Here is a 54,069-nt window from a genome sequence, read left to right on the forward strand (position 1 = left end):
GTCCTGCGCCTTGGCGTGCAGGATGAGGCGCGTCGAGTCCGCCTTCGGATCGCAGCCCACGATCAAAATGCGATGACCCATCTCGGCCAGAGCGGCCAGCGTGTTCTGGGACGTCGTCGACTTGCCGATGCCCCCTTTGCCGTAAAATGCGATTTGCCGTAGTGACGACATGTCTGTCTCCTCTTGGGCCCCTACTCATTGCCGCAGCTCTCTCGCGGCGCCTTGCTTCGCTGCCGAGTTAGAGAAGGACTCCCAGTAAGAGGTTCTCTTCGACGGCCCTCGATTCTCGAGCCGGTCCGTCTTTCGCAATGTCCATGCCAGCACTTGCTGAGTTCGATTGCAAAATTAATACCTCTTAAAAACAATTAGTTGATGAAGGCCATCGACGGGTTGTGCGATGTCAAAAAGCTAACAACGATGTGATGTGGACGACAAAGTTATTGCCGACGGCGGTCGACGCTTTTTGTGATCTTTTTCGTCGTCGTAGCGTCGTTCGCAAAGGCTTCCTTGAGAGAGCCGGCGCGATGACGAGCCTTGAGGCGTGGCGCAAATGATGTGCGTTTCCGCTCGCGGTTGGAGCCGCACGTCCGCCTTTCCCGCACCAGACCGTTTGGCTGTGAAAGGTTCGGCATCGTCAAAAACGCCAAATGGCAACATTGTTGCTTCCAGAGTCGATCCGGCGAGTCGCGCGCTTACGACAAACCGCGGCGGCTTACAGACGCGGTTGGAGCATAAGACACAATGTCAGCAGTCATCAGCCTGCAGGATCGCGGCGTTGTCGAAATTGCCGGGGCCGACGCGACGAAATTCTTGCATAATCTCGTCACCAACGACATCGCCAAACTCGCCCCCGGCGAAGCCCGCTTTAGCGCGCTGCTGGCGCCGCAGGGCAAGATATTGGTCGACTTCCTGGTCTTCGTCGAAGGCGAGGGCGAGACGCGCCGCTATTTGCTCGATTGCCCGAGCAGCTTGGAGCCGGATCTCCTGCGCCGCCTCGGCATGTACAAATTGCGCGCGTCGGTGAGCGTCACATCCAAAAGCGACGAACTCGCAGCCTTCGCCGTTCTCGGCGAGGCGCGACCCGAAATTCCCGCGCTGGCGATCGCGCGGGACCCGCGCTCCGCGACGCTGGGCTGGCGGCTGATCGCGCCGCGCGGCACAAAGGCGGAAGACGCCCGCGAAGACTATGAGGCGGCGCGCATCGCCGCGGGCGTGCCGCAAGGCGGGGTTGATTTCGCCTATGGCGCCGCATTTCCGCACGAAGCCAACATGGACCTGCTCGCCGGCGTTGATTTCACCAAGGGATGCTATATCGGCCAGGAAGTGGTCTCGCGCACGAAGCATCGCAATCTCGCGCGCAAGCGCGTGACCCCTTACCATGTGGAAGGTGAAGCTCCAGCGCCGGGAACAAAAGTCATGGCGGGCGAGATCGAAATCGGCGTGGCGGGCTCGCACAGCGGCGATCGGGGCCTTGCATTGATCCGCCTGGACAGGCTCGCCGACGCTATGGCGGCCGGAACGGTCCTGACTGCCGGCGGCGCGTCCTTGGAATTCGTTGTGGAGCGGGCAGCGAGTTGAAGCCGGCTTAAAACTGATGCGGCGGCGCGGCGGCGCCGATGGCGCGACGTCGTCGGCAGGCGGTCATCCCTTCAATGCTTCGCCCGCGAGACGCTCGCGGGCGGCTTCCGCGACGAGTGGATCGCTGTCATTGATCAAATGTCCGATTTCTTCCACGTTCAGTCTGGTCGCGACGTAATGGCGCACACGCCAATCGACGTCATCTCTCAAATCCGACAATTGTTCGGGCGTCATCCTTTGCGCCGCTTCAAGGCGCACTTCGGCGTTCGAATCTCGACACATTCGCCCGAGCCACTGAACGTCGATCCGTTGCGCGACGATACGCCGGACTTCCACTTCCGGGTCATCGAACATCATCACCAGCAGCGCCGGCGCGACCTTCCGCGCGATGACGATCCGCACGTAATAATCCTCATCCTGCATCATCGGCAGAAGGTCTGGATCATCGAGCAGCGTGGCGACGCGGATGCGCACTTCGCGATGCGGATCTTTGCGCAATTCGCATTGATAGCGCGCAGGCAATCGCCGCACGGCTTCCCTGCGCACGGTTTCATCGGGATCCGACAATAAGCGCGGCAAGAGAAACGGATTGGCGAATTTCGCCGCTATGGCGCGCACTTCGAAATGTGGATGCGAGAGGTAGCCGTCGGCGAGCTCGGGATTCCAATTGAAGAAGCGATCGATGCGCCGCGCATATCGGTCGTGTACGCAGGCTTTGCGCAATTCGCATCGCCCGGCGGCCAGCAGGTCTCCATGCGCGCAGTTCGCACAGTCGACATCCAAACCGCGCCAGTCGCGCGCTTCATCGATCTCACGCGTCATCTTCGAGGCCGATTCTATCGAGAACGCCGAGAAGAACCTTGGCGCCAATCTTGTCAGTTGGATCGAGTTCGAGAAGCTTGGCGATGGCGATCCGGCTTTCCTCGAACTCGCCCAGGCGCATCTGCAGATAGGCGTAGCCCTTCAAGGTAAACAGAAAGAACCGCGGCAGCATTTCGTCATAGCGATCAAAAACCGCGTCCTGCGCCGAGGCGCGTCGCCAATCCCGCGGCATGTTGTTTTCGCGCGCGGCTTTTTCGAGACAGCGATTGGCGATCTCCAATGCTTCCCGCAATCTGCCTTTGTAAAAGTAAAAGCGATAGAAGCCGATCAGCACCGCGGCGTGATCCGGCGCCCATTGCTGGGCCTGGCGTAAGTAACGCTCCGCCGTTTCAGAGTCGGCGTAGGTTTCGCTGGCGAGATGCAGAAACTCTTCGGCCTCCAGCGGCAGGCCCTCGCCAAGCAGCGCCCCGGCGAGAAGTTCCTTCTCGTCGGGGCTTAGAGCGGCTTGCTCGCCATTCACCATGACGCGCGCCTTTAATGGACATGCTCCACCACGGGCCCGCCGGTGCTCTTGCACGATCCCGTGTTCTTTGGATCGTGAAAGACGAGCCCCCCGCTCGAAGAGGAATCGGCGAAATCGATCGTGACGCCATCGAGCAGCAGGCGGCTTTCGGCCGGCAGGAAGAACTTCACGCCTTCGACGACGAATTCCTGATCGCCGGCGCGCGGCGCGGCTTCGACGTCAAACAGCGCGCTGAGCCCCGAGCATCCCCCTGGCGACACCATCAAGCGAAAGCCGCCCCCTGGATTGACGCTGAACTGGATCATTCGCCGGATAAATTTTTGTGCGGCCGGCGTAAGCGTAAATTTCATTGCAGGCCTCCTCAAGCCGGCGCTTGGTAACGCGGATAGGCATTGTCGATCACGCAAGTGTTGTCGACCGGGCAGACGGCCGCGCATTGCGGCGCGTCAAAATGGCCGATGCATTCCGTGCATTTCTTGGGATCGATGACGAATGTGCCGTTCTTCTCGGTGATCGCCACATTCGGGCATTCCGGCTCGCAGGCCGAACAGCTCGTGCACTGCGACGCGATGATCTTAAGCGTCATGTCTTGCTCCTTAGCTTGGTTCCTTGACGCATGTCTCAGGCCGCGTTGATGAGCGCGCCCTGACGGATTTCGGCGTCGCCGCGCTCCTGATGTTCGATTTCGCCGCTGTTCACCTTGTCGAGGTAGGCCTTGAACCAGGCGATCGCCGACTTCTCGATGAACTCGTGGGCGAATTGATCGACGGGCTCGATCCCGGCCTTGATCAGGTCGTTCTTCGGGCAGCCGCCGATCTTCGCGACGAACACCGCATGGCAGTCGTTGATGGCGCGGATAACCGTCTCCAGACTGTCCTCGTCGCCATATCCGCCCTGGCAGTAGAGATCGACGCGGCGATGTCCGACGAATTTCGCGCCCGAGGTCGAGAGCTCGTAGACCTGGAACTCTTTGGCGTGACCGAAATGTTCGTTGATGAGGCCCGAACCCTTCGTCGCCACCGCGATCAGCAACTTGATGTCGCTCGCCGCGCCGGCCAGCGTCGCCAATTCTTCCTGCTTCGCGGCCACCTTGGCGACGCGCTCTTCTTCAACCTTCTCTTGATAGGCCTTGCGGGACTCGAGATCGTAATCGACCTCCATCGCCATGATCTTTTCCGTGGTGAACTCAGCGCTGCGATCCTCGCCCAGCAGGCCAACCGCGTCGGCGCGGCACTGGCGGCAGTGGCGCATCATATTCATCTCGCCTTCACAGCTGTCCTGCAGCGCCTTCAGCTCTTGCGCCGACGGACCGCGCTGGCCGTTGAGGCCGAACACCGTGCCGTGCTCCGGAGCCGAGATCAGCGGCATGATGTTGTGCAAGAACGCGCCGCGAGATTTGACGGCCTTGTTCACTTCGACGAGGTGCTTGTCGTTGATCCCGGGGATCATCACCGAATTCACCTTGCACAGAATGCCGCGCTCGGTGAGCATTTCCAGGCCCTGCAGCTGGCGGTCGGTGAGGAGCTTCGCCGCTTCGACGCCGGTGTAGCGCTTATGCTTCCAGAACACCCAGGGATAGATCTTGGCGCCGATTTCCGGATCAACCATGTTGATGGTGATCGTCACGTGATCGACGTTGTAGCCGGCGATCGTGTCGACGTGATCCGGCAATGCGAGGCCATTGGTCGACAGGCAGAGCTTGATATCCGGCGCGGTGCGCGAGATCAGATCGAATGTCTTGAAGGTTTTTTCCGGATTGGCGAGTGGATCGCCCGGGCCAGCGATGCCCAGAACCGTCATCTGCGGAATGGTGGAGGCGACGGCCAAAACTTTCTTCGCGGCCTGCTCTGGGGTCAGCTTCTCGCTGACGACGCCGGGACGCGATTCATTGGCGCAATCATACTTGCGGTTGCAATAGTTGCACTGGATGTTGCAAGCGGGCGCGACGGCGACATGCATGCGCGCATAATGGTGGTGCGCCTCTTCGCTGTAGCAGGGGTGGTTCTTGACCTTCTCCCAAATCTCCGTCGGCAGGTCGCCCTCTCCGGCGCCAGAACCGCAGCTCGCCTTGCCGCTGCCGCCCGACGTGCCGCAACCCTTGTGCTCGGCGATCTTCTGCATCACGTCGCCCATGGCGACCGCCGCGTTCACCCCTTCAGCTGCCTCCGCCGTTCCCACATCCAGAGACGTCATGGCTTTGCTTCCTTCTATCGCTGCAAAGTCGCCTATGCCGACTCTCGGCTGAGACGCACCGTTGCATCTGTTTGTTGGAGGGATCGCAACAACCATGCCAGCGCCTCAACTAACAATTCCCTTTATTAATCAGAGATATAACGTGAACCAACAATGTAAATATTCAAACACGTCCCTACATTCTGTGTGGCGATGCTTGTTACAGATTCAACATCGTGGACAGGTTCGGTGGCGCTGGGCTGCTCATGCGCTGAGACGAGCATCTGCCGCATTATCCATGTCGAGGCATTTGCGCCGACGCCGCATTGTCCAGATAGACGAGCGGCTACCGTGGATTTTTACGTCCAGATCGGAGCGTCTCGACGCAACCGCGCGACGCCATATGATGCGTCGCTCACAGGTTTGGAATCTTTATCGCGTTCTCAGCCGCTCGGAAACGAGCGCCAATAGAGCGTCTCGAACGCTGCGATTCTCCACGGCGTCGATCACTTCCCCGACGAAGGCTTCCGTCAGCAGCGATTGGGCTTCCGCTTGGGGAATTCCGCGCGCCATCAGGTAGAAAATCAAGTTCTCGTCCAGCGCGCCGACGGTCGAACCATGTGCGCATTGCACGTCGTCGGCGAAGATTTCCAGCTCCGGCTTGCAGTTGGCCTGCGCCCCTTCGGACAACAACAGGGTACGGGCCATCATGCGCGCGTCGGTCTTTTGCGCGCCGGGCCGAACCAGGATCTTCCCCTGAAACACCGCCTGCGACGAGTCGTCCAGCACGGATTTGAACAGCGCCTTGCTTTCCGAACGTTCCGCCGCATGGTCGAAAAACAAGGTCGCGTCGGCGTGCTCCTTGCCCTTCAATATGTTGGCCCCGCGCAGGCCGGCATGGGCTCCCTGCCCGTTAATGTTGATGAAGGACTGGTTGCGCAACACGGCGCCGCCGAGATTGAACCCGAAGTCGCTCAGCCGGGCATCGGCGGCGAGCGAGGCGACGAAGGTCGAGACATGCATCGCCGCGGCGCCTTCGTGGCTGATCTTGAGCCGCTCGAGCGACGCGCCCTCTTCCAGCACAACCTCGGTCGCGGCGTTCACATGATATTCCTGCGCCGTTTCGCCCTCGAAGCTCTCGATCAGAGTCGCCCGCGCGCCTTTTTCAACGATGACGAGCGAGCGCAAGAAATAGGTCGCCGGCTGCGCACCCGCCACGAAAACCAATTGTATCGGCCTGTCCACGCATACGCCGGCGCCAACGCGAATGACGACGCCTTCGCCCATGAAAGCCGTGTTGAGCGCGAAGGCCGGATCGTCGACCTCGCCCACATTCCCGATCTGCGCGGTCGTCGCGGCGTCGCCTTTGGCCAAGGCCTCCGACAGCGACACGACGCTCAACCCTGCTTCCAAATCGCCAAGATCGGAAAGCGCCGGAACGAAATAGCCGCCGACGAAGACGAGCCGCCGCGCCGCGACTCCCTCAAGAACTGCCGTATTGCGCGCGCTTTGCTTCGCGCTATCTTCCGGCGGCGCGGCCAGGGGCTTCACGTCGCGCAGCAGAGCGCGCAAATCCGTGTATTTCCATGCCTCATCCCGTCGGTTGGGCAGGCCCGTCTTGGCAAAGGCGTCGAAGGCGGCGGTGCGCAGCTTGGCAAGTTGCGGCGCGCCGGCGCTTTGCTGCATGGCGAAGATTTCCGCCAGCCGAGCCTCGGCGTCGGTGAGTTTGCGCGCGGGAGTGATCGGTGCGTTGCCCATGACTTAAGCCGCCTCGCTTTGATAGCGCGCGTAGCCCGTTTCTTCGAGCTCCAGGGCAAGTTCCTTCCCGCCGGTCCGCACGATTCGGCCAGCCGACTGCACATGAACGACATCCGGCGTGATGTAATCGAGCAGACGCTGATAATGGGTGATCACAACGATGCCGCGGTCCTTCGAGCGCAATTGATTGACGCCGTTGGAGACGACTTTCAGCGCGTCGATGTCGAGTCCAGAGTCGGTCTCATCCAGGATACACAGCTTGGGTTCAAGCAGCATCATCTGCAGCGTCTCGGCCCGCTTCTTCTCACCGCCCGAGAAGCCGACGTTCACCGGACGCCGCAGCATCTCCATGTCCATGTCGAGAATCTTGGCGAGTTCCTTGACGCGCTTGATCAGATCGGGCGAAGACATTTCCTCCTCGCCGCGTTTCTTGCGCTGCGCGTTGAGCGCGGCGCGCAAGAAGGTCATCGTAGCGACGCCCGGCACCTCCAGCGGATATTGAAAGGCGAGGAACAGACCGGCCGCGGCGCGTTCATCGACGCTCATCTGTGACAGATCGGCGCCGGCGAGCAGCGCCTGCCCCTCGGTGATTTTATAACCGGGCCGGCCGGAGAGCACATAGGACAGCGTCGATTTGCCCGAGCCGTTCGGCCCCATGATCGCATGCACCTCACCCGCCTTCACGGTGAGGTCATAGCCGTTCAGGATCTGCTTCCCGGCAATCTCGGCCTTGAGGTCGCGAATTTCCAGTAGCGCCGTCATTCCACCACTCCCACTCTATAGAGGCGTCAGCCGACGCTGCCTTCGAGACTGACCGAGATCAGCTTTTGCGCTTCGACCGCGAATTCCATCGGCAGTTGCTGCAACACGTCGCGCACGAACCCATTGACCACCAGCGCGGTCGCGTCTTCCTGCGATAGTCCGCGCTGCATGCAGTAGAACAAGACGTCCTCCGAGATTTTCGAGGTCGTCGCCTCATGCTCGAACACGCAGGACGGGTTCTTCGCTTCGATGTAGGGGATCGTGTGCGCGCTGCAGGCGTCGCCGATGAGCAGCGAGTCGCAATTCGTGAAATTGCGGGCGCCCTCCGCCTTGCGATGCGCCGAGACGAGGCCGCGATAGGCGTTTGACGAGCGGCCGGCGGAAATGCCCTTGGAGATGATACGGCTCGTCGTGCCCTTGCCGAGATGGATCATCTTGGTGCCGGAGTCGACCTGCTGGCGACCGTTGGAGATCGCGATGGAGTAAAATTCGCCGCGCGAGTTATCGCCGCGCAACACGCAGCTCGGATATTTCCAGGTGATCGCCGAGCCGGTCTCGACCTGCGTCCAGCTGATCTTCGAATTGGCGCCGCGGCAATCGCCGCGCTTCGTCACGAAATTATAGATTCCGCCCTTGCCGTTCTCGTCGCCCGGATACCAATTCTGCACGGTCGAATATTTGATTTCGGCGTCGTCGAGCGTCACGAGTTCGACCACCGCCGCGTGCAACTGGTTCTCGTCGCGCTTGGGCGCGGTGCAGCCTTCGAGATAGCTAACGTAGGACCCGCGGTCGGCGATGATGAGCGTCCGCTCGAACTGCCCAGTATTCTTTTCGTTGATCCGAAAATAGGTCGACAATTCCATCGGGCAGCGCACGCCCGGCGGGATGTAGACGAAAGAGCCGTCCGAAAACACCGCGCTGTTCAGCGTCGCAAAATAATTATCAGAAGTGGGCACCACGGTGCCGAGATATTTGCGCACCAGTTCGGGATGCTCGCGCAGCGCCTCCGAGATCGGGCAGAAGATCACCCCGACCTTCTTCAGCTCCTCCTTGAATGTCGTTGCGACGGAGACCGAGTCGAATACCGCGTCGACGGCGACGCGCGGGCGCTCTTCGCCCTCCGGTCGTTCGACGCCGGCGAGAATTTCGCGCTCATGCAGCGGAATGCCGAGTTTTTCGTATGTGCGCAGCAGCTCCGGGTCGACTTCGTCGAGCGATTTCGGACCCGCCGTCGATTTCGGCGCCGCATAATAATAGAGATCCTGATAGTCGATCGCCGGGTAGTCAACGCGCGCCCATTTCGGCTCGGTCATCGTCAGCCAGCGGCGATAGGCTTCGAGCCGCCATTCGAGCATCCATTCCGGCTCGTCCTTCTTCGCTGAGATGAAGCGGATCACCTCTTCGGAAAGACCCTTCGGGGCGAGGTCGGACTCGATGTCGGTGACGAAGCCGTATTTATATTGATCAGCGCCGACACGGCGAACCTGTTCAACTGTCTCTTGCACCGCCGCCATTTCGCTCTCCGTTCACTGTTGCGCTTCGTCCAGGCGCGCCTGGACGAGGCGCCTCACTTCCGGATCAGGATCGTCGCGCAGACGCGCCAGCAATTCCGTCCCGCATCGCTCCGCCACCAGGAAGCGGACTCGTAAATCGTCGTCGGCGACGAGCAGCCCCAGCTGCGCCGGCGCCAACCGCTCTGCAATAATCATGCGCACGCGGGGTTCGGGATCGCGCGCCATGGCCGGAAGCTTGTCGAGGGCAATCCGGCGCGCCGCTTCGCATCGCACCTGCGGATCGTCATCGCTCGTCGCGCCGGCGAGGATATCGGGCGGCGCGCGGCGCGCCGCGATCAGGCGCACGCCGCTGTCTTCATCGAAGAGCAGCTTCACGAGGCAAGCGCCCTCGACTCGCTGGGCCATCGCCATGCGCACCTTGCGGTCGCAGTCTCCGATCAGTTTTTCGGCGAGTCGCAACGGCAGACGTTGCGCCACCATGGCTCTGACGTCCGGCTCCTCGTCATCGATCAGCGCGCCCAACTGAAAGACGCTCGCATATTTCACCGCGCCGACGCGCAGTTCAAAATAGGGATGATCGAGATATTTCGCAGATTCTTGCGGACTCGCGGCGAAGAACCTGTCTATGCGGCGGGCCCTTCGGTCGCGCACGCAAATCTGGCCGAGATCACAAAGGCCTTTCTCGCGAATCTCCCCATGCGGACAATCGCGGCAGGACAGGAAGTTTCCAAGCCAGTCGACGGCGTCCATGCGATCCATGCGATGCATCGCCCCGCTCGGCCGCACTTAGAGCGCTATGCCGGCACACATGTGTTTTCGACGGGGCAGACGACCGCACATTGCGGCGAGTCGAAATGCCCCTCGCACTCGGTGCATTTCTTCGGGTCGATGATGTACATGTCGTTCTTGAGGCGGATCGCCGCATTGGGACATTCGAATTCGCAAGCCCCGCACACGGTGCATTGTGAGGCGATAATTTTGTACGCCATGTCGCGATTCCTCATGGATTCACTGCAAGCTTTTCCACTCCCTTCAAATCGCATGCCAGTCGCGAACCCCGCCTGTTTGCCTCCAACGGCAAGCCGCGGGATGAAGCAGACGATCGCATGCCCGCCTGCAAACTCGCGGGCGAAGGCCGGTTTGGTCCGTCCCCCTCCGGGCGCGTTCGTTGAACCCTTCGGGTGGAACGAAGCAGCCCGCTTGGCCGCATGAACTGAACAAATGTTGTAAATGCGACAATCGCTGGATGCGGTCAGATGCGCTTTATTTCGATGTTGTATTTCTTCAGCGCATAATTGACCTGGCGCAGCGACAGGCCGAGCAGACGCGCAGCCTTGGCCTGGACCCAGGCGGCCTTCTCCATGCCTTCGATGAGGCGCTCGCGGTCGATCATCTTGCGGGAGGACGCAAACCCGTCGCCCTCCTCCTCCCCGGCAACGCCCAGCCGCGACGAGGTCTCCTTGTCGAAGGTGGGAGCCGACGCCGCTGCGCCGCGGCTCGCCGCGGCGATCTCCTCAGGCGGAGCCGGGGCGCGCAAGGCGGCCGGTTCGGGATGCGCATGCGGATAGGCGCCGCTGGCGCTGCTGGTCCACAGCAAGGCCGAGAGGCATTTGCCGGAGGCGCAGGCGAAATCATGATCGACGATGGTTTCGTCGCGCGCCAAAGTCGCCGTGCGGCGCACGCAATTTTCCAGTTCGCGCACGTTGCCCGGGAAGTAGCAGCGTTGCAGCGTCTCAATGGCGCTCGCCGAGAGTTCGTGCTTTTGATCGTTTTCGCTGTTGAACGTCTCGATGAAATTCTGCGCCAGCAGCGAAACGTCGCCAGGCCGTTCGCGCAGCGGCGGCAGGAACACCGGCACGACGCTGATGCGATAATAGAGGTCGGCGCGGAATTCGCCCTTGTCGACGGCCTCTTCCAGATTCTTGTTGGTCGCGAAAACGAATCGGACATTGACCTTCAAGGTCTTGGACCCACCAACCCGCTCGAATTCGCCTTCCTGCAGCACACGCAGCAGCTTCGCCTGGAAGGCGGGAGAGATTTCGCCGATTTCGTCGAGCAGCAGCGTGCCGCCATTGGCCAGTTCGAAGCGACCCGCACGCTGCGCGACGGCGCCCGTGAAAGCGCCGCGTTCATGACCGAACAACTCCGACTCGAGAACGCTTTCGGGCAGCGCGGCGCAGTTCAGCTTAACGAAGGGCTTGGCGCTGCGGCGGGACAGGTCGTGCACCGCGCGCGCAAAAAGTTCCTTGCCTGTGCCGCTCTCGCCGCGCAGCAGCACGGTCGAATTGGACTTCGCGACGATGGCGATGGTGTCGAGCACTTCCATGATCGCCGGGCTCTCGCCGATGATGCCGGCGACGTCGGGCCGCTCTCCACGAATCTCCTTCGGCAGGCACGAGACCAGCGCCTTCTCCAGCGTGCTGCATTCGTTCAGCAGCCGCTGCCGGTCGGCCGAAAACATGCGGTGCAGCTTCACCGTTTGGCCGATCAGATTGGCGATCATCGTCAATAAGCGCAGATCGGCGTCGAAAGCGTAGGAGATCCAATCTTCTGACGTGCGATTGATCGACAACGTCCCAACGACGCGGCTATCGCTCTTGATCGCAACGGCAAGGAAGGAGACTTTCGCGCCGACCGCCCGGGTGATCGTCCCTGCGGCCGTCGCGAATAAGGGGTCGCGGGACACGTCCTCGACAATGACAGGCATGGCGGTGGCGACAAGCCGGTCGATCACTTTGGCTGGCAGCGTGTCAAGCGGCTTGCCGCCGTCGTGGCTGGTCCAACCCGAGGTCGCGACGATCTCCGGATTGCCATGCTGATCGAGGATCGTGATCATCCCCAATTTCATGTCGAGGAAGGAGCTGAGCACGGCGACGACATTGCCCAGCGTCTGCTCGAGGCGGGCCGGCGCGGTCAGGATTTTTGAGATTTCATAAATGCCGAGCAGCGCCGTATCGGCGGACGGGGGTCTCGCCCGCGGCGGCTTTGCCGCCACGCCTTCCGTGAGCATAGAGCGTGAAGTGGCTACGTCGTCCATGGCCGCCTTCCTCGAACAGCCACCGTCAGCCCGAAGCCAGGGTTTCCGTTCGCACATGCGAGGATCGATTCCGATCGTCTCACGCGGTTCATAGTTTGTTTTATGCAAGAACCACGCAAAGCAGCGCCGTGTCGCCCCAGCGCAGCGCGCGATGTCGGGTTTGCGACAAGGGCGGCGCGGTAACGGCCGAAGCGTGACATTCGCGCGACGTTTTGTTGAGGTTGCGACATGGCCGTGTCATGCGCATCGATTACACGCTGCCCTGCGCCAATTCCTCGATCACCTTCCAGCCGACGCTGCCCTGCGGATCGGCGCGGGAGAGGATATCGAGATATTCCATTGCGGTGTCGCTGCGACCGCGCTTCAATTCGATGAAGCTCAGCGCCTTCAGCGTATAGAGAGCGAAGCGCGCCGGCCCGTCATGCGCCTCGGCCGTCGCCGGCCACGCCGTAGGATCGCTCGGCCAACCCGCCTGACGCGTGGCCTCCTTCATGCCTTGCGCGGCGACGTCAGCGGCGTAGTCGAGACTGCCCATATAGGTGTGGATTTTGTAGAGGCAGTAATAGGGCGCCAGCTCCTGCGGCGTCAGCGCCAACGCCTGCTTGAACAGGTTGTCGGCCTTCTCACGGTCGGTCCGATAGGCGACGACGCCCTGCTGCAGGAGATCGTTGGTCTTTGGGTCGAGTTCGCCGAAGTTCACGACGTCAGCGTCGGCGCGCAAAGTGTTCATGGCCGGCTCAAAGCAATCACCGAGCCACATAGCGAGAGACATCGTAGTCGGCGATTCGCAAAACGCATCGCCGACTTTCGCGCCGGCGACGACGCCGACGCCGACGGCGGTATGATCATTAGCAAGAAGACAGTCTGGCGAAATCGCGCTGCGCTGCGACGACCACGCCATCCACGCTTATCAGAGGTCGGATGTCTTCGGCGGGCATTGGCATGGCGCTTTTCTAATCGCCTGAGCGCTTCTTGCCTCATTCAAAAGCAATTTCACTGACTCTTCGCGCAAAACGAGGGTCAACGACGCACAAATGGCACGCAGTTTGCGTGCGCGCCGGGCACGCGGGAGTCGCCCGAACGCCAAGGCGCGAAACGCGGACATAACCAAGCAAATGAAAAAGGGCCAGGAATGATACGCGAATTCCGCTACAAGGGGGAAACCTTCCGGGTGAATGCGCATGGCTCTCCCGGCCATGAGGAAGTGTTTATCATCCATTTGATCGATGACGAGGAGATGGGTGAAATCTCGATCGACCGCATGACCGAGGAAAACGACAGAGACGCGCCGATCGACGCCATTTGCATCATGCTCTGCGACAAGCTGATCGCCGAACAGGACATCGCCTGCGCTGACGCCGACGGGGCTTTCGTCTGGGTGGAAGGCAAGCGCATCCGCGACGTGCTCCCGAGCAACGAAGTCGCCCCACATTGACCAACGCGCGGCGCCAATGAGCCGATCAAGGCGGAACCAGGCGCCGCGCGCGATTCTCGCATCCCGGAAACGACTCTTCCCACCACCGCGCCGCTTTGCTCAACGAACCCCCTCGCCTGCGGCGTAGCGGCGAAATCCTCCAGCAGCGAATGGCGCTCGACGTCCGGCAGCCGTATGTAATCCGCACACGGAGGACCGCTCCATGAGCGTCGAGCGCAATCGGCTCGGTCAAGAGACCAGCCCCTATTTGTTGCAGCACCAGCACAATCCGGTGCACTGGCAGGCTTGGAGCGCGGAAACGCTCGCGCTCGCCAAGCAGACGGGCAAACCGATATTGCTCTCGTCCGGCTACGCCGCCTGTCATTGGTGCCATGTGATGGCGCATGAATCGTTCGATGACCCCGAAATCGCGGCGTTGATGAATGAATCTTTCATCAATGTGAAGGTGGATCGCGAAGAACGGCCGGACGTCGACTATTTGTATCAGCAGGCCCTGATGATGATGGGCCAGCGCGGCGGTTGGCCTCTGACGATGTTTCTCACGCCTGATGGCCGGCCCTTCTGGGGCGGCACATATTTTCCGCCCTTTGCGCAGGGCGGAAGACCCGGATTCGCCGAGCTTTTAAAAACCATCGCGGAGCTGTGGCGCACGCGCGCGAATGCGATCGAACATAATGTCGCCGAGCTCAGCGCGGGACTGGCCAGCCTGTCCGAAACGATTCCCGGAGAGCCGGTCTCTCCCCACCTCGTCGAGAGCATTTGCGCGCAGTTGGAGCAACGGCTCGATTACGTCAACGGCGGCTTCGGGGCGGCGCCAAAATTTCCGCAGCCGTCCAGCCTGGACTTTCTCTGGAGGGCCTGGAAGCGAACGGGTCGCGAGTCATTGCGGCAAGCCGTCGTTTTGACGCTCGATCATATCTCGCAAGGCGGCGTCTACGACCATTTGGGCGGCGGCTTCGCCCGCTACTCGACCGACAATCGATGGCTCGTGCCGCATTTTGAAAAAATGCTCTACGACAACGCTCAGCTGATCGAACTGCTGACGGAGGTCTGGCAAGACGAACGGCGTGAACTGTATCGCCTGCGCGTGACAGAGACAATCGAGTGGATGACGCGCGAGATGCGCGCGCCAGGCGGCGGGTTCGCCAGCAGTCTCGACGCCGACAGCGAAGGCGAAGAAGGCAAGTTCTACGCGTGGAGCGAAACCGAAATACGAGACGCGCTGGGCGCGCGCGCGCCGGTCTTCGAGCGCGCCTATGGCGTCAGCCGCGAAGGCAACTGGGAACACGGCAAATCCGTTCTCAATCGCCTCGGATCAATGGAGCTGCTGGAAGAGGAGACCGAGGCGGCGCTGGCGCGAGACCGCGCCGCCTTGTTCCTGGTGCGCGAGCGCCGCGTGAGGCCAGGATGCGACGATAAGGTTCTGGCGGACTGGAATGGATTGACGATCGCCGCCATCGCGAAGGCGGCTTGCGTGTTTGAACGTGGGGACTGGCTCGATATCGCCATCGAGGCCTTCAATTTCGTCAAGGACGCGATGACGACGAACGATGGTCGTCTGCTCCATTCGTGGCGATGCGGACGCGCACGTCATATGGCCGTCCTCGACGACTACGCCGCGATGTGCCGCGCGGCGCTGGCGCTCTATGAAGCAACTGGCGCGCCGTCCTATCTCGAATGCGGGCGGCGCTGGGTCGAACATGTGGAGCATCATTATCGCGATCGAACCGGCGGCTATTTTTATGCCGCCGACGACGCTGATACGCTGATCGCGCGCGTGAAAATCGCCGAGGATTCCGCCCTTCCCTCCGGCAATGGCATGATGCTGCAAGTGCTCGCGCAGCTCTATTATTTGACGGGCGAGAGCGTCTACCGGCAACGCGCCGAGGCGATCGCGGAGGATTTTGCCGGGACCATTCGTGAGCGCGTTCTTGGTTTTTCATCATTGCTGAACGGCATGGAAATGCTGCGAGAGGCCTTGCAGATTGTCGTGATTGGCGAATCGGACGCCGCGGATACGGCGGCGCTGAAACGGGTGATCTACGGAGTCAGTCGGCCCGGTCGGGTCTTGAATGTCATCGCGCCCGCGGCCACGCTGCCTCGCGCGCATCCGGCTTTCGGCAAAACCTTGCTCGGCGACCGCGCCACGGCTTATGTCTGCCGGGGAACGGTCTGCTCGCTGCCGATCGTCGAACCCGAAGCGCTCGCGGCGGCTCTCCGCGAGACCTGACGCACTTTAAGCGTCGCGGCGCCGCCTATTCGCGCCGCCATACGCTCGCCAGCCATGGCCGTTCGCCCGGCGGCGCGCCGCTGGGCCTGTAATAGTGTTCGACCTCGACGAAGCCCGCCGCCGACCCGAACGCTCGCCAGCTTTCGGGAGCGTGAAACACGCCATAGCGTTCATTGCTCCATCCTTCCTGATCCGCGCCATGCGGAATGGAGCTGAACAGGACGCCCCCCGGCTTTAAAGCGGCGTGGAGCGCGCGCAGGACGCGCGGCAATTCGCTGCGGGGCACGTGAAACAGCGACGCATTGGCGAAGACTCCGTCAAAGTGGCCTTCAGGAAGATCGAGCGCGAGAAAATCCTGCAGCCACACCTCGCAACGGCTGTGGATGCGCGCCATTTCGACGAAGCGCAGCGCTCCATCAAGCCCGATCGCGACATGGCCAAGCTCGGCGAGCGTCTTCAAATCGCGTCCGGGTCCGCAACCGAAATCCAGCAAGGTGAAAGGAGGCTCACCGCGAATATGGCTGAGCATCGCCGCGATATTTTGTGTGACGTCGTGGCTGCGCGTTCCCTCCCAGAACGCCTCGGCGCGCTGATTGTAATGTCGCAGCGTGCCGCCCGTGACCGCTTTCAAATCTTCCGAGCTTGGAGCCATTGTGGGGCCTCCGAACAATCGTCTCGCCATCGCCGACCCCGCGAACACGTCGCGCTGCCCCGCTGGGTTCGCACCTCGCCGATGTGGCGCAGGGAGCGACACTATCGGCTTGGAGCCTCGCGCGGGAGGACACGGCACATATGATGCTTGCCAGAGCGCAACTTTGGGAACAGCTGAAGCATCGGCGGTCCGTGGCGCGATTGAGACAATTCTACACCATACGGATCCGCGATGAATGAACAGGTGCGCGCCGTCCTGATCGAGCTCGAAGGCGCCGCCGTTCCGATGGCTTTCGTCACCGGGACCCTCACGCCGCTCGCGCAGGCCCGGCTTGGCGCCTTCATCGCGGAACATGCTTCGGACCCGGACGTGGAAGACGCCTTGGAGGAAACGGGGCGTCTCCTCGGCGGATTCGACTTGAAGCTCGAGGAAGCCGAAGCGCTGTTGCTGCGCTGGATGAAGCAGAATCGCAAGGCGACCCCGCTGAAGACGATACAGGGCCTGATCTGGCGCGAGAGCTATGAGGCAGGTTCGATCACATCTGAGCTTTATCCAGACGTTGCGGAATCGCTGAAATCATGGGCGGCATCGGGCCGTCGCCTGTTTGTTTACTCATCCAATTCGAGATTGGCGCAGCAACTCTTGCTGAGCCACAGCGCGTCGGGCGACCTCACAAGCCTGTTCGAGGAATTCTTCGACACGTCCATCGGTCAGAAAATCGAACCCGCCTCCTACCGTGCGATCTGTGAGCGTCTCGATTTGCCTTCCGGATCGGTGCTGGCGCTGTCGGGCGATGGGGAGGAATTGGACGCCGCCCAATCGGCGGGCCTTGCGACGACGCTCATCGCGCGACAAGGTCCCGCGGACAGTCGCCATGCGGTTTGTCCTGATTTCGCGTCACTGAATTTGGGGTCGTGACGCGCTCCGCGTTGCCTTCGCCAAGGAAAACATTGACGACGACCTCGGGCAGATGGAGAAGGATGGCCAAGTTCACTCTTGAAACCAGAGACGGCGCCAGACAGGAAATCACCGGCAAGAATGGCGTCTCGCTGATGAAATTGATCCGCCGCGCCGGCGTCGAAGAGCTGGTCGCGCAATGCGGCGGCAGTTGCGCCTGCGCGACGTGCCATGTCTATCTCACCTTGCCTCAGGGGATTGAAATGCCCGACTCCGGACCGGGAGAAAACCGGATGCTTGCGACAGCCAGCCATCGCAAACTCAACTCGCGTCTGGCCTGTCAAATCAGGTTCGATGACACGTTTGACGGAATGGAAATCCGCATCGCCCCGGAGGATGCGACCGGCTTTTAATTCGCCGCATGGTTTCGAACGTCGATGGCGTTGCAGCGAACGTCCCGGGAAATTTCTATATGGTCTGGAACTTGCTCACTGGCCATGCACGCAGCGCCAAGATGCAAGGTGAGCATCCATGCCAATGAAGGAAGAAAGCGTTCTGCCCGGGAAGTGCTATCGGACGAAGGGCGGCGAAACCAACTCGGAAAAATATACGGTGATCAGCATCACCCGTGGGATCGTCACTTATCAAAGCTGGACGTCCGACCCCAATCGCCTGTCTCTGCGCACGAACACGGGCCTGAAGGCCTTCGCCGAAGTTCTGTTCAAAGAAATCCCCTGCCCGAACAGAGATCCAAGCCAAAAGATCGAATATTTCGATCCCTCATAGAAAGACATTCTCTCTGATGGGGTCAGTCTCCTCAATCCCGGATCTCGTTCTGAATTGAAAAGATATCGTAGGGAGGAGCGTTGTCCGCATTGGCGTAGCCCAATGGCTGCGCGTCCATACTTCCGTGTGACGCTCCGGTTCGGCGACTGATCGCTCCGATGTCGCCGCCATAAACATGGATGGCGATGGATGTCCGATCATCCAGCGCGTTGCGAAGCTCGAAGACCTCCCCGCTCCCGGACGAGCGGGCTTCCACGGCGCGCGCTTGCAATAGACGGGACACGCCGGCCCGCGCGCTATTCGTCGAAGAAGCATCGAGTTGACGGCGATTGACGGCGCCGCGCAATACGCCCGCAATCTCCCAAACGGAAGGCTGAGAGATTGTCACGCAGGCGCCGCCTGACAAAATTGTGCTCACGACGGAAAAGCGATCGAGCCCGTCGCGATAAATCTGGAATTGCTGGGCTCCGGCGGAATTTGGGACGGCGAAGACCGTTGGCAGCCAATCGTCCGTCGCAAAGAGCCGAGCCATGAGATCGCGGCCGATCAGCAAAATCTCCCGCTCGCTTTCGGCGAGTTCGACCATGGACTGAATGTCCCAGATGAATCGCCGCAGCGCGGGGGGAACAGGGTCTCGCCCGATGACTCGCAAATTTGGATCAGTCGCATTTATCTCGATCATGATGTTGAACGGTCCGCCAGGATTTGAGGGAATGCGCGCGCTCGAGCAAAGCGCTTCGCTGAGGCCGCGCCGAGACGCGACGACTGTGTTCGCGCCGGATTTGGCGGGGCGTGCGCCTCAGTGAGGCGGAGGCAAATGACTCGCGCGCTCATCGTTCCTCCTGCGCGCAAACCATATCGATGCAGAATACCGCCGCATCGATGTCACTTTCCTCAACTGTGAGCGGAGGAAATAAACCAAGGACCGATCCCATGGCGCGGGTGAGGATCCCATGCTCGGCCAGCATCGCGCGCATGGGCTCCGCGTCTCCCGCGAGCCTTAGCGCCTGCATCAGGCCAAGGCCATCCAGCGCCGTAAAGGCTGCACGACGCCGATAAAACAACGCGGACAGCTGGTCTTCGAGATACCAGCTTCGGCTCTGCACGCGTTCCTGAAAGCCAGGCGTCGACAGAGCGTCGACAAGCGCGTGCCCGGCCAGAAGCGCGGCCCCGTTAACCAGCGGCGACCCGCCGAGCGCCCCTCGCGCCAGTCGTTGCGTGACGACGAGCGCCGCCAGCGGCGGGGCGTCTGCAGACGCATGACTGACGATCATCAGGTCCGGAGTGACGCCTGTCCATTCGTGCGCCCAAAGCATGCCTGAGCGGCCGAGGCCGCAAAAGGTTTCGTCAAAACCGAGCATGAGCCCATATTCATCCGCGGTCTCGCGCAGTCTGGCGAGGACGCTCCCTGAGACGACCTCAAAACCGGCTTGCGTCCTAACCGGAGCGATCAGAATGCCCGCGGTCCTCACATCGACTTCCGCCTGCAATGCGGCGTGATCGTCGGTTCGGAGAATGACGATCTCATCATCGCCCTCCAGGCAAGGCGGAAGGCTCGCCGTTGCATCAGAAGGCCCGACGCAGACAATGAACCGGCGCCGCTTGGGGCGACCGACGACGCCATGGTAACGCCGAACCATTTCGACGGCGGAACGCCAGGCATCCGCCTCGGAGGGAAGCAAAAACACGCAGTCGCCAAAAGAAACGGGCGAAATCTTCGCGCATAAAGCATCGGAAAGCGCCGCTGCTTCCGGCGCCGATTGCGACGAGCCTGTTGGCGCGTTCGTGCAGGGTGCTGAAGAATTCTCCGGAAAGAAGAGCGATGAGCCGGAAAAGTCGAGTGGCGCGGCCGCGACGCATGTGTCGCCGACGACAACGGGTTTGATGGGCTCGTCAGGCTCGCTCGTCGAATCTGAGAATGTGGCTGACATGTTGCTCTGAGCTCGCCATGGTCGCTGCTCCGATGAGCTCGGGCAAGCGTGGCGTTTCAGGCGCCGTGTTCGATGAGGTCAGGGAGTCTTTTGGCAAGAGAGTTCAACACGCTCTGCGAACCTTTGAGCATGACGTCGTAGACCGCATCCGCCGTGGGGGCAGCGTCGATTCCATCCTGGGAAAAGACAAAACGCGTGCCGCCATTCGGCAGCTGCGAGATCGTCCATGTAACTGTCGTGTCGATGTATCGGCCAAAACCCTTGAGCTCGTCGTCGCCGCCCGACCAGCTGAAACGCAACATGGAGCCGGGCTCCACAGCGAGAACCTGGCATTTGAACTCGCCGTCCCAACGCTCGATCGGGCGGCTCCAGATCGTGAACTTGTGGCCGACCACCGGCTCAACGTCATTTGGAAAGAACCAAACGGCGAGCCATTCGGAATCTGTCATCGCGCGCCAAACGGCCTCGATCGGATGTTCGAGGACCTTCTCCGTCGTGAGGCTGCGTGTCTGTGTAGCGTCAAGCACCGAATCCCGCTCCCGTTACCGCCTAACAAGCAAGGCTCAAGCCAAGACGCCGCGCGCGGAATTCGACATCAAGCGATTGTCTCTTTCTAGGCGCGGGCACGCGGCTCGGGTTCACTCGCAGCGTGCGCCTTTGGCTTCGAACATGCATGGCTCATGGTCCAGCTCTTGTGAACGCTTTTGTACAAAAAAGGCGAAGCGCGGGGTCAGTCTATCCATGAGCGCTGCGTATGACGGACAAAGAGGAATGGGTCGTCTGGAACGGCTCGATGGGAATATTGGATATGGCGACGATCGGCGATATCCAACATGATGAGACCGGCAGGAAGGCGTCTCTTGCGCCGCCCTATGGCGTCGTGGGGCCGTTCAGTCTCGACGAACTCGAAACGGTGGGACGGATCGCTTTTGGCGAATGTCTGGTTATGTCGCGCCAGCGATGGCGGGAAGATCAACTCAATCTGCGTCTCGAGGCGCGAGAAAAGCGCCGCACGCTATTGTTTCGGGCGGATATCGACGATGACCATGAACATCGCGAAATTTTAGGGCTGGCGTTCGAAGGCCTGCTCAGTCTGTCGGAGATCAACGCCGCCTTCCGGCAGTTGGCCAAGACCGCGCATCCAGACGCAGGCGGCAGCGACGAACAATACCGTCGTATCGTCGAGGCGCGCGACACGCTGCTCAAGAACCTCACGTAACGGTTTGACGTCATTGATGACCGACTTTGGCGAGGACCCGGCCGCCAATCTGAGATCGAGACGCGCGTGGGCACAGGCAAGGATTCTTAAGCTTGGCGCGCAAAGAATGATCACTCCAGACATGAACTGGACTGCTAATTTTTAGCCAGAGCACAGTCCACAAGGAACATCCGAGCCGGTGAAAGGTTTTAATGCTCGTGAGAGCCAGGCCCGGGCTCGGCTTTCCAAGGCGTCCGCCGCGATTGCGGCCGCCTCCTGACTAGGAGGAATTCATGAACTGGGACACTGTCGAAGGCAACTGGAAGAAGTTCACCGGAAACGTGAAGGAGCAATGGGGCAAGCTCACCGATGATGACATTGCGCGCATCAACGGGAACCGCGAGCAGCTCGAAGGCATGATCCAGGAGCGCTACGGCGTCGCCAAGGACAAGGCGAAGGAGCAGGTCGACAGCTGGATGTCGCGCCACTAACTCCAGCCCATCAATGCAAGACGCCGGCGAATGCCCTCGCCGGCGTTTTCATTTTCAAATGCGACGCGAGCAATGTGTTCGGCAATTCGCGTCCGCGTTCGGAGGGCGGAACATCTGGCTTGGCGCCGAGGTTTTATAGACGCGTCCGCAAGACGAAGGTCTATCTATGAAGAAAACCGTTCGCCCGTTCACCGTCGAATACCGATCGAAACGCGGCAGGTCGCGCGCGGTGCGAGGCGGCGTCGCATTCCGCTTTACGGTTCGAGAAGCGGAACGGACGTCCGCGGGCAAAGACATGCGCGATGAACTCTCCGCGTGGCGGTCGCTGTTCAAGCAGGAGGCGCGATCACTATGACTGCCGCTTCTCCGAAACTCGACCGTAGACAAGGCAAGAGAGCGCTGCTTCGGCGCTCGATGAGCGAGGCGCTCGGAAAGCGCTTCTCGCTTTTGTATCTGGACTTGATCATGAGGCCGGTACCCGAGGACCTCAAAGGTCTCCTGATCAAATTGGACTTCGCGGATCGTCCGAACAAGATGCGCTGAGATTCGAGAAATCTCTCTGCGCGTCACTCGACCGCGCTTATCTGGCTAAGCTCTTCCAGAAGGGCCAGCATGTCGTCAGGCAGCGGCTCCGAAGCAATATCGGAAAATTGGCGCCTGAGCTGCTCACCGAGCCGGCTCACGCTCGGCCCCACATCAACCGCATCGCGTGTGTATCGATTTCGTCTCATTGTCGTCTCTGTCAGTCTCGCTCGGTTTTCATGTGGCGGCATGAGCAGCTCTCCGCACGGGGAATGAAGCCCCGATTCGAAAATCTGTTCCGATAATGCTCCAAATTTTTTAAGGAATAGAAAAGCTTAGCCGCAAATAAGCGCTGTGGAGAACCCCAAACTAACCTTCACAAGCTTCAGTCGCAGCTGGATTTCCATAGCGGAGGATCGGAAGCCTCCGGCTCTTGAACCGCCTCCGTTCGATCAAGCAGCACTATTTTTTGCCGACACGAAATTGCACGGGCACTTCGAAGGTCAATCCCTCGTCCGCGATCACCGGCGGCGGCGGCGGAACGGGGTCTGCCCGCTTCATCATCGCCAGCGCAGCGTCGTCGAAGAGTGGATGTCCCGCGGAACGTTTGATGCTGTAGCTAACGACATGGCCGCGCCTGTCGAGCGTGAAGGAAACGCTCGCTTCGGCGGATCGACGACCGGCGGCGCCCGGATAGCGCTTGTGTCGGTTGAGGTGCGAGAGCAAAGCCTTCTGCCACGTGAGCTTCACGGCGTTGGCGACGGCGTCGGCCCCCTGAACAGGCGCTACGGGCCTGTCGGATTGTCGCTCGGCGTCAGACTTGGGCGGCGCAGTCGCCTCCGAGGCGGCAGATTCAGCCGAGACGACCGGCTGCGCCTGATGTGTCTTCTCCTCCTCGATCGGCTTCTCAGGCTGAACGTTGTGCGTGAGCTCGGCGTCTTCGGATTCGGCGTGGGTGATCCGCTCTTCGTTCGCCTCCTTCGCTTCTGATGCGGCGACGGAAGGCGCAGCGGCGGCCGCTTCGTCGGAGAGTGGTCCAGGCGGCAGATCCGCGGCCTCGGCGTCGCGCGGCGCGGCGGGCTCGAGCGACAATTCGATCGCCGGCGCGCCGGACGCGCTCTCGTCGAGGTCGCCCCGCAAGGTCACCAGCGCGGCGACGGCGCCGCCGACGTGCAGAAACAGCGCCAGGGCGACTGCGGCGCCCCAAAGCTTGCCGTTCGACTGCGGCTTCTGGAGAGCGGCGGCGGCGCTCATTGCGTTGCCTGCTCCTTGCCGCCGGCGTCGAGCGCGACGAGCGCCACGCGCAGATAGCCGCCGGCGCGCAGACGCTCCAAGATCGCCATCATCTCGCCATAGGGCACGCTGGAGTCGGCCCGCAAATAGATGCGTTTCGACTTGTCGCCGAGGAGCGTGTCGAGGGCGGAAACAAGATCGTTGCGTTTGACGGGCGTCTCGCCCAGGGCGAGCGCGAGGTCGCCCTGGATCGTCACGTAAATCGGCTTGTCGGGTTTTTCATGCGGCGCGGCGTTGGAAGCCGGGAGATCGACCGGAAGATCGACGGTGGCGAGGGGAGCCGCCACCATGAAGATGATGAGCAGCACGAGCATTACGTCGATAAACGGCGTGACGTTGATTTCGTGCGTTTCCTGAAGATCGCTTTTGAGATGGACGGCCATGATCTACTCCGCCGCGTGAATCTTGTTTGTGGCGGCGGCATGTCCGGCGCGGTCGAGATCGCGCGAGACGATGCGAAGCAATTCGCCGGAGAGATTAGAAACGAGCTCGAGATAAGCCGACGCCTGGCGCGCAAGATGATTGTAGATGAGCACCGCCGGAATGGCGGCGAAGAGCCCGATCGCCGTCGCCAGCAGCGCTTCGGCGATGCCGGGCGCGACGACGGCCAGATTGGTCGTCTGCGCTTTGGAAATGCCGATGAAGCTGTTCATGATGCCCCAGACGGTGCCGAACAGTCCGATGAAGGGGCCCGTCGATCCGACGGAGGCAAGCAGTCCGGTGCCCCGCTTGATCGAAAGCGCTTCGGCGCGTTCGATTTCCGCGAAGGACGCTGCAATGCGCTCCTTCACGCCCGGCGCGGCAAGAATATCGGACGAAAGCTTCATTTCCCGCGTCGCCTCGCCAAGCAGCGCCTGCGTCAAACGGTCGCCGCCGCCAAGCGCCAGCCGCGCTTCGGAGAGGCCGCGCGCTTCGGAGAGCCGGCGTATCGCCGTCATCACGCGCTCGCGCGACCGCTTCAGTTCGATCGTTTTGGCGATGAGGATCGTCCATGTCGCGACGGACGCCAGCAACAAGCCGACCATTACGAACTTCACGACGATGTCGGCGTTGACGAACATCGTCCACACCGAAAGATCATGAGGCTTGGTGGCCGCAATCGCTGCATCGAGCGCTGGCGATCCTGGTGCGGCTGCAACGATCTGCGCAGCGAGAAGCGCAATGATTGAGATCACGAGAAACTGCAAAGAACGTTTCATGCTTCAGCCCATGTTCGGATCAGATTGTGATAAACGCCCGACAATTTGACGCAGGCAGGATCGCCGGCGCCGAGCCGAGTCGTCAGGGATTGGATGGCCTGGTCGAGATCGAAAAGCAAAGCGCGCGCCACGTTGTCACGAATCATGCTCTGCATCCAAAAAAACGAGGCGATGCGCTCACCACGCGTGACGCCTTTGACAAGATGCAGGCTCGTCGAAGGATAAAGCACGAGATCGCCTGCGGGAAGTTTCACTTCCTGCTGCCCGACCCGATCCTCGATCACAAGCTCGCCGCCGTCATACTCGTCGGCCTCCGAGAGGAACAGCGTGCAAGAAAGATCCGTGCGAATGCGAATTGGCGTTCCGGGAATGCCGCGGATCGCATTGTCGACGTGCAATCCGAAATCGTGCCCAACGCCATAGCGATTGAAGAGCGGCGGAAAAATCTTGTGCGGCAGCGCCGCGGAGACGAACATCGACGACTGTGCAAGCGCCTCGAGCACATGTTCGCCAAGTTCGCGCGCGACGTCGCCGGCTTGCGGCAGTTGAAGATTGTTCTTCACCAGAGAGGACTGCGAACCAGCGGTCGCGCGGCCATCCTCCCACGCCGCCCGGTCCATCGCCGCGCGGAAAAAGGCCACCTGCTGCTTGGAAAGAACTTCGGATATGCAAATAAGCATCAGCGCTATGCTTCTCCCCAGTAGCGGATGAGATTGTGGTAGACGGTCGCCAGCTTGCGCAGATCCGCATCGTCTGCGCCCACGCGCGGCGCGAGCTCCTGTATCGATTCGTCGAGATCGCAAACGAGGCTGCGCGCCTCGTCGGCGCGGATCATGCTTTGCAGCCACATAAATGAGGCGAGACGTAGGCCGCTGGTGACAGGGGTCACCATATGCAGGCTGCCGGCCGAATATAGAATGAGGTCGCCCGCCGGCGGCTTGAAGCGCCTTGATCCGTAGATGTCTTCAACGATCAGTTCGCCGCCCTCATATTCGTCGGGATCAGAAAGAAGCACAGTCGCGGCGAGGTCAACGCGGATACGCGCGCCGGTCATTGCGTCGCCACGTATCGCATTGTCGACATGCGGATCGAAGTGGTCGCCGACGCCGTAGCGGTTGAACAACGGCGGATAGATGCGCAGCGGGACAGCCGTTGATACAAAAGCGGGATTGGCGAGGAGCGACGAGAGCAGCCGCCCGCCGAGCGCGCGCGAGATTTCAGAGTCAGGCGGGAGTTGCTCATTGCGCTTCGCCTCGCCGGCGTTCGCCCCGGCGGTGGAGGCGCCGTCCTCCCACGTCGCCTGCGCCATCGCCTCGCGAAGGACGTCGACCTCCTGTCTGTCGAGCGCACCTGGTATCTGAGCAAGCATCGATACGGCTCCTAGAACAAGACGCGCGTTTCGAGATAGACGGAGCGGCCGGGCGACATCTGCGCGAAGGGCGTCGCCGTCTGATAGAAGGCGTCATAGATCGTGCGGTCGAAGAGATTGTTGACCGAGAACTTCATCGTGATGTTTTGGCCGATCTTGGCCTCCGCAAAAATATCGAAGCGCCAGTATGACGGCAGGATCGTCGGAACGTTCAAAAAAGGATTGGTGGCGGTCGGCGCCGGCAGTCCATATCTGTTGAACGCTGTGCCGCCATTGGCGACAATATTGTTGCCGCCATAGATCCTGGAACGATAGATGGCCTGGCCGCCGAATTCGAGCGCGTTCGGAGCGAGGCCGATTAGGTCGCCGAATTTGTACTTCGACAGCAGGCTGAAGGACTCATGCGCGATATTGGCGAGTTGAAGACCGATATTCGTTCGCGCGTAGGAGCTGGTCACCCGCGAGTCCATCAGCACGATGCCGCCAAGCACCATCCACTTGTCGGTGATATTGCCCGCAACCTCAAGATCGACGCCCTGGACGTAATAGGACGCGTCGCCGGTGGTGACGCCGGAGTTCACCTCTCTAGCGCCGCTCACATCCGTCTTGAAGAAGGCGGCTGTCGCGAGCAGATGCCTGTCGAACAGCTCCCATTTCAGACCGACCTCCGCCGCCTTGTTGAGTTGCGGAGCAAAGATTTGCGACGCCGTGTTCAAGCCGCCGTAATTCGCCGCGCCGCCGTCAAGCTCTGCTCCGACGGGCGTCGCCGAGGTGGCGTAGGCGGCGTAGGCGCTGACGTTCGGCAGCGGCTTGAAGACGACGCCGGCGTTCCAATTGAACAGACCTGAATGGTTCTGGGCAAATGTCGAAAGGGTCTCAGTGCGGCTCGTGATGTTGTAATCGTCAAATCGCGCGCCGCCGTTCACGATCACGACGTCCTGATAGTTCGCGGTTTCGATCAGATAGCCCGATTTCGTGTCGACAGCGATCCGCGTGGGATTGGTATTGCGGTAGGGCGTGTTGAGGAACGGCAAATAGGTGCACGGAAGATAGAGGTTACAGGTCACCGCATTGCCGGTGGGTATCCCATTCAACTCGGAAGCGAGGCCCTGATAATTGGCGCGCGTTACGCCTTCGCGGGCGAATTCCACGCCAGCGACGAGCGCATGCTTGACGGGGCCGGTTTCGACTTTAAGCGTCGCCTCTGTCTGGTTGTCGAGCGTGTTCACCACCTGGTAGCGGCTTTGCGCGCCGATTCTTACCGTCGAGGCGAAAAGATCCGCGCTCCCCGTCAGCGATCCGATATAGTCCAGAACGGAGCGGCTCTGCCGGAACCGATTGTCGAATACGAGATTGTCGTTGTAGCGATAATGCGCGGTGAAGGTGCCGAAATTCTGCATCGCAACTTGGAAATCGCGATCGAGGAAGCCATACCAGTTGGAGCGCGGCGTAACGCCTTCGGGGAACGGCCTATTCCAGATCCGGTTATACGGCACGCCGAAGTCCGGCAGGCCATTCTGATAGACATGCGTGTATTGAGCGGTCAGCGTCAGGTCCTCGAGCGGCTTGAACACCACTGAGCCGGCGACGCCGTCGCGATAGTCGGTGACAAAGCTGCGGCCGGCGACATTCGAGTCGTGATAAAGCGCGTTGACGCGCACCGCGAGGATCGGGCTGATCACTTTGTTGACGTCAGCTGTCACCCGCTTCATGTGGTCGGAAAAGCCGCCAATCGCTTTGAGTTCGACGAAATCGCGATCGGTCGCTTGTTTCGTTACGATGTTGATCGCGCCGCCTGCAGTGCCACGACCGGCGAATGTCGATCCCGGCCCGCGCAGAATTTCGACCTGCTCGGTATAGAAGTTCTCGCGAATGCTGACGCCAGGATCGCGCACGCCGTCGACGAAGATGTCGTTGCGAACGTCGAAGCCGCGAATGAAGAAGCGATCGCCGAAGGCGTTGCCGCCTTCGCCCGTCCCCAGCGTCACGCCCGCCGTGCTGCGACCGATTTCACGCAGCGTGAAGGCGTTCTTGTCGTCGAGCACTTCCTTGGTGAGCACCGTGATCGTGCGCGGCGTGTTGAGCACCGGCTCGGTGAATTTCGGCGAAGACAGGCGATCGACCTTATAGGGCGCGACGGGATCGGCGTAAGGATTGGCGTTGGGCGCCGTAGCGAAGACCGGAAGGCCTCCGCCCCCCGCGCCTTGGCCGCCGGCGCTTGAAGCGCCCGGCGCGCCGCGCCGCTGCCCCGAGGCCTGATTGGCGGCCGCATGACGCGCCGGTTGCGGCTGAGCGGCGGCGATGGGCTTGGGTTTCGCCGGCGCCGCCGCGCGCGGCTTCTCCTGCGGCGCATCGACTTTAACGGGCGGCAGCGTCGTCGAAGCGGACTGCGCTAAAGCCGATGCGCTGACGCTCGACGCAAGCGCCGCTGCAACGCTCAGCGCCTTCACCGACGTCAGATCTCCAGCACGAGTCCGCGGAAGCGACTGAGTCAGCATTCGTAGAGAAAGTGGAGATTTCACGTCGCTCATCGGGGAACCGCCAAGGGGGGTTATGCGTTGTCTACTTTCGCGTGGCGCGAAGAAGTTGATCGAAGCTAAATTTGGCGGTGATCGCGGTCAACAGTCGAAACGTTTGTATGGAAGTATTGTAATCTGTATAGTTTCAGACACATACAATAATTTTTTTGGCGATTGTTGTCTTTCCGCCACACGTCTAGTTTGGAACCGCTTTAATTCCAAACTAGGTGGCGCTACTTTGACGGAGAATATTATGTTCGTTGCGCCGAAAGGCGCAGAGGGTCGCGCTGTGAAGTGCGGCGGTAGGGTTCGTCGGTTTGGCTGATCTGGCCGTTGGCGTGAGCCCGCCAAATTTAAGCGGCCCATGCCGCAGACAGCTGTGCGACGGCCGCCATCCCGTTGGGAAGCCATGGCGATCGCGCCGCTTCGCAGCGCTCCGCATGCGGCACGCAACTTGCTTTCAGCATCGTGAGTCAATCACCGCGCGAGGCTGCCATGCAGATCGGCGTAAAGGTGGCGAAAGTCATCGAACGCAGGCGCGTTTTTGTCGTGGACGACAATGAAACCTTTCGCGCGGCGATCGAGTTCATGCTCCACGACGAATATGAGGCGCATGAACTCGCGAGCGCGTCCGAAACGCTCGCAAAAGCGGAGCAAATAAGGCCGGACGTACTGGTGCTTGCCGAGGGCGTCATCCGCGTCAACGGCTTGGATCTCATTCAGGAGTTTCTGGCGCGCGTTCCCGAAACCAAAATCATCGTCATCGTCGATCAGATTTCCAGCGGATTCGGCCAGGAGTGCGTCGCTGAGGGCGCGCACGGCTTTCTGGCGAAGCCGCTGCGGGTTGAGCTGCTGCGCGATAAGGTCGACGCGCTGCTGAGCGCCAGGAAAAAGGCCGTCACAATGCCGCGGGCCGTTCTGAACATGCGTTAGCGCCGAAACAGCCCGCATTCGAGGTTTATTGCAGGGAGGTCGCCATGGAGCCCGCCATTCCGCCGATAGAGGACGGCGCCGAACGTGACAAGTTAGAGATCGCGATCGACGATTGCGTGCGTCGTTTCTACGCGAAGGGCGCCGAAGATCCGCTGTTGGCTCCAATCTTTGCGACGATCGACGGTCTCGACCAGCATATGGAGATCGTCGCGAATTTCTGGTCCAGGACCTTGCTCGGCACGGAGCGCTATCAGGGCCAGCCTTTCGCCGCGCATATCAATTTGCCGATCGAGCCTCAGCATTTTACGCGCTGGCTCGAAATCTTTAGTGAAAGCGCCAATGAAGCGCTGCCGAAGACGCAGGCCGAGCAGGCGATCGCCAAAGCCGCCCACATGACGCAATGTTTCCAGTCGGGGCTGTTTCCCTTCGTCGACGCCGATGGAAAGCCGTCGCGCGTTCCGGCGCAATAGCGTCCATCAGCCGCCCACGAGCGTTAGTCGACCGCGATCATCACATCCGACGACTTGATGACCGCTTTGACCTTGGACCCTTCGCGGAGTCCAAGTTCCTCGACGGATTCGTTGGTGATTGAAGCTGTGACCGTCAATCCGTTGACGTCAATCGTCACATGCGCCGTGGTTGCGCCCTTCTGGATGTGCTTGATCGTCCCGGGAAGGCAGTTACGCGCGGAAATCTTCATGCCGTCGGCTCCTAAGAAAAGTGGTTATCGCTATGGCCTCCCCTCGACGGCGCCCGACGTCCTTACGGCTGCGGCATAATAATCAGCCGCTCTCGCCGGGTTTCCTTCGATGAAATGGGACTGCACGATCGCGTCTATATCATCGGCAAGGCGCGGCGCATACCAAACGCCTGCTGCATAAACGACCAATAACTATCCAGTCTGTTGCACATCTAGGCAGCAGCGCTCTCAAGGAACAGTCCTCGTAGATATCGGTCGCGTGTCCGCCCCCAATTCATCAAAGATTGCGCTCAACACGTCGCGCCGCTGCGTAGCGGCGGGAATGCGCTAATAATGCACTGAGCGCGACAGAACCGCGCCACGGCGGCGAAATGCCGCATAACGCGCGGAAGCCCTGCAATTCCGCTACCGGTTTGTTACGATGCGCGCGGCGCTTAGCGCATCGGAAATCTTCGCGCCGGCGTCGGCAAGGCGACATCAATGTCGGTAGCGGCGAGAGCGCGGTTTGGATGGAGCCGGTCGCCGATCAATCGGGCGGCGGCGCCGGAGGAGACGGCAGAAGGCGCAAGAGTTCATCAAGCCCGCGCCAACGCCAATCTCGACGCGAGTGCAGGCCATTGTTTTCGTGACACTAAGGACTCAAGGGCAGCATGGCACGATGTTTGCGTCGAAACTGTCGAAAACACCCACGCATGTCGTGAGGCTAAAACGTATGGGTTTGCAGCTGGCAGGCGGCGCGTGCGCGCCGAAGGCGCGCGAATTCGATGTGAGAGACACCGCTCTCGTCGGCATCTACGAAATATCGAAGCTCCTGGCGTCGCCAAACCGTCTGGAAACCACGCTTGCGGGCGTGCTGGCGCTGCTTTCGAGCTTTCTTGATATGCGCCATGGCTTGGTCGCGCTGCTCGACGCGGCGGGCGGGCCCGAGGTTGTGGTCGGGTCGGGCTGGAGCGAAGATTCCGCCAAGCGTTTCTTCGACCGGCTGCCCGAACGCGCCGTGGGACAGATCGTTGCGACGAAAATGCCGCTCGTCGTCGAGAACGTCGCAGCCTCACCGCTCTTCCAAGGCTCCGACTTTTCCGAATGGGGACCGACCGACGGCCGGCCTTTCTCACTGATCGGCGTCCCTATCAAGGAGGGCGACGCCGTTGTCGGCACGCTGACGGTGGATCGCGTCTACGACGAACGTTCAGTGACGCTATTCGACCATGACGTGCGCTTCCTGACGATGATCGCCAATCTCGTCGGCCAGACCCTTCGACTGCACAAGCTCATCGCACGCGACCGTGAACGTTTGATGCAGGAAAAAGCCTGGCTCGAAAAAGGCGACCGCCTTCCGCAGATTGAAGCCAAGATCAGCGGCATCAACGGCGTTGTCGGCAACAGCCCGGCGCTGCGCGCGGTGATCGATAAGATTCGCGTCGTCGCCAAGGCCAAGTCCACCGTCCTTCTGCGCGGCGAATCGGGCACCGGCAAGGAGCTGTTTGCCGCGGCGATACACAATCTCTCGCCGCGCCGCTCAAAACCCTTCATCAAGCTGAATTGCGCGGCTCTCCCCGAGAGCGTGCTGGAGTCGGAGCTCTTCGGCCATGAGCGCGGCGCTTTCACCGGCGCAGTGAACATGCGCAAGGGCCGTTTCGAACTGGCCGACGGCGGCACATTGTTTCTGGACGAGATCGGCGAAATCACGCCGGCGTTTCAGGCTAAGCTGCTGCGCGTTTTACAGGAAGGCGAATTCGAACGGGTGGGCGGCACGCGCACGCAGAAGGTCGACGTTCGACTCGTGTGCGCGACGAACAAAAATCTCGAAGAGGCGGTCAAACGCAACGAATTTCGCGCCGATTTGTACTATCGCATCAGCGTCGTGCCCATTTTCGTGCCGCCGCTGCGCGACCGCAAGGGCGATCTCGAACCTCTCGCCAATGAATTTCTGCGTCGCTTCAATGCGGAGCAAGGCGGACGGCTGAGCTTTTCGGAATCGGCCCTTCACGTGCTCACCGCCTGCGCCTTTCCGGGCAACATCCGAGAGCTGGAAAACTGCGTGTTTCGGACAGCGACTTTGGCGCAAGGGAATGTCATCACCGACAAGGACTTCTCCTGTCGCAACGACGGCTGTCTCTCTTCGGTGCTTTGGAGCGGCTCGCTGGAGCGTTCAGCGCCTCATGCGCCCGTCGCAATCTTGCCGACCCTGGCGCCGCCGCGCGACCGTCAGCCTGCACCGCCGCCGCCACCGCCGATGACCACGAGTGAGCGCGCCCACGCCGACTCTTCGCCCGAGACCTGTCCCGGCGCGGAAAATTGCACCGCCGTGGAGCGTGACGGACCTTCCGATCGCGAACGATTGGTCGACGCCATGGAGCGCGCGGGCTGGGTCAAGGCGAAGGCGGCGCGGCTGCTTGGGCTCACCCCTCGTCAGATCGGCTACGCGCTGCAAAAACATGGCGTCGAAGTAAAGAAGTTCTGAGCGCCTCGGCGCTGCCAGGACCTCGGCAATTTGCCTGAAAGGCGACAATCGTGGCGTGCCGTCGGTCCTCAGCGAGCGCCGCGCGCCAAAGCCGGCGCCCTCGCCCTTTCAGCAGTCGCTCGCATCAATTGAGACGTCGGCGATCATCTCGCCCTTATTGTCCTTCAGCGAATATCGGATGATGGCGCCGCTTGAGCGGTGATTCGGCATCGTCAGACACACGCGCTCCTGCAGCTGGGTCTTCAAATCGGCGAGCTTCTTGGCATTGCCGATCAGAGTTCTCGCCGCTTCATCGTCGACGATCGTATAGCTGTAATTGAAGGCGTTGCCCGGACCCGCGGTCGCCTTATCGAGACGAACGCCCTCGCTGACCATTTCCGGAAGCGTCGCGTTCACCTCTGCGGCTTCGCGCTCCAAAGCCAGCGAAAGAGGCTCCAGCGGCTCATCGACATTAAGGCTTTCCCGGTATTGCCTCGCGAGAAGGAAAGCCGTCGCCACGACAACGATCAGCGCAGCCGCTTCCCAGACTCCCAGCCATGATTTCGTATCGCTCTCGTCCCTCACAGCGCCCTCGCTCCAACCCGCATCGATTTTGTCTCGACGAAGCGCGTTGCGCAAGACGGCGGCCATATTAGTTTTTCAGTGCACCTTGAATTCCTTGTCGAGGAGCTTCAACTCAGCCGGTTTGATGAGGTTCGAATGCGCGACGGTGACGGAATGCAGCGGGCCATCGAGGCTGCGCATCCAGAAATCGAGAAATTTGCGCAGCTCCGGAAACTCGGGATGCAGATCATATTCCTGCCAGATGTAGGATTGGATGATCTTCGGATAGTCCGGCAGACGATAGAGAATATTCGCCGTCGTCAGGCCGTAGCCTTGAAGCTGCAAACGGAAGCCGCTGGACGCCATGGCCTGCTCCTTGACGATCTGATTCCTTTCAGATTAGGAGCAAATCCTCGGAGCGCAAGCGCCAGGAAAGGCAAAGGCCTGAAAAAACAATATGCTATCAGCAGCCGTGCGTGAGTGCCAAAAATGCAGGGCTCAATCCCGGCGCAGCTCAGAGAAGTCTGCATTCGGAAGGCAGACAGAAAACAGCAGCGCCGTCGCAAGCGACGGCGCCAGCTCAGTTTACTCGGTCGACCAGGCGCGGCCTGCTGCTTCAGATTGGGCGAGCCCGATATCGAACCGACGCGACAGGCTGATCAGATCTCAGCCGATTCGTAGCTGGTGATTTCCATACCGACGCAGATTTCGACGATGATCGGTTGCGACCAGGCCATGGCGTTGCTCCTCCAATTTACGTAGTCCGCCCGATACGACGGCTCCGGTAGAGAATAATGAACGGCGCGTATCGTTACACCTTCAAAATTTCGCCATCCACGCTTCCAACATTTCCCGCTCCTGACGGGCGTCGGGCGCATATGCTCCTTGTCTCAATCACTCGCCGTCGTCCCGCAGCGGAAGCGACACCGTAATCCGCGTGCCGTCGGACTCCCGCCTTTCGATTCGCTGCGCGCCGCCCAGCGCGCGCACGCGCTCATTCATGCCAAGCAGACCCATGCCTGGAGCAAAGCGCTCCGAAATGCCGACGCCATTGTCCTCGATCGTGATTTTCAGTTGGGGCGGCGCTTCCGCGTCGAACCCGGAGGAGTCCGCTGACGCGTCCAAGCCGAATTCCAGAGTGACCTCGCCCTTATCCGCGCCCGCGTGGCGGAAGATATTGGTTACGCCCTCCTGCACCACACGGTAGGCCGCCAGCGCCGTCTCCTCGTCGAGGGACGAGAGATCGTGGCGAGCGACGAGCCGCAGATCGACCTCGGGATGGGTAAGCGCCCATGAGGCGAAGAGCGCCTTCAGCGCCGGTTCCAGACCAAGTTCCTCGAGGCCTTTTGGCCGCAGCCGTCCAAGCAGGCCTCTGAACAGCGCTTGAAGCGACTCGCTCGCCTTGTCGATCGTTACGCTCATCTGTTTCAGTCGGCCCAGATCGGGAGCGGGATGCGAGAGAAGCTCCTGTAGCGCGGCAGACGTTGCGCGTATCGAAAACAGACAAGGACCGGCTTCGTCATGCAGATCGCGCGCGATATCCTTGCGCTCGCCTTCCTGCACCTGAAAAAGCCTATCGACGAGTTCGCGATTCTCCTGCTTGACGCGATCAAGCGTCGCGCCGAGCGAATTCAGGGCGGCGGCGATCGATCGGAATTCCGTCGCGCCGCTGACCGACAGGCGCACGCCGCTCTTGCCTGTCTCCAATTGCGCCAGGCCGGACTTCAGCGCATCGAAAGGCGCAAGCGAGTAGCGCAGGAACAGGAGCACGAGCGTCAGGAAGATGATCGTGACGGCGAGGCTGATCGCCGCAAGCCATAGCATGTCGGACCAGATCTCTTCGAGTTCGTCGAAGGGGTTCGAGATCACCACAATATTGCTGTAAGCGCGCCCGCCGACGATCACGGGAATTGTCAAGACGCGCGGCGAGGCGCCAACGAGCTTCACAAACCATTCCGGAACTCCTCGATCGGAACGACGGATCTTCTCCAGCCAATCGCGCGGAGCGGTCTCGTTGGCGGCGAGGATCTCGACATCGGCATGGCGAAGGTTCCCCAGCGACGCGTAGAGACGCCGCAACGCGGGGAGCGGATCTTCGTTTTCGGGAAGATTTGCTATCGTTGTTAGGACAACTTCCCGCATCAATCTGAGATTGCTTCCCGCTTCCGCGCGCACGCGCGGGCCGGCGTGAAGAAGCTGGATTGCAAGATTGATCAGCAAGGTCGCGATGAGCACGACGCCGATCAATCCGCCCAGTCTGGCTTTAAGCGAAACCCCGCGCATGATGAACGCCCTCGTCTCCATGCTTAACCGCTGACGTCCATTTACAGTCGATTGACAAGACTAGCGGTTTTCCCAACATAGGTTCAGGCTCTCAAACAAGCGAATAAGGATGCGCATTCTCATCGTCGACGACCACCCCATGGTGATCGAGGGCTGCCGCGGCATGCTTTCGGGACAAAAAGACATCGAAGTGCTCGAGGCGCATGACGCCAACGAGGCGCTTGACTCCTACGCGTCCGCAGCGCCCGACGTCGTGGTGCTCGACATTAATCTACCCGGCGTCTCCGGCTTCGAACTGCTGCGCCGCATCTTGAAGCGGGACGCGAACGCTCAAATCATCATTTTCACCATGAACGACGATCCGGTATTTGCGGCGCGGGCGATCGAGGGCGGGGCGCGCGGCTATGTCGCGAAGAGTGAGGACCCGCGCGTCTTTATCAAGGCGATCCGCGCCGTCGCGGCGGGCGAGCGCTATCTGTCGAACACTCTCGCGCTCAAGCTCGCCTTCGCCGACCAGAGCCGCGCCAGCAACCCCCTCGACGCGCTGAACGGCCGGGAAATCGAGATCCTGCGCAATCTTGCCGACGGCAAGGATATGACCGAAATCGCGCATATTCTGAAGGTCTCCTACAAGACCGTCGCGAATAATTGCATTCTGCTGAAGCGCAAGCTCGGCGCGCGTTCGAAAGCGGATCTTCTGCGTATCGCCGTCGAAAACAAGGTTGCGATGAAGCTTGTCTAGAGCGCTTCCCGATCACATGGAATCATGTGATCGATAAGGAATCGCTCAAAATCAAAACGTCGGAGCAGGTTCTCATCGAAAAAGTCTGTCAACTTTTTCGGAACCTGCTCTAGGTGCCGCTATCTGAATTGCTTCTGCGTTCGATAACGGGCGGCGAGCATCCGCAGCGCCGCCTCCCGTTCAGCCCCGCTGTGGCGCAGATTGTAATAGTGCTGGCAGACCTCGCCATAGGTCTGCTTTTGGCCGGCGGTCGCGGCGATCGCGACAAGCGAGCTGATCAATTGCGCGAAGTCCTCGGCATGGCCGTCGGCCGCGAGCATCTGCCCAACCTGAGCGGTACGATTCGCGAGCATGCGGTCGGACTCGAGGAAATGCGGCTGCGCCGAGAGCAGAGCCGCGCGTATGCGCTCTACCGCAGGTTCACGCACGCCGACGGCGCCGCCGGCTTCGCGTTGCGCCAGCCAGAGCGCAGGTTCCGTGCGATCGGTGGCGCGCAGCCAGACGTCAGCGCCCCTACGCGCCTCAGACTCGATCAGATCATCCTGTTCGGCGGCGCGCCGCTCTTCGCCGCATGAGGCGAAGAGCGCGCAGACGCCTGCAAGAAGGATCGCTCCGCGAAAGCGCATCGCAGAGCTACTTCCCTTCCACTTTCTTCTTCAGGCCCTGGAGACCGTCGCGCAAGTAGCTCGCCATCGCCGTGCGCGCGGCGTCATCATTGAGGTTTTCCGGCGGCTCATTGCTGGTGTCGCCGCGATAGAGACGGCCATACCATTTCACCAGACTCCCTCCCGCCGACGCAGGTTCGATCGTGAAGGTGACGGTGTAGGAACTTACGGGCAGCGCATCGAGATTTGGATCCGACATGCGCCAGGACAGTTTGAACGCCGAAGCGTCATATTCATCGAGCCCTTCCTTCAGAACGCCGCCCTTCTTGAGGGTGATTTCGCGCTCCGCGCCGGCGGCGTCTCCGCCCTTGGCGGCTACGCTCTGTACGTCAGGGTGCCAGTTCGCGAGCCCGTCGAACTTACCGGCTACAGCCCATACGGCCTTGGGATCGGCGGCGATGACGATCGTCTCGTCCACCTTGATCGGCGTCGGTCCGTGCGCGAGCGCAGGCGCGCAAATCAGAAGGGCGAAGAGCCCCAGCAGCTTCCTCATTTGGATCTCCTTGGTTGTGGAAAGCGGTAGAACGGCGCGGCGCGGCGCATTTGAATGAAAGCCTGCGCGAAAAAAGTTGCGGCGACGGCCATGAACGTGAGAAGCGCAGCTGCTACGCCAAAGAACGGGCGCAGGTCGAGCGCTGCTTGACGCGGTCGGACGGACGCGACCGCGGCATAGTCCTTCCACAGTCGCTTGCCGTCTTCGAGAGGGGCGTAGGAAAGCCCGGTCTTTTCGGCGAGCGAACGAAGATAGTCCTCCTTTACGGAAGATAGATGCTCGATGCCGACCGCCGCACTGGCGCCGAACGGCGCGTTGCGGGCGTTGTAGCCCTCGCGCCGCTCCGCGCCTTCAGGCGGCAAGCCGAAGCGGCTCTCGTGCGGAACGTCGTCGGCGCCGAGGAATCCGACCTCGCGGCCCCTATCGTCAAATTTCGGGATGGGCGAAAGCTCATAGCCGCCGACGCCGACGACAAGGCCGCGCACCTCGCCCGCACGCCCTTCGAACGTCGGCGCGCCACGCGCGGGAAGCGGCGGCGCTTCCTGGCCATCGCTGAAAAACAGCAGGTCGCTTTTCAATTCCCTCGCCATAGCGATGGCGCGAAAAAAGCCGGCCGAAATTCGGCTGTCGCCTTCCCAGGCCATGCGCCAGTCGAGCGCCTCAATCGAAGCTTGTAGAGGCGTGAAATCCGCGCAGACGTCGATCGGTTCGAACAGCAGGAATGGCCTGCGTTCGGTAAAAACGCCGAGAGCGACATGCGATGGACAGGGCAATTCCGCGAGCATGGCGCGAAGCGCGGCTTTCACGGCGTCGAGACGACTGACCGGCCGGCCGGAGGCGGCGTAATCGCGAACATTCATGCTGCCGGTGATGTCGACGATGGCGAGAAAATCGAATGACGGACGCCGGATCATAATCTTTGGCGCGAAGAAAGTGGCTGCGAGCGACAGCGTCGCCAACGCGAGAAGAGCGACGCGGGGATCGCGCACATCCGGGCGCATCACGGCAGTCCTTTCGGTTTGCCGGGAATATCGGTCCAGAGCTTCTTGGGATCGGCGCTCAGTTCGTCGCCGCTCTTTCTCTCGAAATCCGGAAAATCCCGGACGAGCCGCGCCGCGACGTCGAGATTGAACTTCGCGTCCCAATAGTCGGGCGCGAGCTGCAGCGCACGTCGATATTCGCGCTTGGCGAGATTGACGAACGGATTAGCCGCTTCGAGTTCCGAGCGCTCGACATGATCAAACGCCTTGCGCAGCAGCGCGTTCGCCAAGAGATAATGACCCCGCGCGCGCGTTTCGATGCGCCCGCTACGATCGAGCGCCTCCACCAAGGCTCGGGCGCGATCGATTTCGCTTCGCGTCGCAAGGAAGGCGACGCGCGCGAGAATAGTTTCCGGCCTGTCGTTCGCGTCGACGGCGACGTCGCGGCCCTCGCGCATCGCTTCGATCGCATCGTTGGCGACGACGGCGCCGCGCCATTCGGCGAGCAATGCAGCCGTCGTGAGGATAAGCGCGAGAAAGAGCGCGACCAGAATCGTCGATTTCGCTTCACGCCAAAGCGCGCGCGCCTTGTTGCGCAGGATCGTGATCCTCGTCTCGAAGGCCATCATCGCGCGTTGTCCCCGACGCTCAGCCTGACCTCCGCGAGCTTCGCCGCGAGGAGAAGCAGCGTCGCGGCGAGCGCCAGCACGAAGCCCCACGCGCTCAGATCCGTGCGCGGCAATTTTTCGACATATCGGACGGGATGGCGTTCGAGCCTGTCGATCTGTTTTAAGGCTTCCTCCGTCGCCTCGACGCCCTCAGCCTCAAAGGCCTGGTAAGGAACGCCGAGCGATTTGAAGAAGAGATCGAGATGACGTTCTGGCGCTGCCTGTGGCGACTCATCGTCGTCCCCCGTCTGATCGGAGATGCCTCGGCTGCCTTGGGTGCGCAAGAACAGCCAGCAAAGGCTGACGTTCGTCTTGCGGAATTCCGCCTTTAAATCGTCGCGCAGCTTTGGATCGATGACGCCGGCGCCGTCGGATATCAGCAGGACCGCGCGCGACAGATCAGCCTGGCTCGTCTTGAACATCGAGAGCGCCATGGCGAGCCCACGCGCGATATTCGTATAGTCGAGGCCCGGGCGGTCGATCGCGTCGATGGCCGCTTCGGTGGCGCCGATATGGTCCGAAATCGGCGTCACCAGCATCGGCGCCGTCGAAAACGCCGCGACGCCCACGAGATCGTGACGGCGCGCTTCGACAAAGCGCTTGAGAATGCGCCTTGCCGCAGCGGCTTTCGACTCCTCGTCCCCAGACGGCGTTCGCCCCGCGAAGGTCTCGTTCATGCTGCCGCTGCGGTCGATCAGCATGACGATCTGCGCGCCCTCGGAAAAGCGCTCGACGTCCGCGCCTGCGACATAGGGGCTGGCGGCGCCGAGTAGGCTGGCGCCGATGGCCACGACGCCGCAGAACTTCAGAAGAATGCCGGCGACGATGGAAAGGCCGTCGACCGGAGCTGCGAGGAGCGAGGGGATCGTCGCGCCGCGCAAGACGGACCGCAGCAGCGGAAGCAGCGCCAGAGGCGCCAGGAACAGCGCCTCAAGGTGATCAAAGCCGACGGCGCTCATCCTGAGCGCTCCCGCCTGGCGAGCCTGCCGACAAATTGCGCGAGCTGCTCGGCGGCAAAGTCGTCGTCCTTGGAGCTTTCGCCGCCGAAAAAACGCCGCTTCGAGGTTTCGAAAAATAGCTCGAAATCGACGCGCAGCGGCTTGAATTCCGGATGTCTGCGGAGGAACTCCGGAACGTCGCCTGACAGCAGAATTGCGCCATTGGCCCGATCGAGCGCGCGATGCACCGATTGAATCGCCACGGCGAGATTCGCGTCATCGGCGGCGCGCCGCGTCGAGATTTGACGCGCGAGCGCTGAGAAAACTCGCGCCTTCCGTTGCTGGAAGGGCGGCCAGGCGCGATCCCGCGCGACAAGAGCGAGCGCCAGCAGGGCGGCGGCGGCGGCGCCGAACGCCAGATTAAGCGGCGTGGCTTCATCAACGAATGCCGACGAACCGTCTGGACGCAGATAATCCGACGCCTGCTCTTGCTTCTGCGGCGCAACCTCCCGCAAAGGAGAAACGCCAATCCTCCATGCGGGAACGGCCACGGTCTGCGCGCCCGTCGCGGTCGAAATGGAGAGTTCGAACCCAGGAATCTCGATGTCGCGCGCATCGAGCGCGACATAGAAATTCTGATATGTGAGATCGAGACGCCATAGGCGCGCGCCGTTTTCTGACGTCTCGGTAAGTTTGACGTCCCTTAGATCGAGCGAACCGGTGAGCGGACCGGGATTGGGCAAGGAGGCGCGCGAAAGCACGGCGTCCGCGGGCGCGGAGACGTCGATGCGCGCATGGATGAGATCGCCTACGAAATAGCCGAACGGGCGCGCCGAGTGGATGCGCACCGTCGTTTCCTGCGCACACGCAGGAAACGTCGCGGCGAGCATCAGGGCGACACATGCAATGCGCATCGCAGGCCTCACGCCGCCGTCAGCCGCATGCTGAGATCGCTGGCGTCGAAACTGTCTTGGATAAAAATCGGCGCTCGGCTGCGTCTTGAAGACGCGCGGGCGAGACTTCGGCGACGGGACTGCTCGGCTTCGACCCAGCGCCGCTGGAGCGCGGGCCGCATCAACAGGAGCGGCCGGCGGCCGCTCTCGCTGTCGCAAAGCTCCAGCGCGCCCCATTTCGGCGGCGCGGCTTCGAGAGAGTCGATCAGAACGAGCGGCGCGACGTCATGTAGTGAAAGCGCCTCGAACGCCTGCTCGATCAATTGCGCGGGCCAGCGAAAATCGGAAATGAGAAGCACCAGCTTGCGTGTGGCGCCGAGAGCCGCGGCGGCGTCGAGCACGCCTTTAGCGCTCGATCCGCTGGGCGTTTCGACGCCGATCCTTTCGACGGCGGCGAGCGCCGCCCTTCTCGAACGGGTCGCCGGTAGCGTCGCGCCACCGATCAGCGTTTCCCTGAAAGCGAACGCGCCAAAGCGATCGCCGTTGCGCGTCGCTGAATACGCCAGCGCGCCGCAAAGATCGACGGCGACCTGAAATCGGTCGACGGCTCCGGCGAACCCCATCGACGCGGAAAGATCCACGAGCGCGTAAACGTCGATCGCCGCCCTTTGCTCAAAGCGGCGCACGACGGTTACGCCGAACGGATCGCGCAGCGTCGCGCGAAGGTCGATGCGGCGCGCGTCCGGATAGCGCATGAAAGGCGCCTGGTCGCGAAAGACTCCAAAGCCGCCGACCTCGCTCGACGTGTGAGCGCCGACGTGGTTGGCGGCAAAGCGACCGCGCGGTCGATATAGGATATCGACGATCGTATTCATGGCACGGGCGTCGCGTCGAAAGCCGCGCGGCACAGCCGCTTGACGATATCGTCGCCGCGCAGAGCGTGGATCGGATCGACAAAGATGCGGTGCGCCATGACTTCAATGAAGACATCGCGCACATCTTCCGGAACAAGATAATCGCGCCCTTCGAGCCAGGCGCGCACGCGCGCGGCGCGCACCAGCGCCGCCAGTCCGCGCGGACTCGCGCCGCCCTTGACGAGACTGTCGAGGTCGACGTCCGGCAGCGACACGCCGGCCGAACTTGGCTCGACAAGCGCCTGCCAGAGGTTCAGCACGTAGCGTTCAAGCGCGTCGCTCGATCTCACATGTGTCTGGATCGCGCGCGCGATGGCAGGCGTCTCGCGATAGTCCAGCGTTCCGGGGTTCACCCTCTCGAGCAGGGTTTCCGTATCATGGAACGCTGGATCGAAAACCAGCCTGCGGCGCGCGTCCTCATCGTCCGGCGCGGCCATAAGAATTTCCATGAGAAATCTGTCGCGCGCGGCCGCCGGCAGTTCGAAGGTTTCTTCCCGCTCCACCATGTTCCGATCAGCGAACACATTGAGATAGGGGAAGTGATGCTCGCGATTGAACGCCGACACGCTGCGCTCGGCCATCAGCCGCAGCAACAGCGAATGAACCTGCGGGCGCGCGCGGTTGATCTCATTGAAGAAGAAGACCGGCAGCGTCTCCGCCAGGCGCAGAAGCTCGGATGGATCGACGCGCGGCCGACCGTCTTCGCCAAGATAGGTATGATAAAGAATGTCGCTCGGCATCATGTCGACCGTGCCTTCGACGCGAGCGAAATCGCCGCCAAGCGCGCGCGACACGGAACGCAGCAGCGTCGTCTTGCCGACCCCGACATCGCCCTCGATCAGCACATGGCCGCGCGCGAAAATGCAGATGGTCACGAGCCTGACGACGCGCGCTTGCCCGATGACTGCCTTTTGAATTTCCTGTTCAAACTCAAGGGCGCGCGCGCGCCAATCGGAGAGCTTCTGGACGACGTGCAGAGTTTCGTTCAAGGCCTGACCTTAGCGCGCCAAACAAAAAGAGGCGGCCACGATCTCGGGAATGGGACCGACGCGTGTTGTCGAATACGCCGGCTCCAGATCGTGGCCGCTAGATCATCGCGCTTTTGTCGCGATGAAACTTATTGAGCAATCTTGCTCACGTCATATTCCCACTTGCCGGTCTTCTTGAAGTTCTCGACCCGCTTCTTGTTGCGTGCTTCCATAGCCTCAACTGACGCTTGCTGCTTGGCGATTTCCTTGGGGTCGTGTTTGGGATCGTATTTCGACCCCTCGACCTTGTCCGGGAAGCCGGGCTTGGGTTCCCAGCAATTTCCGGGCGCCTTGCACTTGGTGCCGTCATAGGCGAGCGCGCCGCCGGCGCCAAACAAAATGCCGACGGCAAGCGCCGCGGCGAAATGCATCTTACGCATCAGTTTCCTCCCTTTACGAGGCTCGCGCCTCCTTGTTTGCGTCCCCGGGCGACGGAGACGTGAAAACTACTTCGCTTTTGGCTGGCATTGACCGGGCGGATTATCCGGCAACGTCTCGTGACCGGCGTAGGGCTTGAACTGCTTGCGCTGCTCGGCGGTCAGCCAAGTCGCCTTTTCGGGCTCCTCCTTGAAGAGGTGACGGACCCAGGCCATAACTTTCAGCATTTCGTCGAGCGTCAGATTCTCATACTGCGGCCCCATGGACGCTTGCGCGCCGCCGTAGATCGTCGAGAAAAATCCTTCGTCGGTTTCGTTCTGCGGATAGCTGTAATAGGAGTCGTTGAGGCCAGGGCCGATCTTTCCTTCGCCGAGGTGGCCATGACAGCCGGAGCAGGCGGACAGAAAGAGCTGTTCACCCTGTTTGAGACAGCTTACATCTTCGTTATAGGGATTCTTGCCGGACGCCATGAACTGCTTGACGCCCTCGGTGTCCTTTCCCTCGGGCAGCGCGTCATTGAAGTTCAGCACCTCGCCCGTGATCGTGTTGCGGAATGTGATCCCTGCGGTCTGCGCGATGGCGCCGAGCGCAACCAAACAGGCCGCGGCGCCGATGAGGGACAGGGAAACGCTTCTTTTGCTATTCGACACGTATTTCGTCCTGCTTTTCGTTTGCGCGCGGCGCATCATTGGGTGACGGGAAGAAGAGGAACGCCTTCCACTTTGAGGATTTCATCGATCTTTGGCCGAGCAGCGACGAGCGCCTGATTGATTTCAGCCAGCAAGGCTTTGTCGTCGCGCCGCACCGCGACCGATTGATCGAAGCGCTGCGGCACTTTTTCGCCATTGCTCTTCGCCGCATCGTCTTCGATCAGCGTCATCCGCAGCGGAGCCGATGACGCCTTGACGTAGCGCGCGACGTCTGGGGCGAAGCCGACCGCCACATCGGCGGCGCCGCTGACCACCTCGCCAACCATGCGAGCGGGATCAATCTGCGTGTATTGATTGCGCGCCGATTTGAAATTCACCAGCGAATAGAGATAGGCCATGTTGTCTTCATATTGGCCCATGTCCTTGAGCAGCGTTTCGCCCGGAGAGCCGAAGGCGACGGCGATGTGGCCGAGCTTCTTCAAGCGTGGATCGGACCAGGATTTGATGTCGAGGTCGCGATCGGCGCGGCTGACGAAGACATAACCGGTCCGATAGTAAGGCTTCGACGTCGCGACGCGCGGATCGCCGGTATCAAGGCCGATGACGACGTCGCAGAGCTTCTTGTCGAGAGAATCGCGCACGAGATAAATCGCCGGCCGCTGCGACCAGACGAATTGCGCCTTGCGTTTCATGGCGTCGGCGAGCGCAACGCCGATCTTGTTCTCAAGTCCCGAGCCGTCTTCCATCGAGAGCGGCGGCTGGTTCTCCGCCGCGCAGATGCGAAGCGTATTGGGATCTGACGGCTCCGCCGTCGAAGCGGTGGCGGCGTTCGAGACGGCGTCGCCGGAAACGCCAAGCGAAGCGCCTTCTGCGCTCATGGCCGCAAGAGCGATGACGAGCGCGCAGCATGCGCCGATGGGCAAGCGAGTGAATCGCGACATGGCTTTCTTTCCGTGATCATTTCGATCGCCTGTTCGGACGCATGGGGGCGCGTCCGAACAGGCGTCTCGTAACCGCCTCAGGCGGATGAGATCGATGGAACGAACGGCGACTAGTTCGCCTTGTATTCGCCCACGCTCAGATCGTCGTAGGGGCCTTTGCCGTCGAGCGAGAACACCATCACGCCGCCGCCCATCTGCGTGTAATTGGCGAGCTGCTTGAAGGCGCCAACCGCGCCCAGACCGGCCGTCGGATCCTGGAGATCGAACACGAGGCCAACTCCCGGCCAACCGCCGACGCCATACATGATGGCGAGATATTCAACGCCCTTGTGCTGATAGACGATCGGATGACCGATGACGCCGGACGGCAGCTTGAACTTCCACAGCAGTTCGCCGGTGTCGCTGTGACGGGCCTTGATGAATCCGTCGAGCGTTCCGTAGAAGACGACATTGCCGGCGGTGGCGGCGGTGCCGCCCCAAACAGCGAAGCGCTCCATCTTCTCCCATTTGAACTTGCCGGTGATGGCGTTGTAGGCCTTGATCTGGCCGAGGCCTTCAGCCTTCTGACGATCGCCCTTCGGACCCGGGAACATGTTCAGCGTCGCGCCGACGAAGAACTGACCCGCGCGATAGGGAAGCATGAAGGGCTCCCAGTCCATGCAGATGTGGTTCACGCCGAGGAAGAACAGCTCCTTGTTCGGATCATAGGAGTCGAGGCCCTGGTTGTGATAGCCCATCGCCGAGGGACAGATGTCCTTGGCGAGATGGTCCATCCGCGTGCCATATTCCGGATCGCGCACCGGCAGACCACTCTTCAGATCCACCTTCTTGAACACATTGACCGTGTCGTCGATCTTGTCGGCGGAGACCAGCGTGCCGTCGGTACGGTCCAGCGTGTAGACGATGCCGTTGCGGTCGGGATGGGTCAGCAGCTTGCGAAGCTTGCCGTCCTTGTCCTTCTGCTCGCTGAGCATCATGAAGTTGATGCCGGCGTAATCCCATTCATCATGCGGCGTCTTCTGATAGCCGAACTTCGCCTCGCCCGTGTTGAGATCGCGGCCCCAAATGGTCATCGTCCACTTGTTGTCGCCAGGACGCATGGTCTCGTTCCACGGCGCCGGATTGCCGCTGCCGTAGTAAACGAGGTTGGTGCCCGAATCGTAAGCGAACCAGCCCCAATTGGTGCCGCCGCCGATCTTCCAGGCGTCGCCTTCCCAGGTCGCCGTGCCGAGGCCCTTCTGGCCGTAGTGTGGATTGGCCTTGTTGAAGTCGTCGCCGATCAGCACATCCGAATCCGGACCGGTGGCGTAAGCGCGCCACTTCTGCTCGCCGGTGCGCACGTCATAGGCGGTCATGTAGCCGCGCACGCCCAGTTCCGCGCCCGAGCTGCCGATGAGCACAATGTCCTTATAGATGTGCGGCGCGACGGTCAGCGTGGAGCCAACCTTGAAGTCGGAGTTTTCGATCTTCCAGTATTCCTCGCCGGTGTTGGCGTTCAGCGCGACGACATGGCCGTCGAGCAGCGTCTTCACGACCAGCGCGGGCGCCTTGCCGTCGCCGGGCCAGTAGGCGAGACCACGATTGACGATGTCGCAACAGGCGACGGCGCGCGCCGCGGCGTTCTGCTTGGGCTTATGCTGCCAGAGAATGCGGGTCGGATCGTCGAGGTTGAGCGCGAACGTATTATTGGGGAAAGACGTGTGAACATACATTTTGCCGTCGATGACGATCGGCGAACCCTCGTGACCGCTGAGCAGGCCGGTCGAGAACGACCAGGCGACCTTGAGGTTCTTGACGTTATCGGCGTTGACCTGGGTCAGCGTGCTGTAGTGGTTGGAGCTGTAGTTCTTGCCCTGCATGGCCCAGTTGTCTTCGCTCTTCGTCAGAGCTTCGAGCTTATCCTCGGCAGTCGCAGCGGACATCGTCACGATCGGCGCCGCGATCAGCACGGACAACAGGGACACGGAATTCAGCAATTTCCTCATCGACGAGTCCTCCTGCAACCTCGCCCGGACGCCTTCACGGCGTCTTCGACGGCGACGTCGCCCCGCAAATAGACGGCAAAATGCAAGCCGCCATGGTTCATTGACGGTCGCTTATTCTCGCTGCGCGTTCGCGCGCAAATTCGAGAGACGATCCGCCGGCATATAAGTTTAAGCGCAAGGCCGAGTCTTCACGATTTATCGGTAATGTGTCTCGGGAAAGATTGGCATGTCTGTTACCCATGCTTCCTGACGTTGTGGCGCTTGACGCAAAATCGCGCACAGATTTTGTTGACGGGCGATTATCCCCTCCTCACCAGAAGCATCGAATGCCAAAAACTCTTGAGCCAATGTATACGCCTGCGCGCCGTCATCGCCTGTTCACTCCGGCGAATCTGCGCTCGTCGCCTCTTCCGCTCGCCCTGGTCATGCTCATGCTGCTCGGCGCGGCGCTTGCGCGCATCGGCGCGCAAACAGCCCACGCCGCGCTTTACCCCGACGACAGGCGGCAAGCGATGACCGAGGCTGACGCCAGTCGCTTTGCCGGCGCCGGCGTGCTCATGTGCTACTCCGATTTCGGAACGCTGGAGCGTGCGGCGGCCGCCTGGCTCATCGGTTCGCATGACCTCGTCGTGATGAATGCGCATAATTTCGTCGACCGGCGTCTCGCCCCAACGCATCCGGTGACGAACTGCTTCTTCAGGATCGCCGGCGGCGATTATTATTTCGACGAGAACAGCCTGCGCATCGGCGCATCCGTCGAGTCGAAGGCCTTGCACATCACTGACGACTGGGCGTTGCTGCATCTGCTTCAGCCGACGCCTGAAGCCGTGAAACCGCAGCCCGCGCCGGACGCGAGCGATATCGCCACGGGCGCGCGCTTCAAGGTCGTGATGGTCTCGCCGGCCGGACATTCCAATTCCAGCCTCGCGGCCACCACTGAATCATGCGATGTTTATCGCGTCGACGAACCCACCGAAGGTCATATTCGTCGCGTGCGTCACGACTGCAATGACGGCTATGGCGGCTCGGGTTCCGGCCTGTTCACCGAAGACGGCCGTCTGATCGCCTTGCATAGCGCGTCGCTCGACATGAATCAGAAGCGGCCTTTCGATATCGAGACGCATTTCGGTTCGGCGATGCTTTTCGAAGGCGAACTCGCCGAGGCGATCCGTGACGCCGCGTCGAAGCCGCGTTAGCTCATTCTTTTGGTGGAATCGTCCGTATCCAGGCGACAAGCGCGTCGAGATCATCGGGCGACATTTTCGAAAAATGCGCCTTGGAGAGCGTCGACATCGGCGGCCTCAGCGGCGCGCCATCACGCGCCACACCCTGTGTGATCGCGCGCTTCAAGTCATCGTCCGACCAGGCGCCGACGCCCATTGCCGGATGGGACGTGATGTTGGAGGCGACGACGACGCCGGCGGCGTTGCGGAAGGACTTTCCCCCCGCGCCGAGACGATTTTGATAATCAGGCGCGCCGTCGATTTCCTCGCTGTGGCACGACAGGCAGCGGGCGAGCGACGCGACATAAAGGCCCCGCGTGTTTTTGTCGACAAGAGACGCTTCATCGAAGGGGGCCGCCGCTCCGGGCATCGGGTGGGGCGTCCATTCGCCGCTGCGCTGCTGTGGCGACTGAAGCGGCGCGCGGATCGGCGTCGCCGAGCGCAGAAAAGCGATAATTGCGTCAAGATCGCTCGGCGTTAGCGGCTTATACGAGTCCGATGGCATGACGGGCGCAAGGCGACCATTCCGGCCAATGCCGTCGACGATCGCCGCGCGCAATTCTTCGTCGGTCCATGCCCCGACGCCGGTCTCTCTATCTGGAGAAATGTTCGGACCCCGCACGACATAGGTTTTGTCGGAAAATGTCTGCGCGCCGCCGGAAAATCGATTGGAGAGATCGTAGCTCGCGGCGCCGCGCGGCGTATGGCAGTTATCGCAGGCGGCTAGCGCGTCCACGAGATAGCGGCCGCGTTCGATTTCGCCTGCATCGGCGGTAGGACCGATCAGGCAGAATGCGAGCAGAGCGACTGGCATAGCCAGACACGATGGCGGACCTTTGGCGCTCATGATGCGGACGCGTTGTTGGCGGATACGGCGCACTTAACGCAACCTTCTCTTTGCGTCTCGCGGAAATATTCCCTGACGAAGCAGGAAAGTTGAGCACGACGCCGCAGGGGTCAGCGCCCGAGAGAAAGGTTCGAGCCATCGAGGACGGCGTAGTCGAAACGTGCGCCGGTGACGATCGCCGCGGTGAAATTGGCGCCGGTAAGAACCGCATGCGTGAGATTGGCGCGCGTAAGGTCCGCCCCGTCGAAATTGGCGTCGGGGAGTTCGGCGCGCACGGGAACCATACCCTGATTGGCGGGATCGGCGCCGAGATCCGCGCCGATCAGCTTCGCATTGTGGAAGTTCACGCCCTTGCCGCCGCCAATGATGCGCGCATTCGAGAGGTCGGCATCGCCAAAATTCGCGCCGTCGAGAAGCGCGGCATAGAGCGTCGCGGCTTTCATCCGAGCGCCCGAGAAGTCCGCGTTCTGCAAATCAGCGCGCGTGAAATTCGCGTCCGACAGATCGGCCTTCGCCAGCTTTGCGCCCGCGAGCTTGGTGGAGAAGAAGTCTGCGCCATGCATGTTAAGGCCGGACAGATCGACGCCTGAGAGATCGAGATTTGAAAGATCGATCGGCTCACCATGCGCTTCGGCGAGCTTTTGTTCGATCTCTGCGCGAGTAATCTCCGCAGCTAAGACGCGCAGGGGCGCGGCGACGAAAAGTAGCGCGCTCGCGGCAATTAAAAGGTCGCGACCGATCCACTTCAGATTGGGCGACTTCATCATTCGAATCCCCGGCATATGGCTCTGCAAAGCTATGTACGCCGGCGCAAAGACGCAACAGGACAATCTCCTGGGTACGCAGGGAAATAGTGGCAGCCATCGGCCACGGGGCTGGCAGCACGTAGATCGCCATGCGCTTTCGCGATAAGGAATTGAGATGCAACGCGCACAACTTTTTTCCTCCGGGCTCGTCGTCGCTCTCTTGTTTTTGGCGGGCGCGCATTCGCCTGCCGTGGCGAGCGACGCTGAATTGCCAAAGCGCCGGCCGGGCCTATGGCGCATTTCGACGATCTCGCCGGAGATCGGGCTGCAGACCAATGACGTCTGCATCGAAGAGGGCGATAGCATCATCGGCGCCCAGGACGAAAGTTGCGCGAAGCCTTCTGTTACGCACGCGAATGATCAGATCATCGTCACCATCGAATGCGGCCCGAAGGACGCGCGTGACGTCACGAGTCTGCTGTTCACCGGCGATTTCCAAAGCTGGTATCGCGCACAGTCGAAAACGACGGCGAGTTCCCGTCGCTCAGGCTTCACGATCGACGCGACGTTTCTGTCCGAACGCTGCGCGAACTAGCCGCTCCCGACAATCCCAGTCGGGACTGCCGCGCCGAAAGCCCTGCTCCGGCGAGATAGCAGGCGCAGGCGAGGCCGTTCCGCTGGCTCTGCTCCGAGCTTGGCAGGGCGAACGCGCGCACGCATCCTTTCGGACTTATACAGCCGACCGTTTGCGCGGGTTCTTGAAAAATTCGAAGCTTCGCTGCCGGAAATCGAGGCGCAATCGTCGGACATTTTTTGCCCGAGCGACGAGCACGCGGGCAAAGTCGAAGAGGCATCCGCCTATAGCTCAGCGCTTTTTCTGTAATGAGTGCAACCCGTCAAGCGCGCGGTTGACGGAGGTATGGAATTGCGTCGCTTTCTCGATCGGCACCGTGAAGATGGCGATCCCGAAACCTATCGCTGCGGCGATCAAAGCCGTGATGACGACAGAAACGAACCTGTACACGAGCGTCCCGCGACTGCGCGCCGGACGGACGTCTAAACGACTTTCGTATCCTTGAGCGTCTCTTACAATCTCGGGGGTTTTTTGCTCAAATACTTGCTCGTGGGCGTGCAAGATCGTTCCCGCCTGTGGCGGTTCAAACGCTGCCTGGACAAATTGCGATTGTTCGATCTCATGCGGGTACGCATGACTCTGATCCGGAGCGACGTCGTTCGCGACGCCCAAAACGACCTGTTCCTGCTCTTCCTCTCGCCGGGCGCGCGCCGCGGCCTCGACGCGTTCAGATCGCCGACGCTCTTCTTCTCTTTGTTCCACAGCGGCGAGTCTTTGCTCCAAAGCGGCAAATCTTTTTTGCAGAGCAGCGATCGTCCACTCGCTGCGCAGCGTCTCGTTGTCACGCGGCGGCGCCTCGGCTGGCGCGAACGGAGCCGCATCAACCTGCTCTCTTCCACGAAGATTTTCTTCTCTACGACGCTCTTCCTCCCTTTGTTTGAATGCGGCGAGAGTCCAGTCGCTGAGAAGGGTCGTGCTCATCTTTCACTCCAGTCTCTCGGTGTTCGCCAGATCAAACACCTCGCGTGGCATTGTCAGCATCGGAAAATCCCGTAGAAACTTTCAGGCTTGTCTCAACGGTTCAAAACATAAGGCTGGGACGATGTTTGACGTTTGTAAAGATGGGCGCGCGGCGCCGAGCAAGTGAACCCCTTCCGATCAAATTACGTCCTCCCGTAGGCAGAGCATCCAAATGTCGATCTTGTTTCAGCCCGTGCGTCTCGGCGAGATGGAATTGCCGAACCGTATCATCATGGCGCCTCTCACCCGCTGCCGCGCCAGCGAAGGGCGCGTCCCTAACGCGCTCATGAGGGATTATTATGTGCAGCGCGCTTCCGCGGGCCTCATCCTCTCTGAAGCGACATCCATCATGCCGATGGGCGTCGGCTATCCCGACACGCCGGGGATTTGGTCGGACGCGCAGACCGAAGGATGGAGACGGATCACGGAGGCGGTTCACGATTCTGGCGGACGGATCATGCTGCAGCTCTGGCATGTCGGGCGGGTGTCGCATCCAATCTATCTCAACGGCGCGCCTCCTGTCGGGCCGAGCGCGATCGCGCCCGCCGGACATGTGAGCCTGTTGCGCCCTTACCAGCCCTATCCGGTCCCCCGCGTCCTGGCGCTTTCCGAGATCGCGGAAATCGTTGCGGCCTATCGGCGCGCCGCGGAAAACGCCAAGGCGGCCGGTTTCGACGGCGTGGAGTTGCACGGCGCCAACGGCTATCTGCTCGACCAGTTTCTCCAGGACAGCGCGAACAGGCGAACAGACCGCTATGGCGGCCCGGTGGAAAACCGCGCGCGCCTCATGCTTGAAGCGACCGACGCCGCTATCGCCGTCTGGGGACCAGGCCGCGTGGGCGTGCATCTGGCGCCGCGCGGCGATTCCCACTCAATGGGCGATTCCGACCCCGAGGCGACCTTCGGATATGTCGCGCGTGAACTCGGCAAGCGTGGCGTCGCCTTCATCTGCGCCCGCGAACATGCGGGGCCCGACGCGCTCGGGCGCGTTCTCAAGGCGGAATTCGGCGGCGCCTATATCGTCAATGAAGGCTATGATGCTCAAGCCGCCGAAGCCGCGATCGTCGCGGGCGACGCCGACGCGGCGGCGTTCGGCAAGCTCTACATCGCCAACCCGGACCTGCCCGAGCGTCTTCGCAGGCATGCGGCGTTGAATGACCCCCAACCGGCGACCTTCTATACGAAGGGTCCGGTGGGTTACACGGACTATCCGGCCTGGAGCCCATCACATGGAATCATGTGATCGATAAGGAATCGCTCAAAATCAAAATGTTGGAGCAGTTCTCATCGAAAAAGTCTGAACTTTTTCGGAACCTGCTTGCGGCATGAGCGCGGTTCGCCAGCCGAGGGTGGCATTGTTGGCGGAGATGGAAGCGCAACTGGAGCCGGAAAAAATCGTCGGCCTGCACCCGGCCGCGCTTCAGCATTACGAGAGGCCGGTTGGACAGTTAAACGATGTTTTCGGCCGAGGGGTCACCCCCGACAACGCGGAGGCGGCGGAGAAAATCCGTGAACTGGTCGCGAAAGCAGTCGTCGCGCCCTCAGGCGACGGCTTTGCCATCCAGCTTCAGGGACGCCTTGCTTTGCTTATGGGCGCCCCGAATGTCTACCCCAACATGCGCATCGCCGCGTCGGTGATTTGGTAGCGGAGGAGGGACTCGAACCCCCGACACAAGGATTATGATTCCTCTGCTCTAGCCGACTGAGCTACTCCGCCCCGACCCGCCTGAGCGGTCTGGAAGAATTTGCGATATAGGTCGGCGTCCCCGCGCAAGTCAAGGCTGCGAATTGTAGCGCGATAATCACATTTGTAGCGCGGCAAATTAGATGAGAGTCCGCGACAGATCAGAATGGGGTCGCCCATCCTGGGTCGCGCCGGCGGGCTTTGAAGCCGCCCTTTAATATATTGGGCTGCCGACATTCTCAATTTTGCACACGGAAACGCTGACGCAATCAGTGCCAAATCGGCGCCACAGCGCTTGGGCAGAAACCATAACACATTGAAACTATTGTCTGATGACGCAGTCCCCCTGCGAACCGCACTCGCCTCTCCCTTCCCTGGCTCAAGAATAAAAATAGAAAGAAATTCAGCCTTCACCCCCATCGCCTGCGACAAAACCCACGTGATTTCAGCGTCATGACATCGATACCTGCTGCAAAAAAGCAGGGAAGCGTGTAGCCAGAAACAGGAGCCTGAGTTGAATTCCCGAAAACGCGGGCCTGTTATCAGGTGAATTTCTTGTCGTTAACCGGGACCGGATTGTCGCTAGGCGGAATACGATTGACCGTTATCTGAATTGCGATTGCCATCAAGCGGGATGAGCGCCGATAGGCGGGATACGAGAGTCGCTATCTGGAATGGCGGCGCCGAAGGCGGGACGGTGTTGTCGGCCTGGGGCAATGTCTTGCTACTGCGAATCGAACGGGATGATTCGGGGTTTTCGGCCCGACCCAACGGTCTGGGATGGCCCTCGACAAACTCTCGGCCTGGGTAGGTGTTGTGCAAGGCGGGCCGAATTTGTATCGAGGGGCGCAGTGGCCGCAAAGCAATGCGAGGTTTTTCCGCCGCGCGATCGGCGCGCCGATTCCTCTCCTTTTCCGATCGGCCAGCATTCACTTCGAGGGTTCGCGTCCATGCCGTTTGCATGGAGCGTGCGCAGCACAAGCAGTCAGTCCCTGACTCCAATAGCAGCTTCATCCCAATCGAGGCCTACTCCGGCGACAGCGGGTATATGCAACATCCCGTCTACGATCTCATAGGGCTGCTTCAGGA

Annotated in this window: 61 protein-coding genes and 1 tRNA gene (1 of these 62 only partly in view); 16 read left to right on the forward strand and 46 right to left on the reverse strand. The window is 61.1% G+C overall.

Annotation, left to right across the window (positions count from 1 at the left end):
* Positions 1-171 (reverse strand): AAA family ATPase (locus tag ACR65W_RS00280; protein ID WP_434502175.1); only part of this gene is annotated, 171 nt, incomplete at its 3' end.
* 570 nt (positions 172-741) lie between these two features.
* Between ACR65W_RS00280 and ACR65W_RS00285 the strand changes: the two genes are divergently transcribed.
* Positions 742-1,578 carry a YgfZ/GcvT domain-containing protein gene (locus ACR65W_RS00285; protein WP_434499202.1) on the forward strand — a complete coding sequence of 279 codons (837 nt, stop codon included), beginning with the start codon at positions 742-744 and terminating at the stop codon, positions 1,576-1,578.
* 63 nt (positions 1,579-1,641) lie between these two features.
* Here the strand turns inward: ACR65W_RS00285 and ACR65W_RS00290 are convergent, their stop codons facing one another.
* From ACR65W_RS00290 to ACR65W_RS00345, 12 genes are all read right to left on the reverse strand, one after another.
* Positions 1,642-2,400, reverse strand: a complete 759-nt coding sequence (locus ACR65W_RS00290) for a 4Fe4S-binding leucine-rich repeat protein (RefSeq protein ID WP_434499203.1) — start codon at positions 2,398-2,400, stop codon at positions 1,642-1,644.
* On the reverse strand, positions 2,390-2,923 hold the full coding sequence (locus ACR65W_RS00295; protein WP_434499204.1) for a tetratricopeptide repeat protein: 534 nt from the start codon (positions 2,921-2,923) through the stop codon (positions 2,390-2,392). Before ACR65W_RS00295 ends, ACR65W_RS00290 begins: the two co-directional genes overlap by 11 nt.
* Positions 2,924-2,934: 11 nt before the next feature.
* On the reverse strand, positions 2,935-3,273 hold the full coding sequence (locus tag ACR65W_RS00300; RefSeq protein ID WP_175094071.1) for a HesB/IscA family protein: 339 nt from the start codon (positions 3,271-3,273) through the stop codon (positions 2,935-2,937).
* An 11-nt stretch (positions 3,274-3,284) separates the two neighbouring features.
* Positions 3,285-3,509 carry a 4Fe-4S binding protein gene (locus ACR65W_RS00305; RefSeq protein WP_014892097.1) on the reverse strand — a complete coding sequence of 75 codons (225 nt, stop codon included), beginning with the start codon at positions 3,507-3,509 and terminating at the stop codon, positions 3,285-3,287.
* A 35-nt stretch (positions 3,510-3,544) separates the two neighbouring features.
* Positions 3,545-5,056, reverse strand: coding sequence for a nitrogenase cofactor biosynthesis protein NifB (gene nifB, locus ACR65W_RS00310; RefSeq protein ID WP_123177378.1), 1,512 nt, complete (start codon positions 5,054-5,056; stop codon positions 3,545-3,547).
* A gap of 471 nt (positions 5,057-5,527) precedes the next feature.
* The gene (gene sufD, locus ACR65W_RS00315; RefSeq protein WP_434502161.1) at positions 5,528-6,853 is read right to left on the reverse strand and encodes a Fe-S cluster assembly protein SufD; all 1,326 of its coding nucleotides are present in this window, start codon (positions 6,851-6,853) and stop codon (positions 5,528-5,530) included.
* A gap of 3 nt (positions 6,854-6,856) precedes the next feature.
* Positions 6,857-7,615 (reverse strand): Fe-S cluster assembly ATPase SufC, encoded by a 759-nt coding sequence (gene sufC / locus ACR65W_RS00320; RefSeq protein WP_018406747.1) that lies wholly within the window; start codon positions 7,613-7,615, stop codon positions 6,857-6,859.
* A gap of 26 nt (positions 7,616-7,641) precedes the next feature.
* Entirely contained in the window at positions 7,642-9,129 is a 1,488-nt protein-coding gene (sufB, locus tag ACR65W_RS00325) for a Fe-S cluster assembly protein SufB (protein WP_434497255.1), read from the reverse strand.
* Positions 9,130-9,141: 12 nt separating this feature from the next.
* On the reverse strand, positions 9,142-9,897 hold the full coding sequence (locus tag ACR65W_RS00330) for a 4Fe4S-binding leucine-rich repeat protein (RefSeq protein WP_434499208.1): 756 nt from the start codon (positions 9,895-9,897) through the stop codon (positions 9,142-9,144).
* Positions 9,898-9,923: 26 nt separating this feature from the next.
* A complete protein-coding gene (locus tag ACR65W_RS00335; RefSeq protein ID WP_434497257.1) occupies positions 9,924-10,118 on the reverse strand; it encodes a 4Fe-4S binding protein in 195 nt (64 codons plus the stop codon).
* Positions 10,119-10,381: 263 nt separating this feature from the next.
* Positions 10,382-12,166 carry a nif-specific transcriptional activator NifA gene (gene nifA, locus ACR65W_RS00340; RefSeq protein ID WP_434499209.1) on the reverse strand — a complete coding sequence of 595 codons (1,785 nt, stop codon included), beginning with the start codon at positions 12,164-12,166 and terminating at the stop codon, positions 10,382-10,384.
* A 250-nt stretch (positions 12,167-12,416) separates the two neighbouring features.
* Entirely contained in the window at positions 12,417-12,896 is a 480-nt protein-coding gene (locus ACR65W_RS00345) for a tetratricopeptide repeat protein (RefSeq protein WP_434499210.1), read from the reverse strand.
* A 402-nt stretch (positions 12,897-13,298) separates the two neighbouring features.
* On the opposite strand from ACR65W_RS00345, the gene ACR65W_RS00350 reads away from it, so the two are divergent.
* Complete coding sequence (locus ACR65W_RS00350; RefSeq protein WP_434499211.1) at positions 13,299-13,601, forward strand: hypothetical protein; 303 nt, start codon at positions 13,299-13,301, stop codon at positions 13,599-13,601.
* Between the two features lie 202 nt (positions 13,602-13,803).
* Entirely contained in the window at positions 13,804-15,831 is a 2,028-nt protein-coding gene (locus tag ACR65W_RS00355) for a thioredoxin domain-containing protein (protein WP_434499212.1), read from the forward strand.
* 25 nt (positions 15,832-15,856) lie between these two features.
* On the opposite strand, the gene ACR65W_RS00360 is transcribed toward ACR65W_RS00355, so the two are convergent.
* Positions 15,857-16,483, reverse strand: coding sequence for a class I SAM-dependent methyltransferase (locus ACR65W_RS00360; protein ID WP_434499213.1), 627 nt, complete (start codon positions 16,481-16,483; stop codon positions 15,857-15,859).
* Between the two features lie 231 nt (positions 16,484-16,714).
* Here ACR65W_RS00360 and mtnC point away from each other — a divergent pair, with 231 nt between their 5' ends.
* From mtnC to ACR65W_RS00375, 3 genes are all read left to right on the forward strand, one after another.
* Complete coding sequence (mtnC, locus tag ACR65W_RS00365; RefSeq protein ID WP_434499214.1) at positions 16,715-17,401, forward strand: acireductone synthase; 687 nt, start codon at positions 16,715-16,717, stop codon at positions 17,399-17,401.
* A 62-nt stretch (positions 17,402-17,463) separates the two neighbouring features.
* Entirely contained in the window at positions 17,464-17,793 is a 330-nt protein-coding gene (locus ACR65W_RS00370; protein ID WP_434499215.1) for a 2Fe-2S iron-sulfur cluster-binding protein, read from the forward strand.
* A gap of 124 nt (positions 17,794-17,917) precedes the next feature.
* Entirely contained in the window at positions 17,918-18,166 is a 249-nt protein-coding gene (locus ACR65W_RS00375; RefSeq protein ID WP_434502163.1) for a hypothetical protein, read from the forward strand.
* 31 nt (positions 18,167-18,197) lie between these two features.
* Here ACR65W_RS00375 and ACR65W_RS00380 read toward each other — a convergent pair whose 3' ends face one another.
* From ACR65W_RS00380 to ACR65W_RS00390, 3 genes are all read right to left on the reverse strand, one after another.
* On the reverse strand, positions 18,198-18,848 hold the full coding sequence (locus ACR65W_RS00380) for a hypothetical protein (protein WP_434499217.1): 651 nt from the start codon (positions 18,846-18,848) through the stop codon (positions 18,198-18,200).
* Between the two features lie 148 nt (positions 18,849-18,996).
* Positions 18,997-20,097: an aminotransferase class III-fold pyridoxal phosphate-dependent enzyme gene (locus ACR65W_RS00385; protein ID WP_434499218.1), complete on the reverse strand. Its 1,101-nt coding sequence runs from the start codon at positions 20,095-20,097 to the stop codon at positions 18,997-18,999.
* Positions 20,098-20,153: 56 nt separating this feature from the next.
* A complete protein-coding gene (locus ACR65W_RS00390) occupies positions 20,154-20,624 on the reverse strand; it encodes an SRPBCC family protein (protein WP_434499219.1) in 471 nt (156 codons plus the stop codon).
* A gap of 227 nt (positions 20,625-20,851) precedes the next feature.
* Between ACR65W_RS00390 and ACR65W_RS00395 the strand changes: the two genes are divergently transcribed.
* Together ACR65W_RS00395 and ACR65W_RS00400 are read left to right on the forward strand one after the other, a co-directional pair.
* Positions 20,852-21,316: a J domain-containing protein gene (locus ACR65W_RS00395; RefSeq protein ID WP_434499220.1), complete on the forward strand. Its 465-nt coding sequence runs from the start codon at positions 20,852-20,854 to the stop codon at positions 21,314-21,316.
* 272 nt (positions 21,317-21,588) lie between these two features.
* A complete protein-coding gene (locus ACR65W_RS00400) occupies positions 21,589-21,786 on the forward strand; it encodes a CsbD family protein (RefSeq protein ID WP_434497270.1) in 198 nt (65 codons plus the stop codon).
* A gap of 566 nt (positions 21,787-22,352) precedes the next feature.
* Here ACR65W_RS00400 and ACR65W_RS00405 read toward each other — a convergent pair.
* The 7 genes from ACR65W_RS00405 to ACR65W_RS00435 all read right to left on the reverse strand — a co-directional run bounded on the left by ACR65W_RS00405 (position 22,353) and on the right by ACR65W_RS00435 (position 28,700).
* Positions 22,353-22,517: a NepR family anti-sigma factor gene (locus ACR65W_RS00405; protein WP_434499221.1), complete on the reverse strand. Its 165-nt coding sequence runs from the start codon at positions 22,515-22,517 to the stop codon at positions 22,353-22,355.
* 253 nt (positions 22,518-22,770) lie between these two features.
* Complete coding sequence (locus ACR65W_RS00410; RefSeq protein ID WP_434499222.1) at positions 22,771-23,562, reverse strand: energy transducer TonB; 792 nt, start codon at positions 23,560-23,562, stop codon at positions 22,771-22,773.
* Entirely contained in the window at positions 23,559-23,984 is a 426-nt protein-coding gene (exbD, locus tag ACR65W_RS00415; RefSeq protein ID WP_434499223.1) for a TonB system transport protein ExbD, read from the reverse strand. Before exbD ends, ACR65W_RS00410 begins: the two co-directional genes overlap by 4 nt.
* A gap of 3 nt (positions 23,985-23,987) precedes the next feature.
* Entirely contained in the window at positions 23,988-24,800 is an 813-nt protein-coding gene (exbB, locus tag ACR65W_RS00420; RefSeq protein WP_434499224.1) for a tonB-system energizer ExbB, read from the reverse strand.
* A complete protein-coding gene (locus ACR65W_RS00425; protein WP_434499225.1) occupies positions 24,797-25,480 on the reverse strand; it encodes a Fe2+-dependent dioxygenase in 684 nt (227 codons plus the stop codon). Before ACR65W_RS00425 ends, exbB begins: the two co-directional genes overlap by 4 nt.
* Positions 25,481-25,485: 5 nt before the next feature.
* Positions 25,486-26,169: a Fe2+-dependent dioxygenase gene (locus ACR65W_RS00430; RefSeq protein ID WP_434499226.1), complete on the reverse strand. Its 684-nt coding sequence runs from the start codon at positions 26,167-26,169 to the stop codon at positions 25,486-25,488.
* 11 nt (positions 26,170-26,180) lie between these two features.
* Positions 26,181-28,700 (reverse strand): TonB-dependent receptor domain-containing protein, encoded by a 2,520-nt coding sequence (locus ACR65W_RS00435; RefSeq protein WP_434499227.1) that lies wholly within the window; start codon positions 28,698-28,700, stop codon positions 26,181-26,183.
* Between the two features lie 483 nt (positions 28,701-29,183).
* Between ACR65W_RS00435 and ACR65W_RS00440 the strand changes: the two genes are divergently transcribed.
* Both ACR65W_RS00440 and ACR65W_RS00445 read left to right on the forward strand, forming a co-directional pair.
* A complete protein-coding gene (locus tag ACR65W_RS00440; protein WP_434499228.1) occupies positions 29,184-29,621 on the forward strand; it encodes a response regulator in 438 nt (145 codons plus the stop codon).
* A gap of 44 nt (positions 29,622-29,665) precedes the next feature.
* Positions 29,666-30,091 (forward strand): group III truncated hemoglobin, encoded by a 426-nt coding sequence (locus ACR65W_RS00445; RefSeq protein ID WP_434499229.1) that lies wholly within the window; start codon positions 29,666-29,668, stop codon positions 30,089-30,091.
* A gap of 23 nt (positions 30,092-30,114) precedes the next feature.
* On the opposite strand, the gene ACR65W_RS00450 is transcribed toward ACR65W_RS00445, so the two are convergent.
* Entirely contained in the window at positions 30,115-30,321 is a 207-nt protein-coding gene (locus tag ACR65W_RS00450) for a TOBE domain-containing protein (RefSeq protein WP_434499230.1), read from the reverse strand.
* Positions 30,322-31,033: 712 nt separating this feature from the next.
* On the opposite strand from ACR65W_RS00450, the gene nifA (ACR65W_RS00455) reads away from it, so the two are divergent.
* Entirely contained in the window at positions 31,034-32,785 is a 1,752-nt protein-coding gene (nifA, locus tag ACR65W_RS00455) for a nif-specific transcriptional activator NifA (protein ID WP_434499231.1), read from the forward strand.
* A 108-nt stretch (positions 32,786-32,893) separates the two neighbouring features.
* Here the strand turns inward: nifA (ACR65W_RS00455) and ACR65W_RS00460 are convergent, their stop codons facing one another.
* The 4 genes from ACR65W_RS00460 to ACR65W_RS00475 form a co-directional block, all read right to left on the reverse strand.
* Positions 32,894-33,415, reverse strand: coding sequence for a hypothetical protein (locus tag ACR65W_RS00460; RefSeq protein WP_434502165.1), 522 nt, complete (start codon positions 33,413-33,415; stop codon positions 32,894-32,896).
* Between the two features lie 9 nt (positions 33,416-33,424).
* Complete coding sequence (locus tag ACR65W_RS00465) at positions 33,425-33,694, reverse strand: usg protein (RefSeq protein ID WP_123174873.1); 270 nt, start codon at positions 33,692-33,694, stop codon at positions 33,425-33,427.
* A gap of 293 nt (positions 33,695-33,987) precedes the next feature.
* On the reverse strand, positions 33,988-34,206 hold the full coding sequence (gene pqqA, locus ACR65W_RS00470) for a pyrroloquinoline quinone precursor peptide PqqA (protein WP_434499233.1): 219 nt from the start codon (positions 34,204-34,206) through the stop codon (positions 33,988-33,990).
* 16 nt (positions 34,207-34,222) lie between these two features.
* Entirely contained in the window at positions 34,223-35,611 is a 1,389-nt protein-coding gene (locus tag ACR65W_RS00475) for an ATP-binding protein (RefSeq protein WP_434499234.1), read from the reverse strand.
* Between the two features lie 109 nt (positions 35,612-35,720).
* Between ACR65W_RS00475 and ACR65W_RS00480 the strand changes: the two genes are divergently transcribed.
* The gene (locus ACR65W_RS00480; protein WP_434499235.1) at positions 35,721-36,353 is read left to right on the forward strand and encodes a response regulator transcription factor; all 633 of its coding nucleotides are present in this window, start codon (positions 35,721-35,723) and stop codon (positions 36,351-36,353) included.
* A 119-nt stretch (positions 36,354-36,472) separates the two neighbouring features.
* Here ACR65W_RS00480 and ACR65W_RS00485 read toward each other — a convergent pair whose 3' ends face one another.
* The 12 genes from ACR65W_RS00485 to ACR65W_RS00540 all read right to left on the reverse strand — a co-directional run bounded on the left by ACR65W_RS00485 (position 36,473) and on the right by ACR65W_RS00540 (position 46,886).
* A complete protein-coding gene (locus ACR65W_RS00485) occupies positions 36,473-36,979 on the reverse strand; it encodes a hypothetical protein (RefSeq protein ID WP_434499236.1) in 507 nt (168 codons plus the stop codon).
* A 7-nt stretch (positions 36,980-36,986) separates the two neighbouring features.
* On the reverse strand, positions 36,987-37,511 hold the full coding sequence (locus tag ACR65W_RS00490; RefSeq protein ID WP_434499237.1) for an SRPBCC family protein: 525 nt from the start codon (positions 37,509-37,511) through the stop codon (positions 36,987-36,989).
* Complete coding sequence (locus ACR65W_RS00495) at positions 37,508-38,512, reverse strand: vWA domain-containing protein (RefSeq protein WP_434499238.1); 1,005 nt, start codon at positions 38,510-38,512, stop codon at positions 37,508-37,510. Before ACR65W_RS00495 ends, ACR65W_RS00490 begins: the two co-directional genes overlap by 4 nt.
* On the reverse strand, positions 38,512-39,120 hold the full coding sequence (locus tag ACR65W_RS00500) for an MxaK protein (protein WP_434499239.1): 609 nt from the start codon (positions 39,118-39,120) through the stop codon (positions 38,512-38,514). Before ACR65W_RS00500 ends, ACR65W_RS00495 begins: the two co-directional genes overlap by 1 nt.
* A complete protein-coding gene (locus ACR65W_RS00505) occupies positions 39,117-40,118 on the reverse strand; it encodes a vWA domain-containing protein (RefSeq protein ID WP_434499240.1) in 1,002 nt (333 codons plus the stop codon). Before ACR65W_RS00505 ends, ACR65W_RS00500 begins: the two co-directional genes overlap by 4 nt.
* Positions 40,115-41,011, reverse strand: a complete 897-nt coding sequence (locus ACR65W_RS00510; protein ID WP_434499241.1) for a nonribosomal peptide synthetase MxaA — start codon at positions 41,009-41,011, stop codon at positions 40,115-40,117. Before ACR65W_RS00510 ends, ACR65W_RS00505 begins: the two co-directional genes overlap by 4 nt.
* 8 nt (positions 41,012-41,019) lie before the next feature.
* Entirely contained in the window at positions 41,020-41,865 is an 846-nt protein-coding gene (locus tag ACR65W_RS00515; protein WP_434499242.1) for a DUF58 domain-containing protein, read from the reverse strand.
* A complete protein-coding gene (locus ACR65W_RS00520) occupies positions 41,862-42,893 on the reverse strand; it encodes an AAA family ATPase (protein ID WP_434499243.1) in 1,032 nt (343 codons plus the stop codon). Before ACR65W_RS00520 ends, ACR65W_RS00515 begins: the two co-directional genes overlap by 4 nt.
* Before the next feature lie 128 nt (positions 42,894-43,021).
* A complete protein-coding gene (locus tag ACR65W_RS00525; protein WP_434499244.1) occupies positions 43,022-43,312 on the reverse strand; it encodes a methanol dehydrogenase [cytochrome c] subunit in 291 nt (96 codons plus the stop codon).
* Positions 43,313-43,378: 66 nt separating this feature from the next.
* Entirely contained in the window at positions 43,379-43,960 is a 582-nt protein-coding gene (moxG, locus tag ACR65W_RS00530; RefSeq protein ID WP_434499245.1) for a cytochrome c(L), periplasmic, read from the reverse strand.
* A gap of 35 nt (positions 43,961-43,995) precedes the next feature.
* On the reverse strand, positions 43,996-44,901 hold the full coding sequence (moxJ, locus tag ACR65W_RS00535; RefSeq protein ID WP_434499246.1) for a methanol oxidation system protein MoxJ: 906 nt from the start codon (positions 44,899-44,901) through the stop codon (positions 43,996-43,998).
* A 110-nt stretch (positions 44,902-45,011) separates the two neighbouring features.
* Positions 45,012-46,886, reverse strand: a complete 1,875-nt coding sequence (locus ACR65W_RS00540; protein ID WP_434499247.1) for a methanol/ethanol family PQQ-dependent dehydrogenase — start codon at positions 46,884-46,886, stop codon at positions 45,012-45,014.
* Between the two features lie 326 nt (positions 46,887-47,212).
* Here ACR65W_RS00540 and ACR65W_RS00545 point away from each other — a divergent pair, with 326 nt between their 5' ends.
* The gene (locus tag ACR65W_RS00545) at positions 47,213-48,082 is read left to right on the forward strand and encodes a trypsin-like serine peptidase (RefSeq protein ID WP_434500657.1); all 870 of its coding nucleotides are present in this window, start codon (positions 47,213-47,215) and stop codon (positions 48,080-48,082) included.
* A gap of 1 nt (position 48,083) precedes the next feature.
* Here the strand turns inward: ACR65W_RS00545 and ACR65W_RS00550 are convergent, their stop codons facing one another.
* Both ACR65W_RS00550 and ACR65W_RS00555 read right to left on the reverse strand, forming a co-directional pair.
* Positions 48,084-48,956 carry a c-type cytochrome gene (locus tag ACR65W_RS00550; RefSeq protein WP_434502167.1) on the reverse strand — a complete coding sequence of 291 codons (873 nt, stop codon included), beginning with the start codon at positions 48,954-48,956 and terminating at the stop codon, positions 48,084-48,086.
* 110 nt (positions 48,957-49,066) lie between these two features.
* Positions 49,067-49,723, reverse strand: coding sequence for a pentapeptide repeat-containing protein (locus ACR65W_RS00555; protein WP_434502169.1), 657 nt, complete (start codon positions 49,721-49,723; stop codon positions 49,067-49,069).
* A gap of 154 nt (positions 49,724-49,877) precedes the next feature.
* Here ACR65W_RS00555 and ACR65W_RS00560 point away from each other — a divergent pair, with 154 nt between their 5' ends.
* A complete protein-coding gene (locus tag ACR65W_RS00560) occupies positions 49,878-50,297 on the forward strand; it encodes a DUF3617 domain-containing protein (protein WP_434500660.1) in 420 nt (139 codons plus the stop codon).
* Positions 50,298-50,567: 270 nt separating this feature from the next.
* Here ACR65W_RS00560 and ACR65W_RS00565 read toward each other — a convergent pair whose 3' ends face one another.
* Entirely contained in the window at positions 50,568-51,059 is a 492-nt protein-coding gene (locus ACR65W_RS00565; RefSeq protein WP_434500661.1) for a hypothetical protein, read from the reverse strand.
* 409 nt (positions 51,060-51,468) lie between these two features.
* On the opposite strand from ACR65W_RS00565, the gene ACR65W_RS00570 reads away from it, so the two are divergent.
* Entirely contained in the window at positions 51,469-52,539 is a 1,071-nt protein-coding gene (locus ACR65W_RS00570; RefSeq protein WP_434500662.1) for an alkene reductase, read from the forward strand.
* Positions 52,540-52,621: 82 nt separating this feature from the next.
* Positions 52,622-52,942, forward strand: coding sequence for a hypothetical protein (locus ACR65W_RS00575; protein WP_434500663.1), 321 nt, complete (start codon positions 52,622-52,624; stop codon positions 52,940-52,942).
* Here the strand turns inward: ACR65W_RS00575 and ACR65W_RS00580 are convergent.
* Positions 52,937-53,013, reverse strand: a tRNA-Met gene (locus ACR65W_RS00580). The two genes, ACR65W_RS00575 and ACR65W_RS00580, sit on opposite strands and share 6 nt — an antisense overlap.
* A 952-nt stretch (positions 53,014-53,965) precedes the next feature.
* A protein-coding gene (locus ACR65W_RS00585; RefSeq protein ID WP_434502171.1) for an enolase C-terminal domain-like protein crosses the window boundary here: on the reverse strand, positions 53,966-54,069 show its final stretch. 988 nt of this gene lie beyond the right edge of the window; 104 of the gene's 1,092 nt are visible here — the last part of the coding sequence; the start codon falls outside the window, past its right edge — the gene reads right to left on this strand; it ends in the stop codon at positions 53,966-53,968.

Origin of the sequence: Methylocystis sp. (assembly GCF_051062815.1) — a bacterium.
Lineage (GTDB): Bacteria > Pseudomonadota > Alphaproteobacteria > Rhizobiales > Beijerinckiaceae > Methylocystis.

Coding starts and splice junctions, on each gene's coding strand:
- ACR65W_RS00285 (WP_434499202.1), top strand. CDS start 742: ATGTCAGCAGTCATCAGCCTGCAGGATCGCGGCGTTGTCGAAATTGCC.
- ACR65W_RS00290 (WP_434499203.1), bottom strand. CDS start 2,400: ATGACGCGTGAGATCGATGAAGCGCGCGACTGGCGCGGTTTGGATGTC.
- ACR65W_RS00295 (WP_434499204.1), bottom strand. CDS start 2,923: ATGGTGAATGGCGAGCAAGCCGCTCTAAGCCCCGACGAGAAGGAACTT.
- ACR65W_RS00300 (WP_175094071.1), bottom strand. CDS start 3,273: ATGAAATTTACGCTTACGCCGGCCGCACAAAAATTTATCCGGCGAATG.
- ACR65W_RS00305 (WP_014892097.1), bottom strand. CDS start 3,509: ATGACGCTTAAGATCATCGCGTCGCAGTGCACGAGCTGTTCGGCCTGC.
- nifB (WP_123177378.1), bottom strand. CDS start 5,056: ATGGGCGACGTGATGCAGAAGATCGCCGAGCACAAGGGTTGCGGCACG.
- sufD (WP_434502161.1), bottom strand. CDS start 6,853: ATGGGCAACGCACCGATCACTCCCGCGCGCAAACTCACCGACGCCGAG.
- sufC (WP_018406747.1), bottom strand. CDS start 7,615: ATGACGGCGCTACTGGAAATTCGCGACCTCAAGGCCGAGATTGCCGGG.
- sufB (WP_434497255.1), bottom strand. CDS start 9,129: ATGGCGGCGGTGCAAGAGACAGTTGAACAGGTTCGCCGTGTCGGCGCT.
- ACR65W_RS00330 (WP_434499208.1), bottom strand. CDS start 9,897: ATGCATCGCATGGATCGCATGGACGCCGTCGACTGGCTTGGAAACTTC.
- ACR65W_RS00335 (WP_434497257.1), bottom strand. CDS start 10,118: ATGGCGTACAAAATTATCGCCTCACAATGCACCGTGTGCGGGGCTTGC.
- nifA (WP_434499209.1), bottom strand. CDS start 12,166: ATGGACGACGTAGCCACTTCACGCTCTATGCTCACGGAAGGCGTGGCG.
- ACR65W_RS00345 (WP_434499210.1), bottom strand. CDS start 12,896: ATGAACACTTTGCGCGCCGACGCTGACGTCGTGAACTTCGGCGAACTC.
- ACR65W_RS00350 (WP_434499211.1), top strand. CDS start 13,299: ATGATACGCGAATTCCGCTACAAGGGGGAAACCTTCCGGGTGAATGCG.
- ACR65W_RS00355 (WP_434499212.1), top strand. CDS start 13,804: ATGAGCGTCGAGCGCAATCGGCTCGGTCAAGAGACCAGCCCCTATTTG.
- ACR65W_RS00360 (WP_434499213.1), bottom strand. CDS start 16,483: ATGGCTCCAAGCTCGGAAGATTTGAAAGCGGTCACGGGCGGCACGCTG.
- mtnC (WP_434499214.1), top strand. CDS start 16,715: ATGAATGAACAGGTGCGCGCCGTCCTGATCGAGCTCGAAGGCGCCGCC.
- ACR65W_RS00370 (WP_434499215.1), top strand. CDS start 17,464: ATGGCCAAGTTCACTCTTGAAACCAGAGACGGCGCCAGACAGGAAATC.
- ACR65W_RS00375 (WP_434502163.1), top strand. CDS start 17,918: ATGAAGGAAGAAAGCGTTCTGCCCGGGAAGTGCTATCGGACGAAGGGC.
- ACR65W_RS00380 (WP_434499217.1), bottom strand. CDS start 18,848: ATGATCGAGATAAATGCGACTGATCCAAATTTGCGAGTCATCGGGCGA.
- ACR65W_RS00385 (WP_434499218.1), bottom strand. CDS start 20,097: ATGTCAGCCACATTCTCAGATTCGACGAGCGAGCCTGACGAGCCCATC.
- ACR65W_RS00395 (WP_434499220.1), top strand. CDS start 20,852: ATGACGGACAAAGAGGAATGGGTCGTCTGGAACGGCTCGATGGGAATA.
- ACR65W_RS00400 (WP_434497270.1), top strand. CDS start 21,589: ATGAACTGGGACACTGTCGAAGGCAACTGGAAGAAGTTCACCGGAAAC.
- ACR65W_RS00405 (WP_434499221.1), bottom strand. CDS start 22,517: ATGAGACGAAATCGATACACACGCGATGCGGTTGATGTGGGGCCGAGC.
- ACR65W_RS00410 (WP_434499222.1), bottom strand. CDS start 23,562: ATGAGCGCCGCCGCCGCTCTCCAGAAGCCGCAGTCGAACGGCAAGCTT.
- exbD (WP_434499223.1), bottom strand. CDS start 23,984: ATGGCCGTCCATCTCAAAAGCGATCTTCAGGAAACGCACGAAATCAAC.
- exbB (WP_434499224.1), bottom strand. CDS start 24,800: ATGAAACGTTCTTTGCAGTTTCTCGTGATCTCAATCATTGCGCTTCTC.
- ACR65W_RS00425 (WP_434499225.1), bottom strand. CDS start 25,480: ATGCTTATTTGCATATCCGAAGTTCTTTCCAAGCAGCAGGTGGCCTTT.
- ACR65W_RS00430 (WP_434499226.1), bottom strand. CDS start 26,169: ATGCTTGCTCAGATACCAGGTGCGCTCGACAGACAGGAGGTCGACGTC.
- ACR65W_RS00435 (WP_434499227.1), bottom strand. CDS start 28,700: ATGAGCGACGTGAAATCTCCACTTTCTCTACGAATGCTGACTCAGTCG.
- ACR65W_RS00440 (WP_434499228.1), top strand. CDS start 29,184: ATGCAGATCGGCGTAAAGGTGGCGAAAGTCATCGAACGCAGGCGCGTT.
- ACR65W_RS00445 (WP_434499229.1), top strand. CDS start 29,666: ATGGAGCCCGCCATTCCGCCGATAGAGGACGGCGCCGAACGTGACAAG.
- ACR65W_RS00450 (WP_434499230.1), bottom strand. CDS start 30,321: ATGAAGATTTCCGCGCGTAACTGCCTTCCCGGGACGATCAAGCACATC.
- nifA (WP_434499231.1), top strand. CDS start 31,034: ATGGGTTTGCAGCTGGCAGGCGGCGCGTGCGCGCCGAAGGCGCGCGAA.
- ACR65W_RS00460 (WP_434502165.1), bottom strand. CDS start 33,415: ATGGCCGCCGTCTTGCGCAACGCGCTTCGTCGAGACAAAATCGATGCG.
- ACR65W_RS00465 (WP_123174873.1), bottom strand. CDS start 33,694: ATGGCGTCCAGCGGCTTCCGTTTGCAGCTTCAAGGCTACGGCCTGACG.
- pqqA (WP_434499233.1), bottom strand. CDS start 34,206: ATGCGCCCGACGCCCGTCAGGAGCGGGAAATGTTGGAAGCGTGGATGG.
- ACR65W_RS00475 (WP_434499234.1), bottom strand. CDS start 35,611: ATGCGCGGGGTTTCGCTTAAAGCCAGACTGGGCGGATTGATCGGCGTC.
- ACR65W_RS00480 (WP_434499235.1), top strand. CDS start 35,721: ATGCGCATTCTCATCGTCGACGACCACCCCATGGTGATCGAGGGCTGC.
- ACR65W_RS00485 (WP_434499236.1), bottom strand. CDS start 36,979: ATGCGCTTTCGCGGAGCGATCCTTCTTGCAGGCGTCTGCGCGCTCTTC.
- ACR65W_RS00490 (WP_434499237.1), bottom strand. CDS start 37,511: ATGAGGAAGCTGCTGGGGCTCTTCGCCCTTCTGATTTGCGCGCCTGCG.
- ACR65W_RS00495 (WP_434499238.1), bottom strand. CDS start 38,512: ATGCGCCCGGATGTGCGCGATCCCCGCGTCGCTCTTCTCGCGTTGGCG.
- ACR65W_RS00500 (WP_434499239.1), bottom strand. CDS start 39,120: ATGATGGCCTTCGAGACGAGGATCACGATCCTGCGCAACAAGGCGCGC.
- ACR65W_RS00505 (WP_434499240.1), bottom strand. CDS start 40,118: ATGAGCGCCGTCGGCTTTGATCACCTTGAGGCGCTGTTCCTGGCGCCT.
- ACR65W_RS00510 (WP_434499241.1), bottom strand. CDS start 41,011: ATGCGCATTGCATGTGTCGCCCTGATGCTCGCCGCGACGTTTCCTGCG.
- ACR65W_RS00515 (WP_434499242.1), bottom strand. CDS start 41,865: ATGAATACGATCGTCGATATCCTATATCGACCGCGCGGTCGCTTTGCC.
- ACR65W_RS00525 (WP_434499244.1), bottom strand. CDS start 43,312: ATGCGTAAGATGCATTTCGCCGCGGCGCTTGCCGTCGGCATTTTGTTT.
- moxJ (WP_434499246.1), bottom strand. CDS start 44,901: ATGTCGCGATTCACTCGCTTGCCCATCGGCGCATGCTGCGCGCTCGTC.
- ACR65W_RS00540 (WP_434499247.1), bottom strand. CDS start 46,886: ATGAGGAAATTGCTGAATTCCGTGTCCCTGTTGTCCGTGCTGATCGCG.
- ACR65W_RS00545 (WP_434500657.1), top strand. CDS start 47,213: ATGCCAAAAACTCTTGAGCCAATGTATACGCCTGCGCGCCGTCATCGC.
- ACR65W_RS00550 (WP_434502167.1), bottom strand. CDS start 48,956: ATGAGCGCCAAAGGTCCGCCATCGTGTCTGGCTATGCCAGTCGCTCTG.
- ACR65W_RS00555 (WP_434502169.1), bottom strand. CDS start 49,723: ATGATGAAGTCGCCCAATCTGAAGTGGATCGGTCGCGACCTTTTAATT.
- ACR65W_RS00560 (WP_434500660.1), top strand. CDS start 49,878: ATGCAACGCGCACAACTTTTTTCCTCCGGGCTCGTCGTCGCTCTCTTG.
- ACR65W_RS00570 (WP_434500662.1), top strand. CDS start 51,469: ATGTCGATCTTGTTTCAGCCCGTGCGTCTCGGCGAGATGGAATTGCCG.
- ACR65W_RS00575 (WP_434500663.1), top strand. CDS start 52,622: ATGAGCGCGGTTCGCCAGCCGAGGGTGGCATTGTTGGCGGAGATGGAA.